56 protein-coding genes (1 of these 56 running past the window's edge) are annotated in these 57671 nt (G+C 34.9%); 39 read left to right on the top strand and 17 right to left on the bottom strand.

The genetic code is table 11. The features are described from left to right. From ES724_RS13655 to ES724_RS13595, 13 genes are all read left to right on the top strand, one after another. Window positions 1–799 carry the end of a glutamine synthetase III family protein gene (locus ES724_RS13655; RefSeq protein WP_146933819.1) on the top strand. The gene continues 1388 nt to the left of window position 1, outside the view, so 799 of the gene's 2187 nt are visible here — the last part of the coding sequence; the start codon falls outside the window, past its left edge; it ends in the stop codon at window positions 797–799. A gap of 718 nt (window positions 800–1517) precedes the next feature. Further along, the gene (locus ES724_RS13650; RefSeq protein ID WP_146933817.1) at window positions 1518–2888 is read left to right on the top strand and encodes a hypothetical protein; all 1371 of its coding nucleotides are present in this window, start codon (window positions 1518–1520) and stop codon (window positions 2886–2888) included. Between the two features lie 80 nt (window positions 2889–2968). After that, on the top strand, window positions 2969–3508 hold the full coding sequence (locus ES724_RS13645) for a hypothetical protein (RefSeq protein ID WP_146933815.1): 540 nt from the start codon (window positions 2969–2971) through the stop codon (window positions 3506–3508). Between the two features lie 53 nt (window positions 3509–3561). After that, on the top strand, window positions 3562–4308 hold the full coding sequence (locus ES724_RS13640) for a CsgE family curli-type amyloid fiber assembly protein (RefSeq protein WP_170249900.1): 747 nt from the start codon (window positions 3562–3564) through the stop codon (window positions 4306–4308). Beyond that, entirely contained in the window at window positions 4308–4718 is a 411-nt protein-coding gene (locus ES724_RS13635; protein ID WP_146933811.1) for a curli assembly protein CsgF, read from the top strand. The genes ES724_RS13640 and ES724_RS13635 overlap by 1 nt, the downstream gene beginning before the upstream one ends. A gap of 13 nt (window positions 4719–4731) precedes the next feature. Further along, window positions 4732–6141 carry a CsgG/HfaB family protein gene (locus ES724_RS13630; protein WP_146933809.1) on the top strand — a complete coding sequence of 470 codons (1410 nt, stop codon included), beginning with the start codon at window positions 4732–4734 and terminating at the stop codon, window positions 6139–6141. 1 nt (window position 6142) lies between these two features. Then, a complete protein-coding gene (locus tag ES724_RS13625) occupies window positions 6143–7642 on the top strand; it encodes a carboxypeptidase-like regulatory domain-containing protein (protein WP_146933807.1) in 1500 nt (499 codons plus the stop codon). Window positions 7643–7752: 110 nt separating this feature from the next. Then, entirely contained in the window at window positions 7753–8931 is a 1179-nt protein-coding gene (locus tag ES724_RS13620; protein ID WP_146933805.1) for an AIR synthase related protein, read from the top strand. 179 nt (window positions 8932–9110) lie between these two features. After that, a complete protein-coding gene (locus ES724_RS13615; RefSeq protein WP_146933803.1) occupies window positions 9111–9758 on the top strand; it encodes a hypothetical protein in 648 nt (215 codons plus the stop codon). A 153-nt stretch (window positions 9759–9911) separates the two neighbouring features. Next, entirely contained in the window at window positions 9912–10616 is a 705-nt protein-coding gene (locus ES724_RS13610; RefSeq protein WP_146933801.1) for a hypothetical protein, read from the top strand. 92 nt (window positions 10617–10708) lie between these two features. Continuing rightward, on the top strand, window positions 10709–11785 hold the full coding sequence (gene prfA, locus ES724_RS13605) for a peptide chain release factor 1 (RefSeq protein WP_146933799.1): 1077 nt from the start codon (window positions 10709–10711) through the stop codon (window positions 11783–11785). A gap of 173 nt (window positions 11786–11958) precedes the next feature. Then, window positions 11959–12804, top strand: coding sequence for an orotidine-5'-phosphate decarboxylase (pyrF, locus tag ES724_RS13600; RefSeq protein WP_146933798.1), 846 nt, complete (start codon window positions 11959–11961; stop codon window positions 12802–12804). Further along, on the top strand, window positions 12794–13591 hold the full coding sequence (locus ES724_RS13595) for a helical backbone metal receptor (protein ID WP_211362770.1): 798 nt from the start codon (window positions 12794–12796) through the stop codon (window positions 13589–13591). The genes pyrF and ES724_RS13595 overlap by 11 nt, the downstream gene beginning before the upstream one ends. On the opposite strand, the gene ES724_RS13590 is transcribed toward ES724_RS13595, so the two are convergent. Both ES724_RS13590 and ES724_RS13585 read right to left on the bottom strand, forming a co-directional pair. Then, a complete protein-coding gene (locus ES724_RS13590) occupies window positions 13570–13749 on the bottom strand; it encodes a Lacal_2735 family protein (protein ID WP_146933796.1) in 180 nt (59 codons plus the stop codon). The genes ES724_RS13595 and ES724_RS13590 overlap by 22 nt on opposite strands. Window positions 13750–13852: 103 nt before the next feature. Next, window positions 13853–14557: a DUF4197 domain-containing protein gene (locus ES724_RS13585; RefSeq protein ID WP_146933794.1), complete on the bottom strand. Its 705-nt coding sequence runs from the start codon at window positions 14555–14557 to the stop codon at window positions 13853–13855. 157 nt (window positions 14558–14714) lie between these two features. On the opposite strand from ES724_RS13585, the gene ES724_RS13580 reads away from it, so the two are divergent. Continuing rightward, on the top strand, window positions 14715–18167 hold the full coding sequence (locus ES724_RS13580; protein WP_146933792.1) for a methylmalonyl-CoA mutase family protein: 3453 nt from the start codon (window positions 14715–14717) through the stop codon (window positions 18165–18167). 384 nt (window positions 18168–18551) lie between these two features. Here ES724_RS13580 and ES724_RS13575 read toward each other — a convergent pair whose 3' ends face one another. Beyond that, complete coding sequence (locus ES724_RS13575; protein ID WP_146933790.1) at window positions 18552–18947, bottom strand: hypothetical protein; 396 nt, start codon at window positions 18945–18947, stop codon at window positions 18552–18554. A gap of 126 nt (window positions 18948–19073) precedes the next feature. On the opposite strand from ES724_RS13575, the gene ES724_RS13570 reads away from it, so the two are divergent. Next, entirely contained in the window at window positions 19074–19517 is a 444-nt protein-coding gene (locus ES724_RS13570) for an Lrp/AsnC family transcriptional regulator (RefSeq protein WP_146933789.1), read from the top strand. A gap of 1 nt (window position 19518) precedes the next feature. On the opposite strand, the gene ES724_RS13565 is transcribed toward ES724_RS13570, so the two are convergent. Next, the gene (locus ES724_RS13565; RefSeq protein WP_146933787.1) at window positions 19519–20427 is read right to left on the bottom strand and encodes a class I SAM-dependent methyltransferase; all 909 of its coding nucleotides are present in this window, start codon (window positions 20425–20427) and stop codon (window positions 19519–19521) included. Then, a complete protein-coding gene (locus tag ES724_RS13560) occupies window positions 20408–21670 on the bottom strand; it encodes a DEAD/DEAH box helicase (RefSeq protein ID WP_146933785.1) in 1263 nt (420 codons plus the stop codon). The genes ES724_RS13565 and ES724_RS13560 overlap by 20 nt, the downstream gene beginning before the upstream one ends. 266 nt (window positions 21671–21936) lie before the next feature. Between ES724_RS13560 and ES724_RS13555 the strand changes: the two genes are divergently transcribed. Both ES724_RS13555 and ES724_RS13550 read left to right on the top strand, forming a co-directional pair. Continuing rightward, complete coding sequence (locus ES724_RS13555) at window positions 21937–22134, top strand: DUF1328 domain-containing protein (RefSeq protein ID WP_246136882.1); 198 nt, start codon at window positions 21937–21939, stop codon at window positions 22132–22134. Window positions 22135–22219: 85 nt separating this feature from the next. After that, window positions 22220–23653: a hypothetical protein gene (locus ES724_RS13550; RefSeq protein ID WP_146933783.1), complete on the top strand. Its 1434-nt coding sequence runs from the start codon at window positions 22220–22222 to the stop codon at window positions 23651–23653. On the opposite strand, the gene ES724_RS13545 is transcribed toward ES724_RS13550, so the two are convergent. Continuing rightward, the gene (locus ES724_RS13545; RefSeq protein ID WP_146933781.1) at window positions 23650–24867 is read right to left on the bottom strand and encodes an MFS transporter; all 1218 of its coding nucleotides are present in this window, start codon (window positions 24865–24867) and stop codon (window positions 23650–23652) included. The two genes, ES724_RS13550 and ES724_RS13545, sit on opposite strands and share 4 nt — an antisense overlap. A 553-nt stretch (window positions 24868–25420) precedes the next feature. Between ES724_RS13545 and ES724_RS13540 the strand changes: the two genes are divergently transcribed. Further along, window positions 25421–26026 (top strand): DUF1684 domain-containing protein, encoded by a 606-nt coding sequence (locus ES724_RS13540; RefSeq protein ID WP_146933779.1) that lies wholly within the window; start codon window positions 25421–25423, stop codon window positions 26024–26026. A 1-nt stretch (window position 26027) separates the two neighbouring features. Here ES724_RS13540 and crcB read toward each other — a convergent pair whose 3' ends face one another. Next, window positions 26028–26399, bottom strand: coding sequence for a fluoride efflux transporter CrcB (gene crcB / locus ES724_RS13535; protein ID WP_146933777.1), 372 nt, complete (start codon window positions 26397–26399; stop codon window positions 26028–26030). A gap of 17 nt (window positions 26400–26416) precedes the next feature. After that, window positions 26417–27472, bottom strand: coding sequence for an SRPBCC family protein (locus ES724_RS13530; protein ID WP_146933775.1), 1056 nt, complete (start codon window positions 27470–27472; stop codon window positions 26417–26419). Between the two features lie 94 nt (window positions 27473–27566). On the opposite strand from ES724_RS13530, the gene ES724_RS13525 reads away from it, so the two are divergent. Further along, window positions 27567–29627, top strand: coding sequence for a dipeptidyl-peptidase 3 family protein (locus ES724_RS13525; RefSeq protein WP_146933773.1), 2061 nt, complete (start codon window positions 27567–27569; stop codon window positions 29625–29627). Window positions 29628–29797: 170 nt separating this feature from the next. On the opposite strand, the gene ES724_RS13520 is transcribed toward ES724_RS13525, so the two are convergent. Beyond that, entirely contained in the window at window positions 29798–29986 is a 189-nt protein-coding gene (locus tag ES724_RS13520) for a hypothetical protein (protein ID WP_026839526.1), read from the bottom strand. A 45-nt stretch (window positions 29987–30031) separates the two neighbouring features. Between ES724_RS13520 and ES724_RS13515 the strand changes: the two genes are divergently transcribed. Further along, the gene (locus tag ES724_RS13515) at window positions 30032–30418 is read left to right on the top strand and encodes a pyrophosphohydrolase domain-containing protein (protein ID WP_146933771.1); all 387 of its coding nucleotides are present in this window, start codon (window positions 30032–30034) and stop codon (window positions 30416–30418) included. 373 nt (window positions 30419–30791) lie between these two features. Here the strand turns inward: ES724_RS13515 and ES724_RS13510 are convergent, their stop codons facing one another. Continuing rightward, window positions 30792–31862, bottom strand: coding sequence for a branched-chain amino acid aminotransferase (locus ES724_RS13510; RefSeq protein ID WP_146933769.1), 1071 nt, complete (start codon window positions 31860–31862; stop codon window positions 30792–30794). A gap of 326 nt (window positions 31863–32188) precedes the next feature. On the opposite strand from ES724_RS13510, the gene mnmD reads away from it, so the two are divergent. Further along, window positions 32189–32872, top strand: coding sequence for a tRNA (5-methylaminomethyl-2-thiouridine)(34)-methyltransferase MnmD (gene mnmD / locus ES724_RS13505; protein ID WP_146933767.1), 684 nt, complete (start codon window positions 32189–32191; stop codon window positions 32870–32872). Window positions 32873–32936: 64 nt separating this feature from the next. Next, a complete protein-coding gene (locus ES724_RS13500) occupies window positions 32937–33839 on the top strand; it encodes a TIGR01777 family oxidoreductase (RefSeq protein WP_146933765.1) in 903 nt (300 codons plus the stop codon). A gap of 49 nt (window positions 33840–33888) precedes the next feature. Here ES724_RS13500 and ES724_RS13495 read toward each other — a convergent pair whose 3' ends face one another. Further along, a complete protein-coding gene (locus tag ES724_RS13495) occupies window positions 33889–34557 on the bottom strand; it encodes a YceI family protein (RefSeq protein WP_146933763.1) in 669 nt (222 codons plus the stop codon). A gap of 152 nt (window positions 34558–34709) precedes the next feature. On the opposite strand from ES724_RS13495, the gene ES724_RS13490 reads away from it, so the two are divergent. The 7 genes from ES724_RS13490 to ES724_RS13460 all read left to right on the top strand — a co-directional run bounded on the left by ES724_RS13490 (window position 34710) and on the right by ES724_RS13460 (window position 42019). Next, entirely contained in the window at window positions 34710–35285 is a 576-nt protein-coding gene (locus ES724_RS13490; protein WP_146933761.1) for a nucleotide exchange factor GrpE, read from the top strand. Window positions 35286–35325: 40 nt separating this feature from the next. Beyond that, on the top strand, window positions 35326–36459 hold the full coding sequence (gene dnaJ, locus ES724_RS13485; protein ID WP_026839519.1) for a molecular chaperone DnaJ: 1134 nt from the start codon (window positions 35326–35328) through the stop codon (window positions 36457–36459). A 348-nt stretch (window positions 36460–36807) separates the two neighbouring features. Beyond that, entirely contained in the window at window positions 36808–37737 is a 930-nt protein-coding gene (locus ES724_RS13480) for an ABC transporter ATP-binding protein (protein ID WP_146933759.1), read from the top strand. Beyond that, window positions 37730–39025: an ABC transporter permease gene (locus ES724_RS13475; protein ID WP_146933757.1), complete on the top strand. Its 1296-nt coding sequence runs from the start codon at window positions 37730–37732 to the stop codon at window positions 39023–39025. The genes ES724_RS13480 and ES724_RS13475 overlap by 8 nt, the downstream gene beginning before the upstream one ends. A 3-nt stretch (window positions 39026–39028) precedes the next feature. Next, entirely contained in the window at window positions 39029–39964 is a 936-nt protein-coding gene (locus ES724_RS13470) for a mechanosensitive ion channel family protein (protein WP_146933755.1), read from the top strand. Beyond that, window positions 39948–40853, top strand: a complete 906-nt coding sequence (locus ES724_RS13465; RefSeq protein WP_146933753.1) for a DUF6268 family outer membrane beta-barrel protein — start codon at window positions 39948–39950, stop codon at window positions 40851–40853. Before ES724_RS13470 ends, ES724_RS13465 begins: the two co-directional genes overlap by 17 nt. Beyond that, the gene (locus ES724_RS13460) at window positions 40853–42019 is read left to right on the top strand and encodes a sigma-54-dependent transcriptional regulator (protein WP_146933751.1); all 1167 of its coding nucleotides are present in this window, start codon (window positions 40853–40855) and stop codon (window positions 42017–42019) included. Before ES724_RS13465 ends, ES724_RS13460 begins: the two co-directional genes overlap by 1 nt. Window positions 42020–42043: 24 nt before the next feature. On the opposite strand, the gene ES724_RS13455 is transcribed toward ES724_RS13460, so the two are convergent. Continuing rightward, complete coding sequence (locus ES724_RS13455) at window positions 42044–42631, bottom strand: hypothetical protein (RefSeq protein WP_146933749.1); 588 nt, start codon at window positions 42629–42631, stop codon at window positions 42044–42046. Between the two features lie 77 nt (window positions 42632–42708). On the opposite strand from ES724_RS13455, the gene ES724_RS13450 reads away from it, so the two are divergent. Together ES724_RS13450 and ES724_RS13445 are read left to right on the top strand one after the other, a co-directional pair. Next, entirely contained in the window at window positions 42709–43593 is an 885-nt protein-coding gene (locus ES724_RS13450) for a PPK2 family polyphosphate kinase (RefSeq protein ID WP_146933747.1), read from the top strand. Window positions 43594–43625: 32 nt separating this feature from the next. Then, a complete protein-coding gene (locus tag ES724_RS13445; RefSeq protein ID WP_146933745.1) occupies window positions 43626–45041 on the top strand; it encodes a M20/M25/M40 family metallo-hydrolase in 1416 nt (471 codons plus the stop codon). Between the two features lie 49 nt (window positions 45042–45090). Here the strand turns inward: ES724_RS13445 and ES724_RS16530 are convergent, their stop codons facing one another. Then, window positions 45091–45255 (bottom strand): hypothetical protein, encoded by a 165-nt coding sequence (locus ES724_RS16530; protein WP_170249899.1) that lies wholly within the window; start codon window positions 45253–45255, stop codon window positions 45091–45093. A 13-nt stretch (window positions 45256–45268) separates the two neighbouring features. Between ES724_RS16530 and ES724_RS13440 the strand changes: the two genes are divergently transcribed. From ES724_RS13440 to ES724_RS13430, 3 genes are all read left to right on the top strand, one after another. Continuing rightward, window positions 45269–46618, top strand: a complete 1350-nt coding sequence (locus tag ES724_RS13440) for an MATE family efflux transporter (RefSeq protein ID WP_146933743.1) — start codon at window positions 45269–45271, stop codon at window positions 46616–46618. A gap of 237 nt (window positions 46619–46855) precedes the next feature. Then, a complete protein-coding gene (locus ES724_RS13435) occupies window positions 46856–47083 on the top strand; it encodes a hypothetical protein (RefSeq protein ID WP_026839510.1) in 228 nt (75 codons plus the stop codon). A gap of 192 nt (window positions 47084–47275) precedes the next feature. Next, on the top strand, window positions 47276–47848 hold the full coding sequence (locus ES724_RS13430) for a phosphatase PAP2 family protein (protein ID WP_146933741.1): 573 nt from the start codon (window positions 47276–47278) through the stop codon (window positions 47846–47848). Here ES724_RS13430 and ES724_RS13425 read toward each other — a convergent pair. Together ES724_RS13425 and meaB are read right to left on the bottom strand one after the other, a co-directional pair. Further along, entirely contained in the window at window positions 47838–49478 is a 1641-nt protein-coding gene (locus ES724_RS13425) for an ArnT family glycosyltransferase (protein ID WP_246136881.1), read from the bottom strand. The genes ES724_RS13430 and ES724_RS13425 overlap by 11 nt on opposite strands. Before the next feature lie 378 nt (window positions 49479–49856). Continuing rightward, complete coding sequence (gene meaB / locus ES724_RS13420; RefSeq protein ID WP_146933739.1) at window positions 49857–50939, bottom strand: methylmalonyl Co-A mutase-associated GTPase MeaB; 1083 nt, start codon at window positions 50937–50939, stop codon at window positions 49857–49859. Between the two features lie 104 nt (window positions 50940–51043). Here meaB and ES724_RS13415 point away from each other — a divergent pair, with 104 nt between their 5' ends. After that, complete coding sequence (locus ES724_RS13415; RefSeq protein WP_146933737.1) at window positions 51044–51469, top strand: organic hydroperoxide resistance protein; 426 nt, start codon at window positions 51044–51046, stop codon at window positions 51467–51469. A gap of 49 nt (window positions 51470–51518) precedes the next feature. Here the strand turns inward: ES724_RS13415 and ES724_RS13410 are convergent, their stop codons facing one another. Beyond that, the gene (locus ES724_RS13410) at window positions 51519–52103 is read right to left on the bottom strand and encodes a DUF2911 domain-containing protein (RefSeq protein WP_146933735.1); all 585 of its coding nucleotides are present in this window, start codon (window positions 52101–52103) and stop codon (window positions 51519–51521) included. 414 nt (window positions 52104–52517) lie between these two features. Between ES724_RS13410 and ES724_RS13405 the strand changes: the two genes are divergently transcribed. From ES724_RS13405 to ES724_RS13390, 4 genes are read left to right on the top strand one after another with little or no spacing between them, the layout of a single operon-like run. Next, the gene (locus tag ES724_RS13405) at window positions 52518–53069 is read left to right on the top strand and encodes an RNA polymerase sigma factor (protein ID WP_146933733.1); all 552 of its coding nucleotides are present in this window, start codon (window positions 52518–52520) and stop codon (window positions 53067–53069) included. Next, complete coding sequence (locus ES724_RS13400; protein WP_146933731.1) at window positions 53053–53655, top strand: hypothetical protein; 603 nt, start codon at window positions 53053–53055, stop codon at window positions 53653–53655. The genes ES724_RS13405 and ES724_RS13400 overlap by 17 nt, the downstream gene beginning before the upstream one ends. Then, entirely contained in the window at window positions 53636–55036 is a 1401-nt protein-coding gene (locus tag ES724_RS13395; RefSeq protein ID WP_146933729.1) for a hypothetical protein, read from the top strand. Before ES724_RS13400 ends, ES724_RS13395 begins: the two co-directional genes overlap by 20 nt. Before the next feature lie 23 nt (window positions 55037–55059). After that, window positions 55060–55752, top strand: coding sequence for a peptidoglycan DD-metalloendopeptidase family protein (locus ES724_RS13390; protein WP_146933727.1), 693 nt, complete (start codon window positions 55060–55062; stop codon window positions 55750–55752). A gap of 282 nt (window positions 55753–56034) precedes the next feature. Here ES724_RS13390 and ES724_RS13385 read toward each other — a convergent pair whose 3' ends face one another. Then, entirely contained in the window at window positions 56035–56517 is a 483-nt protein-coding gene (locus tag ES724_RS13385; RefSeq protein WP_146933725.1) for a DUF4199 domain-containing protein, read from the bottom strand. Between the last annotated feature and the right edge of the window lie 1154 nt (window positions 56518–57671).

Genomic DNA, 57671 nt, shown 5'->3' with positions numbered 1-57671 from the left:
TGCCTTTACAGGTAACAAATTTGAGTTTAGAGCGGTAGGTTCTACAGCAAACTGTGCAAATCCTATGACTGTTTTAAATACCATAGTAGCAAAGCAACTTAAGGAATTTAAGAAAAGTGTAGATGCATTGGTGAAGGACAAGAAGATGAAGAAGGACGATGCAATCTTTAACGTATTAAGAGACTACATTAAAAAATCTAAGAAAATCAGATTTGAAGGGGATGGATATGGAGAAGCATGGCAGCAAGAAGCGAAAAAACGTGGTTTAAGTAACAACAAAACTACTCCTTTAGCTTTAAGAGCGAAAGTTTCTAAGCAGACTATCGATTTGTACAAGGAGATGAAAGTAATGAACAAGCGAGAAGTAGAAGCTCGTTATGAAATTGAATTGGAAGATTACTCCATGAGAATTCAAATTGAAGGGAGAATTTTGGGCGATATTGCTAGGAATCACGTAATTCCAACAGCTATTAGATATCAAAATGTATTAATTGAAAATGTTCGTGGATTAAAAGAGATTTTCGAGAAAGATTTCAAGAAGCATTCTAAAGAACAAATAGGAATTATTGAAGCAATCTCTGGGCATATTGAGCATATTAATGCCGATATAAACAAAATGGTAGATGCTCGTAAAAAAGCAAATATTATTGAAGATGCAGAGAAAAGAGCCGTTGCTTACTGCGATGAAGTAAAACCGTTTTTTGAAGAAATAAGATATCACTGTGATAAGCTAGAGTTGTTGGTAGACGATGAGACTTGGCCTTTAACAAAATACAGAGAGCTTTTATTTACTAGATAGATATAAGTCAATACATTTTTATAAAACCCACATCAAAGGATGTGGGTTTTCTTATTCAAAATTATATGTTATTCAGCTTTAGGAAATTATAAAATATTCAATCCTTTATTTCAAATGTTATAATAAAAAGAACCCTTTATAGTTTACGCATTATAAATTGATCATAATTAAATTTTTAACAAAACATTAACGCTTCGATTATTTGTAGTCTTAATTGTTCATTAACACTTTACGTTAAAAAAATAACACAAAAGGGGAATACCCCTTAAGATAATTCTTACAAATAGCAAAATTTTTTAAATAGACATTTGCTAAAATTTGTTAAATATATATATATAATGCATATTTGTATTGTCGAACATAGATAATGATGCATATTATTAACTATTTCGTGTTTATTTCGAAAAAAACGGATTTATAGTATTTTCAGAATTTGCAAATCTGAATTTTAACGATGTTCTTTCAAATTAACAATTTTCCACAACGGTTGCTCAAAAACTGTTAAGAAATTTAAGTGTTGAAGGAGTTGAGTTGAATTTTTACTAGATAGTATGAGTTGTAGATTTTTATAACTAATTACTATTTCCACTTATTACTTACCCCACCAATAATCCCTACACATTTTCCCCACAAATTATTTTTAATGTTTATGACGTGCTTAAAATTAAAGCACTCATAATTTAAGTTCAATTAATATTAACAATCAAATTTAAGTATTATGAAAAATGTAATTTTAAGTATTGCTGCCATGTTTTGTGGGGCAATGATGTTCGGGCAAACTCCTCTTCCAACTCAGGTAACACCAAACCCTTTGGCGCCAGCAGGGGCTAACGCGGCAGACGCAAATCAGACAGGACACGGTCAATTATTAAAAATTAAACAAATTGGTTATTTCAACTCAGCGAAAACTACTCAGGGTGATGGTACAGGTCATGGTATGAATGAAGCTGAAATTGATCAAAACTCTGGTTCGACTGGAGCAGGAAATGCAGGAGAAGTAAGACAACTTGGTACCGAAAATGAAGGTGCTATACAACAGAAGTCTTTTGATAATAATGCTAGGGTAGATCAAGGTCAGACCGACGATAGTAGCTCTGATAACAAAGCGAGGATTGAACAAGGGGATGTTCATGGGCCAAATGAAACTCTTGGAACAGGAAATATCGGTTATATTGCACAGGATGGGGATGATAACTCGGCAAAAACCATACAAACAAATGATAATAATGATGCCTGGACAGATCAGGATGGGAACCATAATCAGGCCCAGATTAGACAAACTTCAACTGATGCACCAATGAGTAGTGGAGGGGCTGATGAAGGGCAAACGGCTAAGGTAGTGCAACATGGTAATACCAATGCATCTTGGGTAGATCAGGATGGTCGTGGTGCCGGAAATGAGGCATATACTACTCAGGTTGGAGATAATAATATTGCAGTTCAAAAACAATTCTCTACCGTAGACTGGGCAAACCATGGTAATACAGCAATCATAGAACAAGGGCCAACTGGTCATGTGTCAAATAATGCTTATGCATCTCAGGATCAAGAGGGAATTAATCAAGAAGCTACTATTAAGCAATATAATGGAGATAGTGATTCCCAAAACAGAGCTAGACAATTTCAAAGAGGAAATGCCAATGAAGCGGATATTACTCAAACTATGGATAATAGTGGTCATGGTAAAAATTATGCCAACCAAGAACAGAATGGGATTTTAAACGATGCAGATTTAGTTCAGAATGGTAAAAACAATAAAGCCTATCAGCTTCAAGATGGAGATCGCAATACGGTAGATTCAGATCAAGATGGGAATGGAAACAAACTGAACACTTATCAGTTTGGTAACAATAACTATGCTTTGACTCAACAAAACCATGATAATAATGCAGCTTTAGTAGTTCAATATGATGGACAAAGTGCTGTTGTTTCTCAAAGCGGTTTTGAGAATAGCGCCAATATTTTTCAGGCTGGTCCTAATGGGGGGGGGCATGAAGTATTATTCTGTGTGTTCCCAGATTTTGGAGGTCATCCAGATTATCAAGATCCAGTACTTGATGTGCAACCAGTATGTCAAGATTGCGACTAATTTTTTAAAACTAAAATGGAGGGGGTCTCCCCTTCCATTTTTTTTATATCTAAAAAAAATGTTAAATTGGTTAGGTAATTATGAAAAAGACAGTAATAAATATAAATATTTTTTTGTTTTTGCTAATAGCGTTTAGCCAATTGGCAAATTCTCAAACGTATTTGAATGCAGGCACAGGTTCATCAGAAGAGCTTTTATTGAAAAATGATAATTTAACTCTGGCAGCACTTAATGGATTAGGTATTTTTAATAACCAAAATCTTAGAAATATAGAAATTACAGGGAATGAAGTATTCCTGACACAAATTGGAGATTTTAATCAAGCAGATATAAAAACAATTACAGCTTCTAGTGAAATTATAATAAATCAACTTGGCGCGAGTAATTGGGCAACAGTAGATTATGAAGTAAATACTGCAATTGCTAATTTTGTTCAAAACGGTGATTTTAACACTATTCATGATTATGTTATTAGTCCGGAAGCAGATATTTCTTTAGAGCTTACGCAAGAAGGCAATGGTAAATATTTTGAAAGAAACGGTGTTAATGAACTTACAAAATCCTTAAAATTCAATCAAACCGATGCAACACCAATATTGATTATAAATAGTTATAAATGATTATTTTATAAATTATGATAGCCAGAATACTAAATAATAAAAAATTTGTCTTTGTGCTAGTTTTTGTTTTTTATAGCATCACTGGATTTTCTCAATTTTATAATAAGGAAGTTGTTGCCGATATAAAAGTAGAAGATAAAGGAGAGTTTTTAACTTTTAGTGCAACGGCAGAAAACATAACCGCAACCGATTATAATCTTAGATATGAATTCTCTTTAATTAAAAAGGATCCTAGCGATAATTCCTCGAGAACCAATCAAGGGAATCGGTTTTTTTTAGAAGGTTTTAAAAAAGAGATATTATCTAGTACCACAGTTAATAAAAGCGAAGAGGGAACAATCACTGTTCTCTTGTTGATCTATGATCAGGAAGATAAGCCAATAGGAAAGGATAGAATAGAGCTTGTAAACGATTTAGAATCTATTAAAGAGGTAATAGCTGAAGAGAAGGTAAATGCACCAGTATCTAATGAAGAAGCAAAACCTGAAGATGGATTTAAAATTAATGGGTTGGTAATTGAAAACACAATGACCAAAGTTGGTCGAGATTTTTTTAGAAACTTTTATTCAGAATTCTATAATAAGGAAATAGTTTCTCCTAAAAATATAGAAATAGATGAAATTCCTGGAAGAGGACGTGTAACTAGAATATCAGTAAAAATAGGACAGCAAGTCCTAATTAGTTTTTTTGCCAGACCTAATAAAGATTATTTAAAACAAATGGCGGCGGTGTCCATACAAAGAACAATTGCATATATCCAACAATTGGAAAAACAAGGAAATAACTTTAAATATTACTAATGAAGCTACAATTACTACTTTTTTCTTTTGTTCTGTTTTTTGGGGCTCAAGCAAAGGCGCAACAATTTAGTTATGAACCTACAAACCCTGCTTTTGGGGGTAATTATATAAATTATGGATGGCTCTTGAGTTCTGCGTCTGCCCAAAATTCTTTAAAAGCTCGAGTTGATCCAAGAGAAAAAGAATCAGAACTGGATAGATTAGGACAAGATATAAACAGGCAAATTCTTAGTCAGATTACGAGAACATTATTACAACAACAGCTGGAGAGATTTGGTTCTTTCGATCAAGAAGGTACTTTCACATATGGTACATTAACATTAGAGATTTATCGAACTCTTGAGGGTTTGGTGATAAATATACTCGATACGACCACAGGTGAGGAAACCCAAATTATTGTCCCAAATTAAAAAAACTTACTCCATGCATAAACTTTACAAAGTGCTTTCTTTTACAGGAATACTATGCCTTTACTCTTGTGGCACCTATTTCAATCAACCCTTTTCTGCAAGTCCTTCCAGAACGGGAGAATTTAGTGCTTCCTCCAAGAATTTATTGGACTTACCTCTAGCCTTAGACCCTGTTGAAGTTGCCGTATATAATTTTAGCGACCAAACCGGTCAATACAAGGCAATAGAAAATGGTTCTACTTTTAGTACGGCTGTTACCCAAGGAGGTACAACGATGTTAATAAAGGCTTTGGAAGACTCTGGTTGGTTTATCCCGATTGAAAGGGAAAGCCTTAGCAATCTATCTACAGAGAGAAATATAATTAGAAATACAAAACAGGAATATATTAAAAACCTCAATCCAAATGAGCCACCTCTACCTCCTCTTTTATATGCAGGTTTACTTTTAGAAGGTGGAATTATCTCTTACGATACAAATATTGTTACAGGTGGTCTTGGTGCTCGCTATTTTGGAATAGGAGGTTCCGCAAAATATAGACAGGATAGAATAACAGTTTACTTAAGAGCTGTTTCTACAAGTAATGGGGAGATTCTTAAAACAGTATATGTGTCTAAAACTATTCTTTCACAGGCATTAGATGCTAGTTTTTTTAGGTTTGTAAAATTTCAGCGATTGCTAGAGGCAGAAACAGGAATAACACAAAATGAACCTGTACAATTGGCTGTTAAAGACGCTATAGAGAAAGCGGTTCGCGATCTAATTATTGAAGGTGTAAAAGAAAAATATTGGTCGGCACAAGGAGGGGTTGAAGTAAATGAAAAACTAGTAGCAGATTACCAAGAGGAAAAATCGCTAGATGAAGCAACCGGTTTATACGAGCGTATCTTTGTTGATAGACCATATAAAAATAATTTCAGTTTTTCTGGAGGAATTTCCCTGATTGATGGGGATTATTCCGTAAACAACCCCGATTATTTAGCTAGAATAGAATACCAAAGAAGCCTGACATCTCATTTAAATTTAGGCGCCGCCTTAAGTATATTTAAATTGAATAACGAGAATTCATTTTCTGGTAGTTTTGCGAGCTTAGACCTAAACACTCAATTAGAATTGTTGCCCCGAGACGATTTTAGTCCCTATTTATATGGCGGTCCAGGAATAGCCGTAGAGTTAGGTGATCCGGAAATCGCAAGCGGTCAAGAAAACTTAAGTAGTACGTTTTTTAAGATACAATATGGGGTTGGATTACAGTATTTGATCTCTCCAAAATTTGGCTTTAAACTTTTTGCAGAACATAACATTTTATTAAATGATGAAATAGATAATCTGGTAAATGGAAAAAGAGATGATTATTATTTCAATATTGGAATTGGTTTTAATTACTATTTTGGTTTAACAACACCTAAAACTTCAATCGAATAATATGAAAAAGTGTATATACATATTGATAGCTGTAATTCTGGTTATGTTTGTTGGATGCAATGAAGATACCGTTGGGAACGATTTAACCGGCTCCATATCTGGTACGGTAACTAGTGAGAGTTCGGGTGAACCGATAGAGAATGTTGAGATTTCTACGAGTCCTGCATCTACTACGGTTCTAACTGATGAGAACGGTATGTTCATTTTGGAAAATGTGATAATAGACCAATATTCAGTAAAAGCTGAAAGCGAAGATTATGTAACAAAATTTGAATCTGTAACTGTAACTGCAGATATAACCTCAAATGTTATCTTTAAATTAGTTATTTCTTCTGCAAACAATAGACAGCCATCTGCTCCTGTTGCGATTACACCCTTAGATAATGCTGAAGTAACCGACTTAAATGTTGATTTCGCATGGAATTCAACCGATCCTGATGGGGATGAGCTTACTTATGAGCTTAAAATAAGAAATGATCGTAACGAAGAGGTTTTAGAATTCAGTAACATTCAGGATACTACTTATAACGTTTCAGATCTTAAATATGGGTATAAATATTTTTGGCAAGTAGCAGTTTCCGATAGTATAAATGAGCCTGTGCTTAGTCAGGTTTATTCATTTAAAATAACAGAGTTTCCAAATAACAGTTATTATTTTGTTAGAGAAATAGATAATAATAATGTGATTTTCTCCTCAAATGAAAAAGGAGTAGAGGTAAGATTAACAGATTTAAATAAGAATAGCTTTAGACCCAGAAAAAACAATTCTATAAATAGGATTGCATTTTTAAGAATTGTGGGTTCTACAACACAATTATTTACCATGAAACCCGATGGTTCAGACGTTTTTCAAGTTACTTCTAATATCCCAGTTAAGAGCATTAATAACGAACGTGTTGGTTATTCTTGGTCTAACGATGGGTCGTTCCTATTATATCCAAATTTAGATAAGCTATACAAAATTAGTGCTACTGGTGAAGGGAAAGAGATTATATATGATGCACCTATAGGACGCTTTATAATTAATACCACGGTAAGCGCAGATAATTCTGTAATTGTCTTGCATACTACAGATGTGAATGGGTACAACGCCGAAATTTTTACAATAGATTTTAATGGAAACAGAGAAAAGACAATTGTGAGCAATGTAATGGGAAGTCTAGGAGGTTTGGATATCGATGTAACTAATTCATTGGTGTTGTACACCCGGGATGTGTCTGGTTTTGAAAGTGATGAAGACAGGGAACTAAACACAAAAATGTTTATTTATAACCTTCAAAATGATACTGAGGTTAGTTTGAGCGGAGGTAAGGAGAATGGTACAAATGACACTGACCCAAGGTTTTCACCCGATGAAGCTGCGGTTATTTTCGTAAATGCATCCAATGCGCCAATGTCAATAAAAAATATTTATACGCTTCGTTTTGATGAGGATCTTAATCCGTTGGAAATAGATCGAATACTTTTAATTGAAAACGGTAAAATGCCCGATTGGGAATAAATAAGTAAACAAAAGAAGAATAAAAAAAAGCGACACCTTAAAGTGTCGCTTTTTTGGTTTTATTAGCAACGCTTTATATGTATCTTTGAAATCTCATAAAAAATTGCTCCATGAGTCAGGAAATTAGTAAAAGATATGCCGGAAGAGGTGTTTCTGCAGGAAAAGAAGATGTGCATAATGCTATTAAAAATGTAGATAAAGGCTTGTTCCCACAAGCATTCTGCAAAATTGTTCCAGATCATCTAACTGGCGATGATGATTACTGTCTTATTATGCATGCAGATGGCGCAGGAACTAAATCTTCTTTAGCCTATATGTATTGGAAAGAAACCGGAGATCTCTCTGTTTGGAAAGGGATAGCCCAAGATGCACTTATCATGAATATAGATGATCTTCTTTGCGTAGGTGCGGTAGATAACATTATGCTTTCCTCTACGATTGGAAGAAATAAAAACCTTATTCCCGGAGAAGTTATTTCAGCAATAATCAATGGAACCGAAGAATTGCTTAAAGATCTCAAAAGTTTTGGGGTGGAAATTCATTCCACTGGTGGTGAAACTGCAGATGTGGGAGACTTGGTGAGAACAATTATTGTAGATTCTACCGTTACTGCCAGAATGAAGAAAAGTGATGTAATAGATAATGCAAATATAAAACCCGGAGATGTGATCGTTGGATTGGCTTCTTTTGGACAAGCATCTTACGAAAAAGAATATAATGGAGGGATGGGAAGTAACGGACTTACTTCTGCAAGACATGATGTGTTCTCTAAGATTTTAGCTGAAAAATATCCAGAAAGTTTTGATAATAGTATCCCAGAAGAGCTTGTTTATTCAGGAACAAAATCGTTAACAGATGCCATTGAGAATTCTCCGATAGATGCCGGAAAACTAGTCCTTTCTCCAACAAGAACTTACGCGCCAATTATAAAGAAAATTTTATCCCAATACTCTAATAAGGATATCCACGGGATAGTGCATTGTAGTGGGGGAGCACAAACAAAGATCCTCCATTTTATAAATAACCTCAATATTGTAAAAGATAATTTGTTTGAAGCGCCTCCTTTGTTTAAGCTAATTCAAGAAGAAAGCAAAACAGATTGGAAGGAAATGTATCAAGTGTTCAATATGGGGCACCGAATGGAGCTCTACGTAAGTCCTGAAATTGCAGAAGATATTATTGCAATATCAAAGTCTTTTAATGTAGATGCAAAAATAATTGGAAGAGTAGAAGCTTCAGATAAAAAATCCTTGACTATAAAAAGTGAATTTGGGGAATTTAACTACTAATGTTTAATTGCTTCTTGGTTAATAGACTTTTTTTTGACTTACATTTAAAAATTAAAATTTTTAAGCACTCCAAAATTCAGCTTGGATATTTTTTATATATTCCTGATTAATTTATGAAGCCCTTCAAGTATTTTTTACCGATTTTCACTCTCGTTCTAATTATAGGTAATCTATTGGTGATGATATATTTAGACGATATGGTGAGTAGGTGGATGAGGTTGGCATCGATGTTTGCTTTTTTCTTGCTTTTTCTTTCACCATGGTACTATAATAAGCAGGGACTTCTTGTTTTTACCCTTCTCCTGATTTCAGATGTATTACTCATAAATTTTGAAAATCCATTTTTTAATGCGCTCATTTTCATAGTTCGTGCTTCTATCTTCCTAGCATTTATAGGATTAGTTTTAAATAGGTTAAAGCAGCTGCAAACCAACTTATTTCAGAAAATAGTCTTTACAATTGCAATAGGGCTCAATGTATTCTTGTTATACATGTTGGTAACAATGGTGTCTGCTAGCCCATCTTATACTTTTTACGATATTTTATTCTATTTCTATGGAATTTCAGTAATTATGAGTGTTTCGGCAGCAGTTTCTTTTAGTAATAGATATACAAATAGAGCTTCCATCTTTTTTTTAGGTACTGTTTTAAGTCTGGCTTTTTCAGACCTTGCTTATTTTATAGCTTACAATCTAAATTTGTCTGAATTCTTTTTAGCAGATATAACCTTTAATTTATTGGGAATTGCTTTTTTACTGAAATTCATGTTTTTAGAAAGATTAGAAAATAAAGAACCTACTAGTCATCTTGACAATCGAAACGATTAAAAATAATTAGGTTTAATAGAAGTCTATTTGTACTGGTGTTTGTGAGATGGCATATTAATTTATAAAAAACTATATTAAATTTTATATTTATGAATTTATCTATGGGATAATATTAATTTTACATCAAACTAGCCCCTTTTGCATTTCAATTAAATGAAGCACCTTAATATAATACTTATAGTAATTGGAGTGTTTCTTTTGGTAATAAACTTCTACACAATTTCTGAATATGGCTTGATTGAAAGCCGTTGGCTGCGAATTATAGGCGCTTCAATTTTCTTTATTGTCTTTACCATGGGAGCGAAGAAAAAAGAACCATTTCTCATAAATGCTTTTTTATTACTTCTCATCTCCGACTTTTTATTATTAAAATATGAAATTCCATGGATTAAAAAATTAACCTTTGGCTTAGTTGTTTTGGCATATTTATCACTTATAAAGCATATTAGGCCGTATGTGCGTAATCTTGAAACCAATATTTTTCAAAAGGGAGTATTTATAGGAATTTTAGGGATCAATATTATAATGCTATATTTATTAATAGATATGGTTGGTCCCAAATGGGACGATTCCTGGCATACTTATTTATTTTACCTTTATGGGATGTCCATGATAGTTATGGTTGTTCTGGGCTTTTCTTATAGTAACAGATATAGCAATAAATCTTCCTTCTATTTTCTGTGGGCAGTATTAGGCTTTGTAATATCGGATATATCAGGGTTTATGGCCTACTATTTAGGTGTTGAAGGATTTTATTATCCAGATAGATTATTTTATATAATTGGATTATTATGTTTGGTGAAATTCTCCAGAATGGATAAAAATAAAGAAATGCTACAGTCATACGGATTTCTTTAGCTGCGAATAGCTAGGTATTAATAGTTAGAGTTTGCGCCAATATTATTGGTGAAATTAATGTAAATTTGCACCGAAAAATCATTTGAAAATTTATGATTGAGAAGTTGAATATTGTGAAGCAACGCTTTGATGAGGTGAACGATCTTATCATTCAGCCTGATATAATATCAGATCAGAAGCGTTATGTGGAATTGAATAAGGAGTACAAGGATTTGAAGGCACTCATGGATGTGCGCGAAACTTATATTGAATTATCCGAAAATATTAAGGAATCTGAAGAGATTATTGCAGATGGTAGTGATCCTGAAATGTCAGAGATGGCAAAACTCCAAATGGAGGAAGCTAAAACTGAATTACCTAAGTTAGACGAAAAAATTAGGATAATGCTTGTGCCTAAGGATCCTGAAGATTCTAAAAATGTGGTGATGGAAATTCGCGCCGGTGCAGGTGGAGATGAAGCAAGTATCTTTGCAGGAGATCTTTATAAGATGTATAATAAATATGCTGATAGTCGCGGTTGGAAAGCAAATATTGTAGATTATAATGAAGGTACCAATGGAGGTTTTAAAGAGATGATCTTTGAGATTTCTGGAGAAGATGTTTATGGAACCTTAAAATTTGAAGCTGGAGTTCACCGTGTGCAACGTGTTCCTCAAACGGAAACTCAAGGGAGAGTGCATACTTCTGCTGCTACAGTCATGGTTTTGCCGGAAGCTGAAGAGTTTGATGTGGAGATTAACCCTAAAGAGGTAAGAGTAGATTTCTTTTGTTCTTCAGGGCCAGGAGGGCAATCTGTAAACACCACTTATTCTGCAGTTAGATTAACTCACATTCCAACCGGATTGGTTGCTCAATGTCAGGATCAAAAATCACAGCATAAGAATAAAGAAAAGGCATTTAGAGTTTTACGTTCTAGACTATATGAAATGGAACTTGCTAAGAAACTGGCGGCAGATTCGGCAAAACGTAACTCTATGGTTTCTAGTGGAGATAGAAGTGCGAAAATTAGAACTTATAACTATTCTCAGGGAAGGGTTACAGATCACAGGATAAATTTAACTTTATATGATCTTTCTAATATTATAAACGGAGATATTCAAAAAATTATAGACGAATTGCAATTGGTAGAAAATACCGAAAAGCTGAAGGAAAACAGCGATGCTTTTTAAATTTTAAAAATCAAGAACCTCTGAGCAAGCCCACTAGGTATAGATTTGGATAATAATTTTAAAATTTTGAGGCAAGCCTCGGGTAATTAAACCCTCAATGAGGGATTAAAATCCCGCTAATTGCGGGATTTTTTATATACTAGTTTCAGTAGAAAATATAAAACTGATTTTTCATGACCACTCAGGACCTTATAGCACAAATTCATAAAAAAAAGTCGTTCCTATGTATAGGTTTGGATACCGATCTGGATAAGATCCCGACCTATTTACTTACTGAAGAAGATCCAATATTTACATTCAATAAGGCTATAATAGATGCTACTCATCAATTTGCAGTAGCTTATAAAGCAAATACTGCTTTTTATGAAGCTCAGGGTAGAAAAGGCTGGAAATCTTTAGATAAAACCATAGATTATATAAATAAAAATCACCCCGAAATTTTTACGATCGCCGATGCTAAAAGAGGGGACATAGGGAATACGTCCAGTATGTACGCTAAAGCATTTTTTCATGAAATGGCTTTCGATGCAGTTACTGTTACCCCATATATGGGTAGAGATTCTGTAGAGCCGTTTTTAGAGTTTAGGGATAAACATACCATTTTACTAGCTCTCACTTCCAATGAAGGGGCATTCGATTTTCAGACCTTAAAATGTGATGGAACAGATTTGTATAAAAAAGTGTTGGAAACTTCCAAATCCTATAAAAATTCAGAGCAATTAATGTACGTGGTTGGCGCCACTAAAGCTGAATATCTTGCTGAAGTAAGAAAAATTGTTCCAGACAGTTTCCTTTTAGTTCCGGGAGTAGGAGCGCAAGGAGGTAGTTTGGAAGAAGTTTGTAAATATGGAATGAATAAAGATGTAGGTTTATTGATTAACTCTTCCAGAGCAATAATCTATGCTTCCCAAACTTCTAATTTTTCTGAAATTGCTGCTGCAAAAGCTGAAGTAATGCAAAGGGAAATGGCAAACCAAATGCGACTATTCTATCCTAAAAATCAAAGAGATGAAAATTAAGGATCAGTTAGATCGTGAAATTAATATCTCGAAACCGTTTAAACGCATAGTTTCTTTAGTTCCCAGTTTAACAGAATTGATAGTTGTTCTAGGTTTAGAAAATGAATTAGTGGGAGTCACTAAGTTTTGCGTGCATCCCAAAGATCTAAGGTCTAAAAAAGTTGTAGTTGGCGGTACTAAGAAAGTTCATTTAGATAAAATCAAAGATTTAGATCCAGATCTTATTTTATGCAATAAAGAGGAAAATACTCTGGAAATGGTAAAGGAATTGGAGAGTATTACTCAAGTTCATGTTTCTAATGTTATCACTTTCGAAGATTCTAAAGATCTAGTTAAAGATTACGGTGTTTTATTCAACACAACTGAAACTGCAACTAATTTAGTTTCTGAATTAATTAACCGAAAAAACCTTTTCAGAGAAAAATTAAATTCAAAAAAATTAAGAGTTGCTTATTTTATTTGGAGAAAGCCATGGATGGTTGTTGGGGGAAATACTTTTATAAACTCGATGTTGGAAATCAATGGATGGGAAAACATCTATAAAAATGCAGGCAGCAGATACCCAGAAACTAATTTAGAAAATTTAAAGGAACAAAAACCGGAGCTAATCTTATTGTCTTCGGAACCTTTTCCTTTTCAGCAAAAACATTTAGATGAAATTAGTGAGTTCTCGAATTCAAGAATTGAAATTGTAGATGGTGAATTTTTTAGTTGGTATGGATCTCGCCAATTAAAAGCATTTAAATATTTTCAAGAATTACAAAACTATTTGTCTACACCTTTATAATTCATTCTTTTTAACTGTGCCAAAATTTTCTTGGCTCTGGCATTTATCTTATCACTCTTTTCTTTATCTATTAAAGCAACCTTAAATGCTTTCTCCATTAGAGCTGTATATTTGTGGCATAAACGCTCCTCTTCAGTCTTAAATAGTGTAATTTCCATTATCATGTCAGGGTTATTGTACAAATGTACCTGCAATGACTATTAATTTATATTAAGTTGAGGTTAAAGTAATTGTAAAATTTATAATTGCCTGTTATAAAATTTAATCTTGTAAACCAAAAACTTTTCTTAAAAGATCTGTAGTCCTAGCGGCTAGATTATTTCTAATATCTTTTTCTTCTAGAGCAATCATTAAAAACACTCCTTCTAATGCTTCATTGGTCACATAATCTGGAAGATCCGGATTCACTTTATTGGTAAGAGGTAAGGAATTATATTTATCAATTATATTACTCCACACCTGCGTTGCACCAACTTTATTCAGAGAATTTGTAATTACAGGATTAAACTTTGAGTATAATTGTGCTTCTGTTTTTTGATTTAAATAAGTGGTGGCAGCTGTATTATTTCCCAGTAATATATTTCTGGCATCATTAAATGTTATCCCCTTTACAGCATCTACAAATATTGGAGTAGCTTCCTTGACAGCGTCTTCTGCTGCTCTATTCAATACTTTCAGACCTTCATCGGCAAGAGCATCCAAACCGACATCGCGTAATGTTCTATCTACTTTTTGAAGTTCTGCGGGTAATGTAATTCTTACTAATTCATTTCTAAAAAATCCATCTTCCTTAGTAAGTTTGGTTACTTGCTTATCTATTCCGAAGTCCAAGGCTTGGCGTAGTCCTAAAGCAATTTCGTTATCTGTAACACCATATGCCCCGCCAGGCAGCTGTGTAGCTATGCTTTGTAATTCTGCACAACCAATAAATAGAGGGAGTAATAAAAGAATGTATAATTTTTTCATGATTTTTTTTCTAAATGTAAACAATAAATATTCCAAAAAAAGTTACTTCAAATTATTCATCGCATTTTTCATTTTTCCGAATTCCTTAAAATTAGATCAAACAAGGATATTTCCTTACGAATTTCGTAAATTGCATCTCCAAAAATTTAGAATAACAATGCAAGATCAAACACCATATATCCCCAAGAATAAAGTAAGAATAGTAACAGCAGCTTCCCTTTTTGATGGTCACGATGCCGCAATAAATATTATGCGCCGTATCATTCAGTCTACAGGAGTAGAGGTGATTCACTTAGGTCATGACCGTAGTGTAGAAGAAGTGGTGAATTGTGCCATACAGGAAGATGCAAATGCCATTGCAATGACCTCTTATCAAGGTGGTCATAACGAGTATTTTAAATACATGTATGACCTTCTTAAGGAAAAAGGTGCAGAGCATATCAAGATCTTTGGTGGTGGAGGTGGAGTGATCCTACCTTCAGAGATCAAAGAACTTATGGATTATGGAATAACTCGCATCTATGCGCCAGATGATGGAAGAGAAATGGGGTTGCAAGGAATGATCAATGATCTTGTAAAAACTGCAGATACTCCAACTCCTGCTTTAGAAAATGCTGATAAAACACAAAGCCTTCTCGAGGATAAAAACATTAATACAATTGCAAGATTAATTTCTTTAGCTGAAAACAGACATGAAGATTTTGAAAAAGCATTCGATAAAATAGAACTCAACGGAAAAAGAACTCCAGTTCTGGGAATTACCGGAACTGGTGGATCCGGAAAATCCTCTTTAGTAGATGAATTGGTTAGAAGATTCTTAATAGACTTTCCAGAGAAGACCATCGGAATTATTTCTGTAGATCCTTCAAAACGTAAAACAGGTGGCGCTTTGTTAGGAGATAGAATCCGAATGAATGCAATTAACGACTCTCGGGTTTATATGCGTTCCTTAGCAACCAGACAATCTAATTTAGCTTTGTCTAAATATGTTTCTGAAGCAGTTGAAGTTTTAAAAGCAGCAAATTTTGATCTTATCATTTTAGAAACTTCAGGAATTGGACAATCTGATACTGAGATATTAGAACATTCTGATGCTTCATTATATGTAATGACTCCTGAATTTGGAGCAGCTACGCAATTGGAGAAGATAGATATGTTAGATTTTGCAGATCTGGTAGCAATCAACAAATTCGATAAAAGAGGCGCTTTAGATGCACTTCGTGATGTAAAAAAACAATATCAGCGTAATCATGGCTTATGGCATGACGATCCTGAAACCCTTCCTGTATATGGAACTATCGCATCCCAGTTCAACGATCCGGGAATGAATACTCTTTACAGAAAGTTGATGAATAAAGTTGATGAAAAAACGGAGGCGTCTTTATCTTCCACTTTTCATATCAACGAAGATAAAAGTGAAAAGATCTATGTGATCCCTCCAAGTAGGGTGAGATATCTTTCTGAAATTTCCGAAAATAACAGGAAATATGATAAGACAGCAGGCACTCAGCAGGAAGTTGCACAAAAGCTTTATGGGATATATAAAACCATAGCTTCAGTGAGCAATGTCACTTCGAGCGAAGTCGAGAAGTCATATTTAGATAAGCATGGTGTCGATAGTGATAAGATTCTTAAGGAAAATAAGGATGAAAAGAATCAAGACTTTATAAAACTTCTGATTGCTGAATTTGATCGCGTTAAATTAAATTTAGATCCATACAACTGGGAAATCATCACCGGTTGGGATGAAAAAGTAAATAAATACAAAGAGCCGATATATTCCTTTAAAGTAAGAGATAAGGAACTTAGGATAGAAACGCATACCGAATCTTTATCCCACACTCAAATTCCGAAGATCGCTTTACCAAAATATCAGGCTTGGGGAGATATCTTGAAATGGTGTTTGCAAGAGAATGTTCCTGGAGAGTTTCCTTACACTGCGGGATTGTATCCTTTTAAAAGAGCCGGAGAAGATCCTTCCAGAATGTTTGCTGGCGAAGGCGGACCGGAAAGAACAAATAGACGTTTTCATTATGTAAGTGCGGGATTACCGGCAAAGAGACTTTCTACAGCCTTCGATTCTGTGACACTTTACGGGAATGATCCAGATTTGAGACCAGATATCTATGGAAAAATAGGAAACGCAGGAGTATCGATTTGCTGTTTGGACGATGCTAAAAAATTATATTCCGGATTCGATTTGGCTGATGCTATGACTTCTGTGAGTATGACCATTAATGGTCCTGCTCCAATGTTGTTAGGATTTTTCATGAATGCCGCTATAGATCAGCAATGTGAAAAATATATCGTAGAAAATGAGCTTCAGGATGAGGTAGAAGAGAAGATCAAGAAAATATATAAGGATAAAAAAATAGATCGCCCTGCATATCAAGGTCCGCTTCCAGAAGGAAATGAAGGCTTGGGATTGATGTTGTTAGGAGTAACTGGAGACTTGGTGCTTCCGGCAGATGTTTATGCTAAGATCAAAAAAGATACGTTGAATGTTGTTCGTGGAACAGTTCAAGCAGATATTTTAAAAGAAGATCAGGCTCAAAATACGTGTATCTTTTCTACGGAATATGCATTGAGACTGATGGGAGATGTACAAGAATATTTTATTGAAGAGCAGGTAAGAAACTTTTATTCGGTTTCCATTTCTGGATATCATATTGCTGAGGCAGGAGCAAATCCTGTAACTCAATTGGCATTAACCTTGGCTAACGGATTTACTTATGTAGAGTATTACCTGAGTCGTGGGATGGATATCAATAAATTTGGACCAAACCTTTCGTTCTTTTTCTCTAACGGAGTAGATCCAGAATATGCCGTAATCGGAAGAGTTGCCCGAAAGATCTGGGCAAAAGCGATGAAGTATAAGTACGGAGCAAATCCAAGAGCTCAAATGTTGAAATATCACATTCAGACCTCAGGACGTTCTTTACATGCACAGGAAATAGATTTCAATGACATTAGAACCACGCTTCAGGCGCTCTATGCTATATATGACAACTGTAACTCCTTGCATACAAATGCGTACGATGAAGCTATTACAACACCTACAGAGGCTTCAGTAAGAAGAGCGATGGCTATTCAGCTTATTATCAATAAAGAATTAGGTCTTACCAAGAACGAGAATCCGATTCAGGGAGCTTTCATCATAGAAGAGTTAACAGATCTTGTGGAAGAAGCTGTTCTTTTAGAATTCGATAGGATTACCGAAAGAGGTGGCGTATTAGGTGCTATGGAAACTATGTACCAAAGAAGTAAGATCCAAGAAGAAAGCTTGTATTATGAAACTTTAAAACATAATGGTGAATTTCCAATTATTGGAGTGAATACCTTTTTGAGTTCTACAGGTTCTCCAACAGTAACACCGGGAGAGGTTATTAGAGCTACTGAAGAAGAAAAACAATACCAGATAAGTACTTTAAAGAATTTGCATAAAGCATTTGAAGAAGAATCTGCAAAAGCCTTGGAATTGATCCAGGAAGCAGCTATAAAGAATGAGAATTTATTTGAAGTTTTAATGGATGCCACTAAAGTGTGTTCTTTAGGTCAGATCACTGCTGCAATGTTTGAAGTAGGCGGGCAGTATAGAAGAAACATGTAAGCAGAGAGCCGTTTTTCAAAACAAAGTTTTGAAAAACGTGCGAATCGCTTATCCCGATGAGCAGAGCGACATCGGGATTCTTTTACAGCAGAATTATAATTGAATATGTGCGAATCGCTTATCCCGATGAGCAGAGCGACATCGGGATCTTTTACAGCAAAATTTATAATTGAATGTGTGCGAATCGCTTATCCCGATGAGCAGAGCGAAAGCGGGATTCTTTTACAGCAAAATTATAATTGAATATGTGACAATCGCTTATCCCGATAAGCAGAGCGATATCAAGATAATTAAAATCCACAACTAAAAAATCCCAATTCTTATGAATTGGGATTTTTTTAAAAGTCAAATTTATAAAGAAACAAAAAGTAGGGTAATTGAATCTTACAAAGTCAACTTCCAGATACGTTGTAATTTTTTGAACTTCTTTAATTCAAATCTTAAGATCCTCACGAATTCTCTTCCGTTGCTGTTCGAAAGTTCTAAACGTTCGCAGTTCTTGTAAAGCATATTGGTAAGTCGGGTGACAGATGCAGCATATTTGTGCTTTTCTTCAGCAAATGGTTCATTTTCTGCTTTTAGAATATTTGGCACTAAAGAAATGGACTGCTGAACGATATCACCTGAGAAGTAAATATCCTGATCTTCCTTTCCATTTTTTTTTAAAGCCGCTAAATCCTGAACCAGATAATTCGAAATATGCCTAGAAATTTTAAGGATCTCTATCGCTTGTCGATATACAGGAGAGTAACTAAAATCTGATCCGGTAATGGATTTCATAGTGAGATAATATTTCTTAGACACCCATAAAATTACTGAGATATCTGCGAACCATTCTTTTCATTTTAAAGTAAATATGTACTTTCGCTTTAAATTAAATAAATTAAATAGTTAAAAAAATTAAATATGCCTATAGATCCTCTTAATTGGCAAATTCTGGAATCTCTTCAGAAGAATGCTAGACAGTCGTTTGCAGAAATTGGCAGAAAAGTGGGACTTACTTCTCCAGCAGTCGCAGAAAGGGTAAAAAAGATGGAAGATAGCGGAATTATAAAAGGCTACAAAGCCCAGGTTTCTTACCATAAAACAGGTCATCAATTAAAAGCTGTGATCACTTTACGTGCTTTTATGGGAAGATTGAAACCATTTTTGGAGAAGGTGAAAGAATTTAAGGAAGTAATAAACTGTTACCGAATTACCGGGAACGAAAACATTATCATGGAAGTGGTTTTATATGACCAATCTCATTTGGAAGAATTTATAGATAAGTTGATAACCTATGGGGAAACAAAAACTCATATTATCCTTTCTAATGTGGTAGAGCATGGACCAATAAAACGCAGAGGTTAAATTATTTTGTTCCGCTTACCAAATACATCAATGAACCTCCGGCAGCGTGATATTGTTCCCGTTGTAAAGCACCCATTAAGTGATCGTCCCTACGCGTATATTTATCCTGATATTCGAAATAAAAAGGCATGAATTGTTCCCCGGCTGAGCTAAAGAAGTCGATGTCTTTTTTGGTGTTGGATTTCCAGGAACTCCCGGTCATCCATTGTTTTAAAGTAGCAACCTGCTCTTTCGTACTGTATGGAGGATACATTGCAATTGCCTTATCGGATAATCTAACTTCAATATTTTTCAAATCGGCAACCGCAAACATTCCGGGTAAAAGATCTCCCAGGGAATTATCGCCTTGCCCCATATTTTTTTTGCCCTTTTCTATGATCAATCTGTATTTGATATGATCTAAAGTTTCCTCTATAGAATCATTTTTGGAAAGGGAGGTCTTCGTAAGACTCTGAATAATATTATTTGGCTCTACACATAATAAGGTACCACTGGGTTTTAGCACCCGCTTCATTTCTTCTAAAGCCTGTTGAGGTTTAGGAACATGAATTAAAACCGTTTGGCAGGTTACAAGGTCAAATTGATCATCATCAAATGGAAGTTGTTGCGCATTGCCCTTTGTGAGAGTAAAAGGATTATTAGACTTTTTAAAAAGTGCTTCTAACTCTTCATTTTTGGAGTGCCATCTTTCATCACTATCTACAGCGGTAATTTCAGCTCTAGGAGCAAGAAATGGGGCTAATATTTGTGTCCAATGCCCTTGACCACAGCCAACATCGAGCATAGAATTATGCCTGTTTAATTCTAGCCTTTTGGCTGTGAGCTCGATAAACGTAGGATTCCACCAGAAGTCTCTGTAATCCCCAAAATAACTCTCAGAGTGTCCCTTATTACCTTCTTGATCTTCCAACGTTATTCCTTTTAGATGAGTTTCCTCCAGAGGTATTTTTTTTGCTGGAATTCCCATTTCTGGAAGGCCTGCGTTGTTGTGGTTTCTTCTCAGGAATTTCAAAGAATGCCATAGGATAATCGTGTTCTTCTATTACAGGAACCTTTTGGTCTATTAATTTCTGAATATCCTTTAGGTATGCTTTTTCTTCAAAATCACAAAAGGAGATCGCTTTTCCACTAGCGCCTGCTCTACCTGTACGTCCAATTCTATGTACATAGGTTTCGGCAATATTTGGAATTTCGAAATTTATAACCAAAGCCAGGTCATCGATATCGATTCCTCTGGCAGCAATATCTGTAGCTACTAAAACGCGAGTGGTCTTATCTTTAAAATTCTTCAATGCTTTTTGACGTGCATTTTGAGTTTTGTTACCATGTATAGCCTCAGCTTTAATTCCTACTTTAATAAGGTCTTTTACTACCTTATTTGCACCGTGTTTTGTTCGTGTAAAAACAAGAACTCTATCTGCTTCAGAAGATTTTAAAATATCTATTAGTAAGTTCTTCTTATTGGTTTTATCTATGAAGTAAACTTCCTGTCCAATTCTTTCAGCAGTAGAGGAAACTGGAGTTACTGAAACTTTTAGAGGATCATTCAAAATACTATTTGCAAGATCTATAATAGAATTTGGCATAGTAGCAGAAAAGAATAATGTTTGCCTTTTAGCAGGAATTTTCTTTATCACTTTTTTCACATCGTGAACAAATCCCATATCCAGCATTCTATCTGCTTCATCTAAGGTGAAGATCTCGATATTGGAAAGGGAAATAAATCCTTGGTCCATAAGGTCTAATAATCTTCCGGGGGTTGCCACCAAGATATCCACGCCATTTCTAAGCGCTCGTACTTGAGAATTCTGATTAACACCACCAAAGATCACCAGATGTTTAAGGTCGCTAAATTGACCATACTCGGTTATACTTTCTCCAATTTGGATTGCAAGTTCTCGGGTTGGAGTTAAAATAAGACTCTTTATGGTTGTCTTGCGACCTCCATTATTAAGGTTGCTGTTTAATAGTTGAATGGTTGGAATAGAAAAAGCTGCTGTTTTTCCGGTTCCGGTTTGAGCGCAACCTAAAATATCTCTTCCTTTTAAAATGGCTGGGATAGATTGTGCTTGTATTGGGGTTGGTGTAGTATATCCTACTTTTTGAACTGCCTTATATAAGGGCTCAGTTAATTGTAAATCGTTAAATGTCATGTATGAATTATAAATGCCGTCCTGTATTAATAATTGGACAGGCTATGTGTAAAATGTTGCTTACTGGAGAAGGTTGCAACCGGCTGCAAAGGTACTATTTTATTTTAATATGTGATTATCTTTTATTATTTGCAGATCTAAACAGTTGAAAGACAGGTTGTCCTTAGAAAGTTTTAGTCTTTTTTAGTTAAATATATCTCAATTGTAATATAGTTAGTAATTGTACGACTACTAAGCAGTTATCTTTGATAAAAAATTAGAACACCATGAAAAATTATACTTTACATTTCCTGATAATGACCATAGTTACTGGATTACTTGGCTTTGCAGGATTAACATTCTATGGAATTGAAGTGGTCAGAGTATTGTTTTTGATTTTTGCAGATTTATTAATAGTAGCATTAATTTCTAAAACATTTTTTTCAGACACCAAAGAGGTTAAATTACAGAGAGTTAAGAAATAATCTCCAACAAAATATCCCTACAAATTACATTAGACCACAGAAATGTGGTCTTTTTTATTTGCTTAAATTCTGCTACTTTAGAAGTATGAAAATCATCTCTCCCATATATAGTAAACTTTTATTTCTTTTATTTCTCTCACAATCACTTTTCGGTCAAGAGCTATCTCTTGTAAAAGGCGCTGTTGTAGATAGTTTGCCCATAAACGACAGTATTTCAGAAAGTTTTGCGATGTATTTACCTAGAAATTATTCAGCAGATAAAAACTGGCCTATTGTTTTTGTTTTTGATAATGAGGGTCGAGGTATAAATGTTGCCAGATTGTTCAGTATTGCAGCTGAAGATCAGGGATATCTTTTAGTAGCTTCTAATAATATTTCTAAGGAAGATTCCTTGATAACCAATTTAGAAATTGCTTCTAGACTTGTAGAAAAGATTTCGCTAAACTTTCCAATTGATGCAAATAGAGTGTATACCGCAGGCTTAAAGGAAGGTGCCCTTGTGGCAAGTGCTTTACCAGTGGTTTATCCTAAAATTAAAGGAGTCTTGGTTGTGGAGTATGTCTGGTTAAATAAAGATTTTCTGGCTAAGGCTAATAAAAAACGGACTATAGTTGGCTTTGCAGGTTATAAAAGTGATTCTTATAATAATTTCAACGAAAGTTTTAATTTATATAAAATTCTCGATTATGATCCATTAATCTATAATTATGAAGATGAGCACAAGTGGCCTTCAGTAAGATTAATTTCACATGGTTTGGGAAGCTTTACATTACAGGCAATGCTTGATGGTAATCAACCTAAGGATGCCGAAATGATCAATAGCCTATTCGAATCTGAATTAGAAACAGCTCAAAGTTGGAGGCGGCAGTTAAATTTTTACAAGGCTTACGAATTGCTGGAACTTATGCGAGATAAATATAAATATTTCGATAAGAAGAGTGAAATTCGAGACCTCCAAAGGGAAATTAGAAGGGAATCGATTTATAAAGAACAACGCTCTCAATATAATTCAGCAAAAATAAAAGAGCAGAATTTGCGCTATCAATATCCTTTACTTTTGGAAGAAGATCTAGCGGCTAATAATTTTGAAAATATTGGTTGGTGGGTGCAACAAGTAAAAGAAATAGATTCACTCAAAAACTCTAAAATAGTAGCCGAAGCTGAAGTAGGCTATAGGTTAGAAGATCATTTGCAGACCTATACAAAAGAGAGGTTTAAAGAATTAAAAACCACTAAGGCGGGAATAGATAGTTTGATCCTTATATCGATACTGCGAACGGTATTCGACAAAGAAAATCCCGCGGGCTATTTCTCAATAATTTCTTTAAGTGCTCAGGATGGAGATTATTATACAGCAATGTTATATTTAGAAGATCTTCTCAAAACAGGATATGAGAATTTAGAGCAGTTGTATGATATCCCTGGAACTTTGGATCTCAAGTTAAGTCCTGAATTTAATGAGTTGGTGAAAAAATATTTAGGAGAATCTAAGTATTATAATATTCCTATTGAAAATTAGATGTTGGTAGAGGTTTCTTTTTTTAATAAATAGGCCAAATAAACCAATAGTCCGCAAGACACAGCAGCTAATGCTATCATTACATTCCATGTAAATACATACCCAAATTTGCTGATTAATTGCATTCCTGAATTATGACCAAAAATATGGCTAATTGAAAATGCAATACTATACAATGCCATATATGAACCTTGTTTACCTTTATCGGCTCTGGTTAGTGCGAAAGTATTTGAAAATGGAAATGCAATCATTTCTCCAACGGTCATTAAGATCATGCCTATTACTAATACTCCTATCCACCCAGTAAGGTTTATAGCTAAAAAGCTTAATCCAACCAATATCGTCCCTATAATTACATGAAAAATTGCTGTTACTTTTTTATTTTCAAGATATTTTATCAAGGGCATTTCAAAAAGGAAAATTAAAAAACCATTCATTCCTAATAAAATCCCTATTTCTAATTCTGTGAGTCCGTGTTCTTGTGCATAAAATAAAGGCATGGTGGAGAAATATTGCAGAAATATAAAACCAAATAAAACCATAGCGCCTATAAATATGAGATATGGAAAATCTTTTAGCACTCTCTGCGGATCCAAATTTACCTCCCGTATATTTTCGACTGCTTTCTTAGGGTGCAATAGTTTAAGTAATAATATCCCTGCAAGTAAGCAGGTAATTCCATCTACCCAGAACAAGCCGCTATATCCTGCACTGGCAATTATTAATCCGCCAATGGCTGGGCCTGCAGAAAAACCTAAGTTTATTGCTAGTCTAATTAAAGTCACAGATCTCGTTCTATTTTGGGGTTTGCTGTAGGCGCTAATTGCCACAAAAACGGCAGGTCTAAAAATATCTGCAGCTGCCATAACCAAAAAAATCCCAGCGCAAATTCCCCAAAAGGAGCTTGGGAATTGTAAGAGCACAAAAAGCACGGAAGATATTAGTAAGCTTCCCGCCATTGTTTTGTAATGGCCAATACTATCTACTAATTTACCGCCCAGCCAGGATCCAGTAACTGAACCAAGTCCGAAAAAAGTAAGAATCCACCCTACTTCTTCCAGAGAAAAGCCTCGGTTTTTAGTGAGATATAAAGAAAGAAAAGGGATTACCATGGTACCAGCTCTGTTAATAAATGTTATTAAGGCCAATAGCCAAACCTCTCGCCTTAAATCACTAAAGGAGTCTACATAGGAACGAAAGATCTTTTGAAACATTGAGATTGGTTAGGGACCAAAATTAGTTAATTTTTTCAATGATTTTTTTTGAATAAAACAGCAATCAATTAGGAATATTGATCTTCTTAAAACACTTACTTGCATTTCTTCCTTTTGTGATACTAGTAGTTTCGTAAATTTTGGACCCATGATAAAAAAAATTATCTAACAGAGGTTTTTGACATATTACTATCTCTTTATATTAGTTTGTTGTCGAGTCTTTGCATTTCTTCTGAGAGATGCTGAATCAAGTTCAGCATGACGGCAGTTGCATCCAGTATCGTCACCCTGTCCCGATACTTCGGGAGTTTCAGGGTCTCTTATACAGAGCAACCTAGAAAACACGTTAATGGTAATTTATTTCAAAGTTTTCTTCCGATCACTTGGATGCTGAAACAATTCCGATAGTTTTAGGAACAGCATGACGAAAAATCTGAATACTCCGATTTGTAGATGATTACTTAAAAAACAGAATACTCTGGCTTTCAATAAAAAAGTTTAAAAAATGTATTTCAAATTAATATCCTCATTTTTGTGTTCTAAATTTAAATAGATGAAAAAGTTGCTTTTTTTGATACTATTAATTCTGAATGCTTCTCAACTTATTGCGCAGAATTCTTCAAAAATGGATAATATTGTTGCCTTTCAGAAGCATTTAAATTTAGAATTTGCAAATCCTGAAGAATCTCCCTTTACTTCAGAAGATATTAAAAAATTCCAAGCCTTAGATTTTTTTGATATTGATACCACCTTTGTGATTGAAGCTGAATTTGTAAGAACGCCTTATGAATCTCCTTTTTCTATGCCTACTACAACCGATAGAATGCCGATATATGTGAAGTATGGAGAAGCTTATTTTGAATTGAAAGGAAAAGCATTCAAATTAAACATCTATCAAAATAAGGAGTTAATAACCAAGCTTGAGTATGTAGGTTATCTATTTATCCCATTTACAGATGCTACCAATGGTGAGACTAGTTATGGAGGAGGCAGATATCTAGATATGAGGATTCCCACAGGAAATACTATTACTCTTAACTTCAACAAAGCCTATAATCCTTATTGTGCCTACAATGGGAAGTATTCTTGTCCCATTCCACCTTCAGAAAATGATATTTCTATCGAAATTCCGGTTGGGGTAAAAGCATATAAAAAATAGCTTATACCAATTTAGATAGATATAAGCCTATGAATACGGCTGTAAAACCTGCTATTATGCTGCCAAATGTGTATAATGCGAAATTGGTATAATCTCCAGCTCTAAGAAAAGCTTGGTTTTCGAATGCAAAGCTTGAGAAGGTGGTAAAGCCGCCACAGAAGCCAGTTGCAAGAAATAAAATAGTATTATTAGAAAGTGCTCCAGATTTAAGAGAAATCCCAAGAATTAGTCCTAATAAAAGACTCCCAATAATATTTACTGTAAAAGTGCCAAATGGAATTTCTAGTGCAGATTTGTTTAAACCCCTAGAGATCACGAAGCGTAATGCACTTCCTAAACCCCCACCTAGAAAAACCATTAATATCGCTTTCATTTAAAGGATTATAAATATTATAAGATAGGTTGTTCTTCAACTTCTAAAAGTGGAATATAGATCTCTGTTACCCAGGTCGCTGGATTTGGAGATTTATCTGGACCAATTGAATACACTTCGAAAGCTGGACTATCTGGATTTAGGGGTAAACTATTTTCTTGGGCATATATATAAGCATTCTCCCAAGCTTCTTTCAAGTTTTTATAATCTCCTTTTAAAGTAGTCTTTATTACTTTTTGCACAGGCATCATTCCGTTTAGGACCGTGCTTTCTGCTGGAGTTATAATTAAACTTGGTGTGAAAAATCCGGTTGAATAGATTGCAGAATTATTCTGCTCATCAAATTTATTATAAAGCACAATAGGATTTCCCATTTTAGAGATGTTATTTTCCTCCATATATAAAGAAACATCTGCAAACATCGTTTGCATCTTAGTTTGGATCTGGGAAATTTTGGTAGCCGTAGTAGTATACATATAAAACCCTCCCCCATGAGTGGTAACTCCATCTACATTGATAGAATAGGAACTCATTTTCTCAAGTACCACAGTATTTAATTTTTCTAAACCTTCCTTGTATATAGGACGGATCATTTCAGAAAAACTCTCGTTCATAAAAGTGAATGTAAGTTTTTCCATAAAACTATGCTTTCCTTGAATTCCCCAAGTTACCTTGGTGCCTTCTTCTACTTCAATAAAATTCCAATAGACATCGCTTTTAGATTCGCCATAAGGAGATTTAAACATCAAGATCTGTTCTATATTAGAATCTGGAATTACTTTGGTGTTACTGATAGAACCATCTCCTAATTCTTCACTTTTCCATGAATAGCTAGCGCCTTGGCCAATAGTTTTTTCGGGATAATTGATAATCATATCCTCTGAATCGTCCATCCAAGGACCCCATTGCTCCCAATTCTTAAAATTATTTACTTCATTAAACACCACAGGAACCGGTGCATTTATAATTGTAGTCTCCTCTACTTGATAATTTCCATCTTTTGTGGCTACATAAATAGCTCCTGCAATAAATACAATAAGTAGTAAAAAAAATAAATATTTTAAAATTTTCATTTAAAATTAGGTGTTAATGAGGTTCAGAATGCTAATATAGTTAAATATCAAGATGCTAATTACTACATTTGTAGGAAAATTAAACAGAAAAAATATGAAAGTTAAATTCATTTTGTCATTAATATTTATGTCTACCCTAGTGTTCTCCTGTAAGGATGATAACAAGGAAAAAGAAGTTGCTGAAGCAGAGACTTCTGCCGAATCAGATTTCGATTATAATGTTGAAGAATTTGCAGATATAAAGATTTTAAGATACCAAATTCCAGGATTTGAAGACTTGACCTTGAAAGAACAAAAATTGGTTTATTACTTAACTCAAGCGGGATTAAGTGGTCGTGACATTATGTGGGACCAGAATTATAGACATAATCTAGAAATTAGAGATGCTCTAGAGAATATCTACGCTAACTATAGTGGAGATAAGGAAGCTTCAGACTGGAAAGGTTTTGAAACTTATATGAAGAGAGTTTGGTTCTCTAATGGGATCCATCATCACTATTCTAACGATAAAATAAAACCAGAATTCAGCAAAGAATATTTAGATACTCTTTTAGCTGAAACTAAAACAGAACTCACCGGTGAGCCTTATGAGGTGATCTTTAATGATAAAGATGCTAAAAAAGTTAACCTGGATCCTAACAAAGGTTTATTGAAAGGATCTGCGATTAATTTTTATGGTCCAGACGTAACTGCTGCTGAAGTTGAAGCTTTTTACAAAAAGAAATCTTCACCTAATAAAGATAAGCCACTTTCTTACGGATTGAATTCAACCTTAGTTAAAGAAAATGGTAAACTAGTAGAAAAAGTTTGGAAAAGTGGTGGATTGTATGGAGATGCAATAGACCAGATTGTGGTATGGTTAGAAAAAGCGAAAGCTGTTGCTGAAAATGAGGCGCAAGGAAATGCTTTAGGATTGCTTATAAAATATTATCAAACCGGAGATCTTCAAACTTGGGACGATTATAATGTTGCCTGGGTTGAAGCTACAGAAGGAAATATAGACTATATCAATAGTTTTATTGAAGTTTACAACGATCCACTAGGTTATAGAGGGTCTTATGAAAATATTGTACAAATCAAGGATTTTGAAATGTCTAAAAAAATGAAGGTTTTGGAAGACAATGTACAATGGTTTGAAGATAATTCTCCTTTGATGCCGGAGCACAAAAAGAAATCTGTAGTTGGAGTAACTTACAAAACTGTAATGGTTGCTGGAGAGGCTGGAGATGCTTCACCTAGTACGCCAATTGGAGTTAATTTACCAAATGCCAACTGGATTAGAGCTGCTCATGGTAGTAAATCTGTTTCTTTAGGAAATATTATTGAAGCTTATAATAATGCAGGAAGTACTGGTGTCTTACAAGAATTTGCTAATGACGAAGAAGAAATTGCTTTAGAGGAAGAATACGGGCAAAATGCAGATAAATTGCACACCGCACTTCATGAAGTAGTAGGTCACGCTTCTGGACAATTGAATCCTGGGGTTGGAGAAACTAAAGAAACTTTAAAGAACTATGCTTCTACAATGGAAGAAGGTAGAGCAGACCTTGTAGGTCTTTATTATTTAATGGATCCAAAGATCCAGGAACTTGGATTAACAGATGACTGGAAAAAGACAGGGAAGGCTGCTTATGATGGGTATATTAGAAATGGACTAATGACCCAGTTAAGAAGATTGAACATAGGAGATGATGTAGAAGAGTCTCACATGCGTAATAGACAATGGGTAAGCGCATGGGTTTATGAAAAAGGGAAAGAAGAAGGAGTTATCGAGAAAGTAACCAGAGATGGTAAAACGTATTTTGATATCAAAAACTATGAGCGTTTACGTGAGTTATTTGGAGAGCTATTAAAAGAAACCCAAAGAATTAAATCTGAAGGTGATTTTAATGCTGCAAAGAATTTGGTAGAGAACTACGGGGTTAAAGTAGATCAAGCTATTCATAAAGAAGTTCTGGATAGAAATGCACAGTTCAATTCTCCTCCTTACAGCGGATTTGTAAATCCTGTGCTGGTTCCAGAGATGGATGACAACAACGAGATAAAATCTATTAAGGTTACACAACCTAAAGATTTTGCATCACAAATGATGGATTATACAAAGAACTTTCACTTCTTGAAAAAGGAAGAAAAAGTAGCTGAGACTGTAGAATAAACAGCTGGAAACTTAATCCCTCATTGAGGGTTTAATTCCCCGAGGCTTGCCTCGAACTTTTGAAAAGATTTTCCAATTCATACCTCGTGGGCTTGCCCGGAGGTTCTTGATTTCAAAAAGCCTCGATAAATTGTATTTATCGAGGCTTTTTTTTGATTTATTATTAAGGATTAATGTTTGAGATAAGACTTAATTACAAACAGTAATCCAATAAAAATAAGGAAACCAAGGAGCACATATAAACTTCCTTTATGATATTTTTTGTGGATGGCAATATCTTTTCTATAACTGAAGATTATTACTACTACAAACGAAAGAAAAAATATTGCAGCAAAAATCCATTGTCCGGTACTAAACATTTTTGTTATTTTAGGGCAAAGTTAACTTTTAAAACGCAATTTATAATGAAAAGAAGAATTGAAGCCGTACAAGAATTTCATACCGCATTTGGATTGGGAATGAATGACAAGCCTATTGCAGATATTGGTGAGGCAAAAAACATGCTTCGCTTTAATTTGATGAAGGAGGAAAATGAGGAATACCTGGAAGCTGCCAATAATAATGATCTTACAGAAGTGGCTGATGCCTTGGGAGATATGTTATATATTTTATGTGGAACCATTATAGAGCATGGGATGCAACATAAAATAGAAGAGGTTTTTGAAGAGATACAGCGCAGTAATATGAGCAAGCTAGGTGATAATGGAAAGCCTATTTACAGGGAAGATGGAAAGGTGTTGAAAGGGCCAAATTATTTTAAGCCTGAGATTCAGAAAATCTTAGATAAGTAAATAAAGTTAATCTCTATAAGATGTTTCATTCTGCGCAGATAAAAAAGCCTGTCATCCCGACGCTAGGAGGGATCTCGAGTTATATTGATTCTGTTTTATTAGGATTTTTCAGTCCACTACGTTTCCTTCAAAATGACAACTCTGTTTTATTATCATCCCGACACTCGGGGGTCTCTAGTTATATTGATTCTGTTTTATTGGGATTTTTCAGTCCTCTACGTTTCCTTCAGAAAGAACTCTGTTTTATTGTCATCCCGACAGTTACCAGTGCAGGTGAATAAATTATCAAACATTCATTGAGTTCTAGTCATGAACTAAAAAAGCCTCGAAATTAATTTCGAGGCTTTTTTAATATTTATAAGTGGTAGATAGATTATTTCACTAAATATCTCCAACCATGCTTATCTTCAGCTAAATTATATTGAATTTTCATCAATTTATCTTTAAAGAAAGTTGCATAAGAATCTGTTAGTTTAGGTAACTCATGTTTATCGCCCTTATAGCCAAATCCAGAGATCGGGTTAACAGTAGCGGCCGTACCAGTTCCAAAGATCTCTTTTAAAGTTCCTTCCTTCGCAGCATCTAAAATTTCTTGAACAGGAACTTTTCTTATTTCAACATTAATATTATTCTCTTCAGCTAGAGCGATCAAACTTTTTCGAGTAATTCCGTCTAAAATTCGGTCGTTAGTAGGAGTTGTTATCAATGTGTCATTAATTCTGAAGAAAATGTTCATAGTTCCAGCTTCTTCAAGGAAGCTATGTGTATTCGCATCTGTCCAGATAATTTGTTGGTATCCTTCTTCCTTAGCCAAATTGGTTGGATAGAATTGTGCTCCATAATTTCCTGCAGCTTTCGCAAATCCAACACCACCATCTGCAGCACGGCTATAGTCTTCAGAAAATTTCACTCTCACTTCTCCATTATAATATGATTTTGCAGGAGAGCAAATAATCATAAATTTATAATTAGTTCCTGGGGAGGCTGAAACTCCAGGCTCAGTTGCAATTACAAAAGGTCTTATATAAAGAGAATTTCCAAATCCTTTTTTAATCCAGTCTTTATCCATTTTTAAAAGTGCATCTAGTGCGGTAAAAAAGTAGTCTTCCGGAAATTCGGGAATAGCCATTCTTTTAGCCGATATATTGATACGGTTAAAATTATCTTTTGGTCTAAACATCCAGATCTGGTCTTGATCATCTTTAAAGGCTTTCATTCCTTCAAATACTGCTTGCCCATAATGAAAAACCTTTGCAGAAGGTTCCATGGAAATAGGTCCGTATGGCATTATTTTAGGTGCCTGCCAAGATCCATCCTTATAATCACAAGTCATCATATGGTCTGTAAAAATGTGCCCAAATTTTAAATTTTCAAAATCTATTGAATCTATTTTAGAGGTAGGGGCTCTTTTTATATCAATATCGATGGTTGGATCGTTTTTCATTATATCTGTTTTAGATTTGCAAATTTACCGAAATTAAAACAAAATCAAAGTTACATCGATTGAAATTATTAACAACTGCTAGAATATTTTCAAGAATTTTATACAATTATTATTGATTTCTAAAATAATCGTTAATTTTAATGCTGTTTCAATACAAAATAGCCAAAATTCTGAAAATCAGTCACCTCTATATTTATTCTTTATTGATGAAAGAGCTATTTGTTCCCACCTTCTTCTAAGACTTTGGTTTCAAGACGTGAGTTTATCATAGATTTTTGAGACCAAGCATTTTAATTGCTTTAATTTTACCATTCAATATTCGAGATTTGAAAAGAGAGATAATAATTACTGGAGACGGTTCTTCTACCATCCATATTCCAGAGTGGAATGAGCAATATCATTCTAAACACGGAGCTTTACAGGAAGCCAAACATGTTTTTATTAATACAGGATTGATCCCTTACATCAATAACACCAACAAAACCGAGATCAGCATCTTGGAAATTGGTTTTGGTACTGGGTTAAATGCCTTGGTTACATGGGAGGAAGCATCTGCTCAAAATATCGCCATTAAATATACCGGTGTAGAGGCATATCCTGTGGCAAAGGAGGAAGTTGAGAAATTGAATTTTGTTGAAGTACTTAAAGATCCCAATGCTGAATGTTTTTTTAAAGATATTCATTCTTCACAATGGGAAGTAGAAATGGAAATTACATCAGGGTTTAAACTTACAAAACAGAAGAAATTCTTTCAAGACATTGAAGATCATGAAATGTATGATCTAATTTATTTTGATGCATTTGGAGCAAGAGTCCAACCGGAACTTTGGTCTGTGCAGATTTTTAGTAAAATGTATAATGCACTAAAGACAAATGGAGCTTTGGTAACCTATGCGGCAAAAGGTAGTGTTCGTCGTGCAATGTTAGAAGTCGGATTTGTCGTAGAACGCCTACCTGGACCTCCCGGAAAACGAGAAATGTTAAGAGCAACAAAAAAAATAGAGTTGTAGCTGTTAAACCTAGTGAAAATGTTAGCTTTCATTTAAGTTCTCATTTAACTTCAAACAAAAAAATATGCGAGTTTTAATTACAGGTGCTACAGGATTAGTGGGTTCAAACCTCGCTGATAAATGTATTGAAAAAGGAATTGAGGTAAATTACCTTACTACGAGTAAAGATAAGATTGAAAACAAATCAAACTATAAAGGCTTTTATTGGGATCCTACTACAAAGGATATTGATGATAAATGTCTAAATGATGTAGATGTAATTATACATTTAGCTGGAGCCAATATCGCTAAGCGATGGACTTCTAGTTATAAAGAAGAGATAATAGATAGCAGAGTGGAAACTGCCAAACTATTATTTAACTCTTTAAAGTCTTCAAAGAGGACCATATCACAATTTATTTCTGCAAGTGCTATAGGTATTTATCCAAGCTCTTTGCAAAAACTTTACACGGAAGATGAATCTAATACAGATGAATCTTTTTTAGGTGAAGTTGTAGAGAAATGGGAGGCAGCAGCAGATATTTTCAAAGATTTAAATATCAAAGTTACCAAAGTGCGTACTGGTTTAGTACTGGCAAAAAATGGTGGGGCTTTACAGAAAATGAAGGAGCCGGCAGATTTTAATTTAGGTGCTGCATTTGGAAGCGGTAAACAATGGCAATCATGGATTCATATAGAAGATCTATCTAACTTATATATGCACATTTTGGAGAATAATCTTGAAGGTGTATATAATGGGGTAGCTCCTAATCCTGTGACAAATACCGAATTAATGGATGGGATCGCTAAGCAATTAGATAAAAATGTGTGGTTACCAAATGTTCCTGCAATTGCTCTTAAGGTAGCATTGGGAGATATGTCTACCGTAGTTTTATCTAGTCAATTAGTAAGTTCAGATAAAATAGAAAATACAGGCTTTACGTTTAAGTATAAGAACTTAACTAAAGCTTTAGAGGATTTATTGTAAAAAAAAAGAGGCTGCAATTTGCAGCCTCTTTTTATATCTTTTAAGGAAATTAAGCTTTTTTAGCTTTTACTTCAATCATAAGCTCGATCTCGTCATTAATGAATTTATCTCCTAATCCATCAAAAACAGATTTAGAACCATAATTCACATTCCATTTTGTTCTATCAATATTGAATTTTTCACTAGTTAATTCCATAGTGTCCTCATTTATGTTGATAGTCACAGGAAATTCAATATTTTTGGTAACATCTTTTAAAGTAAGATTTCCTTGTAACATTGTTTTTCCATCTTTTTCAGAAACTCCAGTAACTTCAAAAGTGCCAGTAGGATATTTAGTTACATTAAAGAAATCTCCTTCTTTACCTTCTACAGTTCCTTTAAGGTGATTTTCAAGACTCAATTTATCGTCTCCCTCAAGATCTGTATCCTTAATAGAGGTCATATCAATTACGAAAGTTCCACTTTCAATAACGCTATCATTAGCCTTAAAAGTTCCTTCTTGTAACTTGATAGTTCCCGTGTGAGTTCCTGTAGGTTTCTCACCTTGCCAGTTAATCACAGATGCAGTAGTGTCTACTTCAAAAACAGTAGCTTCCATTGTTGCGTTTGCAACTTCTTGAGCTTCTGTAGTTTCAGCTTCTTTATTTTCGTTTTTACATCCCACAACTGCCAATCCTATTGCAGCAATTGTAAACATATTCAATACTGTTTTTTTCATTTTAAACTTAATTTTTAATGAAGTGCAAAATTAATAAGCTAAGTAACACCCCTTTCATAAATATATATTAAAGTTTTTCAGATGACATTTTGACATTTTAATAGGATTGGCAACAAATTTGTCCTTTGCATGAAAACAAATTTTGCGCAACAATGGACAAACATAAGGATACCAATAATAGTGAAGATAATAATAAGGATTCTGTGAAAGATCAAATAGAAGAACTTTTAGACGATGCTATCGAGGAAGTAGAGGCAGGAGCAGATGAAGAGCAGCTATCCGAGAATGATCAATTAAAAGCAGATCTTGAAAAGGAAAAAGACAAATTTTTAAGGCTTTTCGCTGAATTCGAAAATTTTAAGAGACGTACTTCTAAAGAGCGAATTGAGTTATTCAAGACCGCTAATCAAGAAGTTATGTCAGCTATGTTACCCGTTTTAGACGATTTTGACAGAGCGATGAATGAAATTAAAAAAGCTAAAGACAAAAACCTACTTAAAGGAGTAGAGCTTATTTATAATAAATTTAATGAGACTTTGCTTAATAAAGGTTTAGAGCCAATGAACGTGAAGCAAGGTGATGTTTTTGATGCAGATATGCACGAGGCAATCACTCAAATTCCAGCTCCTTCAGATAAACTGAAAGGGAAGATAGTAGATGTGGTAGAGCGCGGATATATGCTTGGAGAAAAGATTATTCGCTATCCAAAAGTGGTGACAGGAAAATAATTCACATCTAAGTCGCTACTAAAAATTACAAAATCACAAAATGAAAGAGGATTATTACGAAATATTAGGATTAAGCAAAAGTGCAACGAAGGCTGAAATAAAAAAGGCTTACAGAAAGAAAGCGATAGAGTTTCACCCCGATAAAAACCCGGGCGATTCCAATGCAGAGGAAACCTTTAAGAAGGCTGCGGAAGCATATGAAATTCTTAGCAATGACGATAAGCGTGCTAAATACGATCGTTTTGGACACCAAGCATTTGACGGTGGTTTTGGCGGCGGCGGTGGCGGAGCCGGTATGAATATGGATGACATATTCAGCCAATTTGGCGACATTTTCGGAAGTGGTTTTGGCGGCGGTGGCGGCGGATTCTCTGGTTTTGGAGGCTTCAGCGGCGGTGGCCAAAGGCGTGTTAAAGGGAGTAACTTACGTATTAGAGTGAGTTTAACCCTGGAAGAGATTGCTAACGGTGCCGAGAAAAAAATAAAAGTAAAGCGTAAAGTTCAAGCAGAAGGAACTACTTATAAAACTTGTTCTACTTGTAGTGGAACAGGGCAAGTAACCCGAATTACAAACACTATTCTTGGTAGAATGCAAACCGCTTCTCCATGTACAGTTTGTGGTGGTGCAGGCCAAACTATAGATAAGAAACCTGCAGATGCAGATGCTCACGGACTTAAGGTAACGGAAGAAACTGTAACCATTAAAATTCCTGCAGGAGTAGAGGATGGAATGCAATTAAAAGTTTCAAACAAAGGGAATGAGGCTCCAGGAAATGGTGTTCCAGGAGATCTTTTGGTTGCTATTGAAGAAAAATCTCACCCAACTTTACAACGTGAAGGAGATAATTTGCATTACGATCTTTATATAAGCTATTCTGAAGCTGTTTTAGGAGCAAGTAAAGAAATAGATACTGTTTCAGGCAAAGTGCGAATTAAAATAGATGAAGGTGTTCAGTCTGGAAAAATATTGAGACTTCGTGGTAAAGGTATCTCGAACATTAATGGTTATGGAAAGGGAGATCTTTTAGTGCATGTTAATGTTTGGACCCCAAGGGTACTCAACAAAGAGCAAAAAGACTTTTTTGAGAAGATGGCAACAGATGAAAATTTTCAACCTAATCCAGAAAAGAGCGATAAATCGTTTTTTGAGAAAGTGAAAGATATGTTTTCTTAATTAAGAAAACTTTAAGATAATTTTTATATATTTGAGTATCACTAATTTAATTAGTGATACTTTTTCTTTTTCATAGCAATTTTTTTCCCATCCTTAATATTTTTAAGGGTGGGTTTTTGTTTTAATCCCTCATTGAGGGTTTAACCCGCCTGACCGGCTGGGCAGGTTCCCCGAGGCCTGCCCGAAAAGAATTTCATTCAGGCGGGCTTGCTTCGAATTTTTAAAAGTATTTTCCAAGTCATACCTCGTGGGCTTGCCCCGAGGTTCTTTATTGAATGAAAATAAAATCTTAGCTATATAAAAGCATTTCTGCGCTATTTCAATATATTTACGAGATAATAGACTTTTATGGATAATCTTCTGGTTGCAGAAAATATTTGCAAACAATTTGGCAATTTTACTGCACTAAATAATGTCTCCATCAATATCCCTAGAGAAAGTATTTTCGGACTGCTAGGGCCAAATGGTGCGGGAAAGACCACTTTTCTAAGAATAATCAATCAAATAACCATGCCCGATAGTGGAGTGGTATATCTAGATGGGAAAGCATTGCATCCAAATGATGTGGGGCATATTGGATATTTGCCAGAGGAACGCGGACTCTACAAATCTATGAGGGTTGGAGAACAAGCGCTTTATCTTGCCAGACTTAAAGGCTTAACCAAGGCCGAAGCTAAAGAGCAATTGGATTATTGGTTTACCAAATTAGACATTAAGCACTGGTGGGATAAAAAGATCCAAGAGCTTTCCAAAGGGATGGCCCAGAAAGTACAATTTGTTATCACCGTACTTCACCGTCCAAAATTATTGATCTTCGATGAACCTTTTAGTGGTTTTGATCCTGTAAATGCAGATCTTATTAAAAATGAGATCTTACAACTCCGGAAGGAAGGTGCTACAATCTTGTTTTCTACTCACAGGATGGAAAGTGTAGAAGAATTATGTGATTATATGGCATTGATCCATGAGTCTAATAAATTATTGGACGGAAAAGTAGACGATATTAAAAGAGCGCATAAAACCAATACTTTCGAAGTGGGAATGAATCCTTTTAACGAAAATGAGTTGTTAGCAGAATTAAAAAGCAATTTTAAGGTTGGGAAAGCACAGTTTAAATCACTTGCAGACGATTTAAAATTGAGTATTCAAATAAAACCAAATGAGTCGCCAAACGATCTTTTACAATATTTAATCACAAAATCCAGAGTTAATCATTTTGTAGAGGTAGTGCCCTCAGTAAATGATATCTTTATTAAAACCGTTACTAGAAATGAATAACCTCAACTTAATTATTCAAAGAGAGTATCTGGCAAGGGTAAGAAATAAGACCTTTATTGTGATGACCTTTTTGAGCCCGCTAATTTTAGTAGGAATGTTCTCCTTGATCGCCTACTTGAGTATGCTTAACAATAGTGAAACCCATACTATTGCAGTTAAAGATGATAGTGACTTATTTAAAGGAGAATTCGAAAATAAGGAGGAGATAGATTTTGTAGATGTATCTTCTATTTCTCTAGAGGAGGCAAAATTATTAGTAAAAGAAAAAGAGTATTATGGTGTGTTATATATTCCAAACATCCAAGATAATGCAGAGCTGGCTAAATCTATCCGATTCTTTGGGAAAGAAGCTCCTTCTATTGGTATTCTAAGGCAGATTGAGCGCACCATTTCAGAAAACCTAACTACGCGAGAGCTTATTTCTCGGGGCTTGGATATTTCACAAATTAAAGCGGCAGAGGCACAAGTAGACATTCGTATAGAGAATTTTGAAGGGATGCGAACTTCAAAAATGTCCAATTATATAAAGATGATATTTGGAGGTGCGGCAGGATATCTGCTAATGATGTTCATTATTATCTACGGAAACATGGTAATGCGAAGCGTGATCGAGGAAAAGACCAATAGAATAATCGAAATTATAATTTCTTCAGTAAAACCTATTCAACTGATGTTAGGGAAAATTATAGGAACTTCTTTAGCAGGAATTACCCAATTCACTATTTGGGTTGTTTTAGGAACTGTTCTTTTATTTATAACCTCGTCTCTTACCGGCATGGATTTGATGGAAGCGCAGCCGCAAATGCAAGAAATGGATCAGGTTTCTAATGGAGAAATACAACAGCTAATAGTAGATATTACCAACTTGCCTATTCTAACTTTGATAATCTTTTTTCTGATATATTTTATAGGAGGTTACTTTCTTTATAGTGCTATTTACGCTGCTATTGGGGCAGCAGTAGATTCTGAAACCGATACGCAACAATTTATGTTCCCTATAATTTTACCATTAATGTTGGGGATCTATGTTGGTTTTTTCTCTGTGATTGAAAATCCTCATGGGACAGTTTCTACTATATTTTCTATGATCCCGTTAACCTCACCCATTGTTATGCTTATGCGAATTCCATTTGGAGTGCCGTGGTATGAGCTAGCGATTTCTGTAATTATCTTATTTGTATCTAATGCTGGTATAGTGTGGTTGGCTGCTAAAATTTACAGAGTAGGAATTTTAATGTATGGTAAGAAACCTACCTATAAAGAATTGTATAAATGGATTAAATATTAATTAATGCAAGGGAAAGTAGAGAAAGTTAAAGAAGTGATAGAACAAGATATCTGGGGCTTGATCCAAGATTTCCTGAATATTACCCTTTATCCTTTTACGGGGGAAGAAACAGACGGAGTGCATATAACCGTAGGGGTAGTTCTTTTAGTGATTTTTACTTTTGTTATTACCACTATAGCACTTAGGTTAACACGCGTTTTCTTGACTAGGAAACTTGAAGAAAATGATAAGTTAAAATTTATAAGTGTATTTAAATTCATAAAATACTTAGTATATCTAATTGTTATTATTGTCACCTTAAGTTCAGCTGGAATCAATATTACAGTACTTCTAACTGCATCTGCAGCATTATTTGTTGGTCTTGGTTTAGCGTTGCAAGAACTCTTTCAGGATGTTATAGGAGGTTTGTTTATTATCGTAGATAAATCTCTTTTGGTAGGAGATATTATAGAGATAGATGGAAGAGTAGGAAGAGTGATAAACATTAAATTAAGAACTACTCGGGTACTTACTCGAGATGATAAGGTGATGATTATTCCTAATCATAAATTTATAAGTGAGATTTTATTCAATTACACTCAAAATCATAGATCTACACGTGAATTTGTTAAGGTTGGTGTGGCCTATGGAAGCGATACAGAAAGGGTTGAAGCAATATTATTGGAATGTGCAAGAGAGCAAACAGGAATTGTTAAAAAGCCTGAACCTTTCGTGCTTTTCGAAGATTTTGGAGATTCGGCATTGGTTTTTTCCCTACATTTTTTCGTTACAGACAGCTTTGTAGATCCTAAAATTAAAAGTCAGTTGAGGTTTAAAATAGATCATAAGTTTAGAATAAATGGTATTACCATTCCTTTCCCTCAGCGAGATGTACATATGTTTTATCCGGCTAAGACAAGTACTCCGACAATTCCGCCCGCAAATGAAGAAAATACTTAACACAATTTTATTCTTGTGTTTTATTGGGATAACTACAAAAACGAATGCTCAGTCGGCCGATTTAGCGAGGATAGAATACACTAATTTCCCTCAGTCCAATTCAGATAATTCATTTAGTCGTTTCAGGTCTTCACTTAAATTTCCTGTTAAACTGAATGATAGCGGTGCTTATTTAATACCCGGAATTCAATATGAAAATATCAATTTCCAGTATAAAGATGCTGCTCCTTTTCCCACAGAAAACTTGGAACATTTACAATCCTACACCTTTAGTTTAGGATACACTTTTAAAATGAGTGAAGAATGGCGGTTTGGGATACAAGGAGAGGTAAATGCTACTTCTAATTTTGAAACAGAAAAACTACAAAGTGAAGATGTTGAGTATACAGGAACAATATTTTTTATAAAATCTAAAAAAGACCAACGATTTATTCAACCTTGGAGATTAATTCTAGGGCTTCGTTATTCTACTTCTACAAGTATAAATTTTCCCTTGCCTATTATTAATTACTATAAAAGGGTACATCCTAAATGGTCTTATACCTTGGGAGTACCAAAAACTAATCTAAGATACTACCTGGGTGAAAAAAGTGCTTTGCAGGCATTTGTAACTGTAGATGGGTTTTATGCAAATATTCAAGAGAAATTTAATCCAAATGCAGTTACCTCATTAGATAAGAAACTAGCTCAAAATATATCTATTACTACAGTTTTATCTGGGATTGGATACGAATTGAAGTTCTCGGAGTATTTTTCTTTTTATATTTACGGTGGTCATAGCCTTATTAATGACATTCGTTTGAGAGATGAAAATCAGGATAGGGTATATACCATAAACGATACAAATTCTTTATATGGCCGTACAGGTCTTAAATTCAGTATATTATAATGGCAAAGATTTTAGTAATAGAAGATGAAGCATCAATACGCAGGGTTTTAGTTAAAATTCTTTCTGAAGAAAACAAAACCTATCAGTTAGAAGAAGCTGAAGATGGATTGATAGGGATAGAGAAAATAAAAGATGAAGAATACGATCTTGTCTTATGCGATATCAAGATGCCAAAAATGGATGGCATCGAAGTGCTTGAAGCCATAAAAAAGATAAAACCAGAAGTTCCAGTAGTTATGATCTCTGGGCACGGAGATCTAGATACAGCCGTAAACACAATGAAAATGGGTGCTTTCGACTATATTTCTAAACCTCCAGATCTCAATAGATTATTGAACACTGTTCGCAATGCTTTGGACAGGAAAGAATTGGTTGTAGAAAACACACTTCTTAAGAAAAAAGTAGGAAAAAAATACCAGATGATAGGGGAATCTCCTGCGATCACTTCCATTAAAGAAATTATAGAAAAAGTTGCACAAACCGATGCCAGAGTCCTAATTACTGGGCCTAACGGTACAGGTAAAGAATTGGTGGCGCATTGGATACATGAAAAAAGTGATCGCTCTAGCGGTCCTATGATAGAGGTGAATTGTGCTGCTATCCCTTCAGAATTAATTGAAAGTGAACTTTTCGGGCATGTAAAAGGAGCATTTACTTCAGCAAATAAGGATAGAGCAGGGAAATTTGAAGCTGCAAATGGCGGCACCATCTTCTTAGATGAAATTGGTGATATGAGCCTTTCTGCTCAAGCTAAAGTTTTACGTGCGTTGCAAGAAAATAAGATCTCTCGGGTTGGGAGCGATAAGGATATTAAAGTAGATGTTAGAATAGTTGCGGCTACAAATAAAGATCTTAAAAAGGAAATAGAAGATAAAAAATTCAGAGAAGATCTATATCATAGATTAGCGGTGATCCTCGTTAAAGTACCACCCTTAAATGAGCGTAGAGATGATATTCCGCTACTGATAAATTTCTTTTCAGAAAAAATTGCAGAAGAGCATGGGAGTAATGTGAAGGTGTTTACTGAAAAAGCAGTGAAGCAACTACAGGATTATGACTGGACAGGAAACATTCGTGAATTACGGAATGTTGTAGAACGTCTTATTATTCTTGGAGGTTCTGAGGTTACTGAAGAAGATGTAAAACTCTTTGCAAGTAAATCTTAAAGAGCTAAACAAACTTCAATTAAATTATTTCTTAGAAGAGTTTGGTAAGTATCTTAAAAAATACATTGTGTCTCCACTTGGATGTTCCCAGGTATTAAAAAGTTCGAACCCAAAACGTTGATATACCAACGAATTTTGGCGCATTCTGGTTTCAGCATATAACGGAATATTATAAAGATTTGCCTGACGGTAAAATTCGTCTTTCATTTCTTTTCCCACTTGTTTGTCTGCCCCGCGAGAACCTTCTAAAATCCCCCAAAACCAACAGTATAAATATTCACCCTCCTGTGGGCGTTGGCTCTTAATATATTTTTGTGTCTTTAAGATTTTTAAAGCCTTCGTTATCCCTGTAACATTCCAAACAAGACCTAATTGCTCAGGCAATTCTTGCCAAAAGTTATCATCATTTTTGCTTGTTTTAAAAAGTATGGCAAAACCTTTTTGATTTTCAGATATAATAAGGGCATCCTTCTTAAGGGCCTTATCAACCATATGTGTTGCCAAATAAAGGAATCGTTGATCCCTTTTAGAATCATCCTTTACCAACTCCATAGAACTAGGGATTTCCTTGAGTAATGCGGCAAAATTCTGTATAAGTTCTTCTCTCTCCAAGCTAATCAATTTAATGGCGAATATAAAAAAAATATGTTTCTTAAAGATTGTATATTTAGCATTCAACGATTTAGAATATGGATAAATTAGATCTTAAACATTTTCGAATAGATTCTGAAATTGAATTAAAGAATAAAGCGACTTCCTATCCTATGGAAATCAGCGACAAAAAAGTTAAAAATCTACTCAAAGATACTAGAGTGAAACTAGGTAAATGGCAGGATAAGTTATACGCACATGGTAAGTATGCTGTGCTAATTTGTATTCAAGGAATGGATACTGCGGGTAAGGATAGTATGATAAGGGAAGTCTTTAAAAATTTTAATTCCAGAGGAGTCGTAGTGCACAGTTTTAAAGTGCCAACACCTTTGGAACTCAAGCATGATTTTTTATGGAGACATTATATTGCCCTACCTGCTCGGGGTAAGTTTGGAATATTCAATAGGACTCATTACGAAAATGTACTTGTTACCCGAGTGCATCCAGAATATATTCTAGAATCAAATTTACCAGAGGTTAATAGTCTGGAAGATATAAATGAAGAATTTTGGGAAGAGCGTTTTAATTCCATTAGAAATTTTGAAAAACATATTGCCGAAAATGGCACCTTGATCTTTAAATTTTTCCTTCACCTTTCAAAAGAAGAGCAACGTCAACGCTTATTACGCAGATTGAATAAATCTGAAAAGAACTGGAAATTTTCTCCGGCCGATCTTAAAGAGCGCAAATTATGGGACGAATATCAGCATGCCTACGAAATCGCTATTAATTCGACTTCCAAATCTCACGCTCCTTGGTATATTATCCCGGCAGATGATAAGGACACGGCACGTTATTTGGTCGCTAAAATATTGTACGATGTGCTTACAGAATATAAGGATGTTCAGGAGCCGGAGTTATCTCAAGAGATTAAAAATAATCTTGAAGAATACAAGGAGATCTTAAAAAAAGAAACCTTATAATTACCTTTTTAAAATTCAAAAAAACAGTATCAATGAGAAAAATATTTATAGTAGGACTTTCCATTTTATGTAGTCAGCTATCATTTTCACAAATCAATAACAAGCAAGAAGATTCTTTAAATCTTCGAAAATTATATGATATGTCTTTGCTTAATGGCAAATCCTATCAATGGTTAGAACATTTATCCAACGATATTGGAGGAAGGCTTTCTGGATCTTTAGATGCCCAAATGGCGGTAGAATACACAAAAAAGGAATTAGAGACTTTAGGATTAGATAAAGTCTGGTTACAACCCGTTATGGTTCCAAAATGGGTGCGTGGAGCAAAGGAATTTGCTTACATAGAAACGGCTCCTGGTAGCACTAGAAACATTAATATCACTGCATTAGGAGGTTCTGTATCTACACCTGTGGGCGGTGCAAAAGCTCAGGTGATAGAAGTGCAAGGAATAGAAGATCTTGCAAGATATGGCGAGGAGCAAATAAAAGGGAAGATCGTTTTTTATAATAGACCAATGCGGGCAGATCTTATAAATACTTTTGAGGCCTATGGAGGTTGTGTAGATCAGCGATATTCTGGAGCGGCAGAAGCTGCAAAATATGGAGCAATTGGAGTGTTGGTAAGATCTATGAATTTAAGGCTGGACGATTTTCCTCATACTGGAACTATGAGTTATGGCGAATTAAGACCTTCTCAAAGAATTCCTGCAGCAGCTATAAGCACGAATGATGCTGAATATTTAAGCAGTCTTTTGAAAATCGAAAAGAAAGCCGAAGTTTATTTTAAGCTGAATAGTGAACAACTACCAGATGTACAAAGTTATAATGTGATTGGTGAGATCACCGGTAGTGAATTTCCTGATGAGTATATAGTAGTAGGCGGACATTTAGATTCTTGGGATGTAGGAGATGGTTCTCATGATGACGGAGCTGGAGTGGTTCAATCTATGGAAGTATTGCGATTATTAAAAGAATCTGGAATTAAGCCAAAAAGAAGTATTCGTGTAGTCTTATTCATGAATGAAGAGAATGGATTACGTGGTGGTAATAAATATGCTGAGGTAGCTGTAGAAAAGAATGAAAATCATATTTTTGCCTTAGAAAGTGATTCTGGAGGATTCACTCCCAGAGGATTTTCTTTTGAAGCAAAACAAGATCAATTTGATCAAATAGCCGCATGGGAATCCTTGTTTAAACCTTATTTAATTCACTACTTCGAGTTAGGTCATGGTGGAGCAGATATAGGTCCTTTGAAAAATGGTGAAATTGTACTTGCGGGATTAGTGCCAGATTCTCAACGTTATTTCGATCATCATCATTCAGAAAATGACACTTTCGAGCATATTAATAAAAGGGAGTTGGAATTAGGTGCTGCAACGATGGCATCTTTGATTTACTTAGTAGATAAGTACGGAATTTCAACTAATTCAGGAGTCTCAAAACTTTAGGTAATATTATCAATTCTTAAGAATTCCATTTTAATCCCTCATTGCGGGTTTAACCCGCCTGACCGGCTGGGAAGGTTCCCCGAGGCCCGCCCGTACCGTTCGGGCGGGCTTGCCCCGAGGTTTTTGATTTTTCTACAAAAAGATCAGCCATGATTTTTAGAAAATTAAAATAGAATTCAATTTTTGCCCAAACAAATCCTGTTATCTTTGCCACTTAATTTTTGAAATTGCAGTTAACAGCCTACACCAAAGAGTTCAAATACAATTTAACTATAGCCTTTCCCATTATGATGGGCCAATTGGGTCATGTTTTGGTTGGGCTAGCCGATAATTTGATGATCGGCCAGCTAGGTGCCGCAGAATTAGCTGCAGTTTCCTTAGGAAATAGTTTGGTTTTTATCGCCTTGTCTTTAGGGATTGGTTTCTCTTTTGCTATAACCCCATTAATTGCTGAGGCAGATGGGGCGGGGAATATAGAAAAGGGGAGAAGTTATTTCCATCATGGCGTGATGTTGTGCACTGTGAATGGGATAGCACTATTCTTACTTTTATTATTAGCTAAACCTATTTTGTATCATTTAGATCAGCCGCCAGAAGTGGTTGCCTTAGCTATTCCATATCTGGAAATAGTTGCATTCTCAATGATCCCTTTAATGATCTTCCAAGCTTACAAGCAGTTTGCCGATGGATTATCGCAAACAAAATATGCCATGTATGCCACTTTATTGGCAAATGTGGTGAATGTGATATTCAATTTTTTACTGATCTACGGAGTTTGGATCTTCCCAAGACTGGAATTGGAAGGAGCAGCCATAGGAACCCTGATCTCAAGATTCTTTATGTTATGGTTCTTATGGGAAGTATTGAGAAAGAAGAAGAAATTTAAGCAATATTTTGTGTGGTCTAAAAATGAATTTTTTAAGCTTGCAATCTTCAAAAGAATATTTGCTCTAGGATTTCCTACTGCTTTACAAATGTTCTTTGAAGTAGCAATATTTACCGGAACGATCTTCTTAGCCGGAATGTTGGGTACAAATCCACAGGCCGCAAATCAAATAGCACTTAATCTTGCTTCTATGACTTTTATGATTGCCGTTGGCCTGGGAGTAACTGCTACAATACGGGTCGGAAATCAAAAAGGCTTGCGTAATTATAAAGAACTCCGGAGAATTGCATTTTCCACGTTCTTATTGGTATTTTTAATTGAAGCTGTTTTTGCCATTCTCTTCATTTTAATGAAAGATTGGTTGCCAACATTCTACATAGATAATGTAGATGTAATTGTTTTAGCGGCTCAATTATTAGTTGTTGCTGCTTTATTCCAATTAAGTGATGGTTTGCAGGTGGTGATCTTGGGAGCGCTTAGAGGGCTTCAAGATGTAAAGATCCCAACTCTTATTTGTTTTGTTGCCTATTGGATAATCGGATTTCCGGTTTCTATATATTATGGAAAGGCAGAAAATTTAGGTAGTATGGGGATTTGGCTTGGGTTGTTAGCAGGTCTAACAGCATCGGCTATAATGTTGTATTTTAGGTTCAATTATTTAAGTAAAAAATTAATTCTGAAGGCTGATTAATTCTATGCTGAAGAGATTTCAGTAAGAATTAGAAGTTTTGAAAATAAAATAGACTCTGAGATAATTCCGTTAACTATCGGAACAGTTTGTTACATTTCCCGATAGCTAGTTTGACAAATTACATTGCAGATTCTAAATAATCATGATCCTGAAATAATTCGGCTAGTAATCGGAACAGGAGGAAGAAGGGCTCAATTAATAAATTGCTTTTCTGAAAAATTATAAAAAGTAAAAAATATGGAATTCCCAAAATTTCTTTTAGGTGATAATACCGATTTTCCGGATGCAATCTTTGTGATCCACACAGAGTATCCAAGATTTATAATCAATTTGGAAAACGACGATGTAGAGTGGTTGGAAGATTTTGATAAAAGTGATGAAAAGGAACTTGCTACTGAAGCCGAGATCTTGATCACACAAGCAAGTGAATTTTATGACAGGGAAGTTTCTAGGTATGACGATTAATTTTTTTTGATTGTTCGCTAAATATCATAAACTGATAAAAGACGTCATTCTGTACCAAGGCTTCGGGAGTTTCAGAATCTCATTATACTCTAAATGAACACAATAAATTGAGACCCTGAAATCATTCCGATAGCTATCGGAACAGGGTGACGATATACTATTATTAAAAAACGGAAATACAATTAATTTTCAATGATAGACCAACTAATTGCGTACGACAGAGAATTATTTCTTTATTTAAACAATCTTGGCAGCCTGCCTTGGGATCCATTTTGGCTCTTGATCACAGATAAATGGACTGCCATTCCTTTGTATGCGGTATTGTTATTTCTAATCTATAAAAAACTTGGTGTTAAAGGGACTTTAATCACGATGGTATTGGTCGCTTTAATGATCACATGTACCGATCAATTAGCGAACCTTTTTAAACATGGTTTTGAAAGGCCCAGACCTTGCAGACAAGAAGGTGTGATGGAAGCTACGAGGTTTATTGCGGTACGTTGTGGTAGGTTCGGCTATTTTTCTGCACATGCATCTAGCTCTACAGCCTTAGCGATTTTTGTTGGATTAATTCTGAAAAGGTTTTTTCCAAAACTGATTTATTTTCTACTTATTTGGGCGGTAATAGTTACTTACAGTAGAATCTATGTTGGGGTTCATTATCCTCTAGATGTAATAACCGGGATGTTCCTTGGGACTTTACTAGGCTTATTATTTGCCTTTTTGCATAAATTTTCACTCGAAAAATTCAAGATTACTTTTTAGTTAAAACATAGAATTCTCGAATCAACCGACTGTTTTCTCCTTTAGCCATTGTTGGATTTAGATCTAAGGTGTCAATCAGTTGAAAATTATAGCTTCGGAAATTTTCTTTCCACTCAGGATTTCCATTTTGATGCACTAAGATTCCAATTTTTTTAGTCTTGGCTTCAGCAGGAAGATCTCCTTCAGAATTTAGCACTGGCATAGGTTTCCCGTATTCAAATATAAGTTCAGGAATAATTCCTGATACTTCATAGATTTGAATTTTTTTAGCTTCTTCATATTTAATAAGCGATGCAATATTAGGTTCATTTCTATGTGGAGAGATCAATTCTAATAAGGGAAAGCCAAAATTTAAAATTACCAGGATCATTAAGAATTGCAATCCAAATAGAAGTTTGGCTCTCTTTCTAAGCAATCCAAATACAAAGCCTATTCCAACTAAAACCAGAGTGCTACTTACTAAAAGAAAATAGAAAGATTTCTCCCAGATTGCTGTACCGAAGAAATAATAAAGTACAAATGGAGCAGCTATTGCAATAATTGTTAATACTATAAAATTCAAATAAACCGGGAAGCGCTCTATTTTCGATAATCTTCGACCGAAATTCTTAATGATATACTCTACATAAAAGCCAGTTGTCATTGCTAAGGGAATTAATACCGGTAATAGGTATCTGCTTTTCTTTTCAGGAATTATAGACAATAAAACAACTGAAAATATGGTCCATAGAATATAGAATTTATAGGCTTTTAGGTTAGAAACTCTTGGTTTTAAATACCAATAAAATAAGCTTACAAATGCCGGAATAGTCCAAATTCCGCTTTGTGTAAAGAAACTCCAATAATACCAGAAAGGACGAACGTTATAATTAAGCCATCTACTGCTTTCAAGTTCGGCCACGGCAGCGAAAGCTTCAGCATCGTAATGATGCACATAGAGGGTCCAGCTAATTCCTGTGCTTATACCAATAATTAGAAAGAGAAGCATAGGTTTCCAGTTCAATTTTAGATTTCGGAACTTATAAGTGAGCGAGTAACTAATCAAATAAGGTATAAATAGCGCATATAATGAAACCGGGCCTTTGCTCAATAAGGAAGCACCAAAAAATAATCCTGCAATTATAGCGTACCTGTATTTTTTAACATCAGAATTGAGCGTGAGGATGATAAAATAAATAGCACCCATCATAAAAGCATGAGTGAAAATGTCCCATTGGCCGTCTCTTCCTGAAAACACAATATAAAAGGAGGTCATTAAAATGAGACTAGAAATAAAGGCAACATTTTTTTTAACAACCAATAACAGCTGAAGCTTATAAAATATTATAAGAAGTAGAATCGAGGTTAGCGCTGCTGGCAAACGATATGCAAACAAACTTTCCATCCCAAATAGGAAGGCGGAGATTGCAGTTAACCAAGTTGGGAAAGGAGGTTTTTCATAACGTGCCGATTCATTCATCGTAGTAAAGATCCAGTTGTTATGAGTGAGCATTTCCCTGGCGCTAATAAAATTACGAGCTTCCATTATATTCACCATCAGTACATCCAGATTGGTGATAAAAATTAAAACTCCTAATAGAAGGAGTAATAGTACTGGGTAATTATGATATAATTTTTTTAGAATATTCATGGGGCGAATGTAAAAGATATTATTTTATATATGCGTTTTTCGTTTTAATCCCTCATTGAGGGTTTAATTCCCCGAGGCCTGCCCGAAAAGAATTTCATTCAGGCGGGCTTGCCTCGAATTTTTAAAAGTATTTTCCAATTCATATCTCGTGGGCCCGCACGTACCGTTCGGGCGGGCTTGCCCCGAGGTTCTTGATTAGTATATCATCACCCTGATAGTTGTCACGTCACCCTGTTCCGATAGTTATCGGAATCGTTTCAGGGTCTCAATTTATTGTTTTCATTTAGAGTGAAATATGATTCTGAAACTTCCAAAGGATCGGGCCAGAATGACGTCTTTTATCAGTTTATGACACTTAACGGAAAATTAAATTTATTTTTAAAGGCTTTGTAGTTTCAGCAAAAATTTTGCAGCTGCAAAGGGAGTGGTTTCATTATTTTCTATCGCTTTTAGTTGTTTATCTAAAGCTTTTTTGATCTCAGAATCTTGATAGAATCTACTTTTTAAATGCTCATTAATGGTTTGTAACAACCAGAATTTATTTTGGTTATGACGATTGATTTCAAAATAATCGTTTTTATCTACTAAAGATTTATATTCTAAGATCATTTCCCAAACAGCAGTTATACCTGTTTCTTCTAATGCACTGCATAAAGACACTTTTGGCTCCCATTCACTGGCTTTGGGCGGATATAGATGTAAAGCTCTTTTAAACTCTAGTCTGGCAGCTTGTGCAGCTTTCAGGTTGTCTCCATCAGCTTTGTTTATTACTATAGAATCTGCCATTTCTATAATTCCGCGTTTAATTCCTTGTAATTCATCTCCCGCGCCGGCTAATTTCAGTAGTAAGAAAAAATCTGTCATGCTATGTACAGTGGTCTCACTTTGTCCCACGCCAACCGTTTCTATAAGTAATATATCAAAGCCGGCCGCTTCACAAAGAATGATAGATTCTCGTGTTTTTCTTGCAACACCTCCAAGGGAATCCCCAGAAGGAGAAGGCCTAATAAAAGCATTTTCTTCTGTCACCAGATTTTCCATTCGGGTTTTGTCGCCCATTATGCTTCCGTGAGAAACCGAGCTACTTGGATCTACCGCTAACACCGCAACTTTTTTCCCCTGATGGATCAAGTAACTACCAAAGGCTTCAATAAAAGTGCTTTTTCCCACCCCGGGAACGCCTGTGATTCCTATTCTAAGGGATCTGTGTGCATGAGGAAGGCATTCTTCAATAAGTTTTTCAGCAATTGCCTTATGCTCTTTCTGGTTGCTTTCAACTAAAGTGATCCCTCTGCTCAAAGCGGTTTTGTCTCCTGCTAATAGTTTTGCTGCTAAAGCTGAATCTTCCAATAACTTTTTCCTAGAGACCTTGATCTTATCTTTTGATGCCGGATTAATATTTGGGGTTGCAGGTATGCTTGCTGATTGTTGCAAAGCAGATTTTTTAGTAGATTTAGACAATGTGAGAATCGAGATTTATGACAAATTTATGAGCACTTCTTTTGAAGTAAATAGCTAATGTTGGTATCTTCAAATTTAATTAAAAATAATCAAAAATATACAAGATGAAAACATTGTACAAAGCCAAAGTTACAACTTCTGGAGGACGAGAAGGACATGTGAAAAGTGACGATGGTATATTAGATATGAGAGTGAGTATGCCCAAAGGTATGGGTGGGAAAGGAGAAGATTTCACTAACCCGGAACAGTTGTTTGCAGCTGGATATTCTTCCTGTTTTGGAAGTGCTTTACAAGTAATTGCAAAAAAACATAAAGTAGATCTTGGTGATTTTAGTGTTACTGCGACTGTGAAATTGGGAAGTTTAGAAGATGGTAATTTACAATTGGCCGCTATTTTAGACTGCTATATCCCTGGAGTAGAAGTAGAGAAAGGGGAGCAGTTGGTAAATGAAGCCCATGAAATTTGTCCTTATTCTAGAGCTACAAGAGACAATATAGATGTTACTTTAAATTTAATGTTGGATGAATAATTGAGTAATATCTCAATCTATTATCCTAATTAGTTGAAGAAAAAGCTGTTCAGAAATTATTTTTTTGGACAGTTTTTTTATTTTTAATGGGAACACTTATCTTAATATCATCCCAAGCCAAGTAGAAAAGAACCAGATCGTTTGACTTTTCAAAATAAATGCTGAATTGCTCCAAGGTATCCTGAACCTTTGTTATTGGCACTTCTAATACCAAAACGTCAAAATTGGGATCGCGAGATGCTTTTTTTTCCAGATTAATGCCCCAAGGATACATTTTAGAATTAAAGATCACTTTCCAGGAATTCTGCATAGGGATGGTCCATAAAGTATAGGTTCCACTTTTAAGCGGTGAGCCATCAACTAAAACATCTTTATTGGTTGAAAATGTAGTGGCTTCGTTAGCTCCAGTCCTCCAAACTTCTCCATAAGGTACCAATCCCCCGAAAACCTCTCTCCCTTTTTTATAGGGTCTATTATAAACAACTTCCATTTTTAAAGAATCTTCAGAAAACACACTTGAATCTTCAGGGCTATGAGCTTTGGTAGAATAACGCCACAATAAGACCCCTCCAATAACTACTGCTATTACGGCAATAATAATTTTAATAATAGTATAGCGTTGCGAATTTTTCATGCTTGCAAATTCTTTATTTTCATAAATAAATATAAATTAATAAGCTTGTCTCCAGATTACTGATTTAAAAATACTTTTCTAAAACTATACCAATTCTCTTAAATTATAGGAAATTGTCAATCAAAAATACGATATCCAGTTTAAGGCTGGAAATCACTTTTAACCAGCTATATTCAGGTTTTTCGTCATGTTGTTCTGATGGCTATCTCAATTGTTTCAGTATCCTAGTAAGTCTGGAGGTTAGCCTGAAACTCCCGATGTTTGGGAACAGGATATATGTGAGTGAAAAACGGTATCCAATTAAAATTATGCAAAACCTTTCAGAAATACTTTTTTCAGAAAAAAAACTGCTAAATTTTGCAACAGGAGAATTTTTAGATCGTCTTTTAAATACTAACTAAGCATTATTAAATTTTGTTAAAGCATCAACTCATAGAAGATTGTCGTGCCAACAACAGAAAAGCACAATTAAAACTTTATAACAGTTATTGTGATGGAATGTTCATTGTGGCCAGCAGATTTCTTCGGGATACAGCAGAGGCTGAGGATGCCATGCAAGAAGCATTTATTAAAGCCTTTGCTAAACTTCATCAATATTCCGGAGAAGTCACTTTTGGCGCATGGTTAAAACGAATCGTGATCAATAAATGCCTGGATCAGTTAAAAGCAAAAAAGTTGGAATATGTTGCGCTTAACGAACAACTGATAGAGAAAGTAGCAGATGATGAGTCTCAAGATTGGCAGGTGGATGATGGAATTGGAGTAGAAGAAGTGAAAGCTGAAATTCAGGAGCTTCCAGAAAAGTATAAATACCCACTTATGCTCTACTTAATTGAAGGTTATGATCATGAGGAAATTTCAGAAATATTGAAGATCTCTCAGGTAGCTTCCAGAACACTGGTACATAGAGGAAAGAAAAAATTACAGGAAAAATTAAAAGTATTTAGAAATGGCACAGGATATTAGAAAAATGTTCAAGGATGATGAGCCTTGGACTTCAGAAAAACTAAGCAAAGGGCATCAAAAACGCTTTGAAGCGAGGTTAGATAACAAGCTTCCACAAGAAAAAAAGACCAATAAATATTTCTTTCTAAAAATTGCAGCTGTGTTTATTGTTGCTTTAGGGATTGGCACCTTGTTCTTTAACAGAGACGTCATTATAAACAATGAAACTCCGATTGTTGCTACCCCGGAAGCTGAAGACGAAAAAAATGAGATTCCTGTAAAAGAATTTCAGCTAAGTGAGGTTTCTCCAGATTTTAAAAAGATTGAAAACTATTATTTAGCAGGGATCAATATGGAACTGGCTAAGCTGGAAGTAAATCCTTCAAACAAGGCCTTGATAGATTCCTTTATGGGAAAGATGTCAGAATTAAATACAGAATATAAACGCTTGAATGCTGAGTTTAATGAGATGGGCCCTAATGAGCAAACTATTGAAGCTATGGTCGAAAATCTTCAATTTCGTTTGGACTTATTGTACAAACTCAAGAATAAATTAAATGAAATTAAACAAACTAAAAACACCAATAATGAAAACCATAAAGCCTAATTATACCCTACTATTTTGCTTATTATTTTCTGCAGGGATATTTGCTCAAACTAAAAAACTTGAGAAGACTTATAAAACAAAACAGGATGTTTCTGTGGTGATAGATGCAAAATACACCAATATAATCATTGAGAATTGGGATAAGAACGAAGTAGCTATAGAAGCCTATCTAGAACCAGGAAATTTAAAAAGCGAAGATGCTAAAAAAGCTTTGGAAAGCTGGAAACTGGAAACTTCAGGGAGTTCAGAAAAAATTGAGATCAGCTCTGGTGGAGGGACTGCAATGAATTTAAATATAGATATGGATCTTTCTTCTTTAACCGAATCTATGGGAGAACTGCAAGATATCTTGGGGCCAATGATGACCGATATGATAGCGCCTATGTTGGAGAACATCAGTAAAAATCCGTTACCAGCAGAATTTCATGAGAAGATAGGGAATATGGACTTCGATTATGATGCCTACAAAAAAGATGGGGACAAGTATATGGAGAAGTGGGAGAAAAAAATGGAGAAGAATTTCGGAAAGGACTTCGAAAAATCTATGGAAGCCTGGGGGAAACAATTCGAGAAGAACTCTGAGGGATGGGAGAAAAATTTTGAAAAGAAAATGGAAGCTTGGGGAGAAGAATTCGAGAAGAATTTTGGAAAGGATATGGAAAAATGGGGCGAAGATTTTGGAAGAAAAATGGAAAACTGGGGAGAGAATTTTGGTAAAGAAATGGAAGGAAAACAAAATTTTAAAGGAGGTGAAAAGGAAACAACCAAAGCTTCTTCTCAAGGCAAGCGGATCATTAAAATTAAAATCCCCAGAAATGCTAAATTAGATCTTGATGTGAGATATGGCGAATTGAAATTGGGAGAAAAAACTACCAATTTAAAAGCGAATTTATCACACAGTAAACTATCTGCCAATATCATTGAAGGCGAGAAAACAGAAGTTAAAGTATCATATAGTCCAATAAATGTGAATATTTGGAATTATGGAGTGCTTAAAACCAATTATGTGGAAAACTGCGAAATAGGGAAAGTAAAAAGCATTAAACTCATCTCTAATTCCAGCGATGTAAGCATAAAGGAAATAACTGAAACCGGAATACTTTCGGGAACCTTTGGCGAACTTGCTGTAGGGAAATTGGGATCGGGATTTAAAAATCTAGATATCACTTTAGAAAATAGTGACTTAAGACTTTCTTTACCTAGCGCTGCTTTAAATTTCAATTACAATGGTACTCAAAGCAATATTGAATATCCAAAAACACCTTCTATAAAAGCTACCAAATCTTATGATAATGAGATTCTTAATGGATACTATAAAGCTAAGGACGGAAATGGAAGTGTTAACATAAATGCAAGTTTTAGCGACGTGTATATAAAATAAGTTATTTTTGAAAAAAATAGCTCATGTTCAAATCAAATTTCGCTGAATTTCTAAAAGATTGCACGAATGAATTTACTCCTGTCTTAGATAAAACCTTTGCAAAGAAGGATTTTGTTCACATAGATCTTTCTGAAACAAATAAAGATATTAGGGAGATGCCTATTCCATCTGCAATTGCAGTGAAGACTTTTATAGATGGATATGTTGCTTCCAAGAAAGCAAAAGTGGCTTATGGAGGTTATAATGAGAAACGCACGCTATACCAGCGTAGTGTCATCTTTAAAGGCGAAACAAGCCCTTCTTCAAGAAATATACATATAGGTTTGGATTTTTGGTGTGATGCTGGGACTGCAGTTCTAGCAGCTTTAGAAGGCACAGTACATAGCTTTAAGGAGAATGAAGGTTTTGGTAATTATGGCCCAACAATTATTCTAGAACATATTGTGGGAGATAGAACCTTTTATACTCTATATGGACATCTAAGCAAAGACTCCATTAAAAAATTAAGTTTCGGCCAGATCGTGGAAGCCGGAGATAAAATTGGAACTCTTGGTTCCCACAAGGTAAATGGAGATTATGCTCCGCATTTACATTTTCAAGTTATTAAGGATATTCAAGGATATACAGGGGATTATCCGGGAGTTGCATCTGCAGATAAACTAGACTTTTATCTGGACAACTGCCCAGATCCTAATCTGTTGTTGAAGATTGATTAAATCAATTTGATTTTAAGTTTTTCTGTCCAGTTTTCTTGAATTTTTTGTCATCTCGAACGTAGTGAGAGATCTCAATTGAATTATATGTGTAAAGTAAAGAAGAGATTTCTCAGTTGCGAAAGCCTTCTTCGAAATGACACTTTTTGGTAGAAGATAATTTCCCGATTTGTCATTTCGAACGTAGTGAGAGATCTCAATGGAGTTTAAAACTTCAAGTAAAGAAGGGATTTCTCAGTCGCGAAAGGCTCCTTCGAAATGACAGCATTTTTTTTGCTAAATAGCTTACTCTTTCTTTGTTTTTAGAAACCATGCAACTGCGGCAGAGGTTACTACACCCATTACCAAGGCACCAAAAGTAGCTTGAATAATATAGGATTTTAGATTGAAATACGCTTCAGCTTGTTCTTGGGTCATCACTTTTGTTTCTACACTATATGCAATTACATTCTCAAAATAATCGGGAGTAATATAGTTGCTGGTTACGAATTGTGATAAGGGAGCAAGAAATGTAACTACAATGGTTACTATTATTCCGGCCACAAAACCTTGGCGCCAAGTCATTTGTCTATTATAAAAGTTTATTTTTTTATCCCTAATCGCGAGAAAATAAACTAATACTGCAAAGATTCCGAAGAAGTTAGTGTAAATGGCTTGTTTAGCGATAAGTACATCATGCCAACCCATTGTTTTTTCAAAAACCATCCAAAGCAAGGCTAAAACGGTAAAAATAACACCCCACTTAATTTCAATTGTAAATTTATCCATGATATTGCACTTGGTTATTAGGCTAAAGGTAGAAAAAACTTAGATTTATTTTCTTGAGAAAAGAAGCTCTCTCAAATTACGAAGTCCGTAATACTGTCCCGAGGCAGCATGATGTTTCAGGATCTTAATTGTTTTGTAGGTTTTACGTTATTTGTCATTCCGAGCCTTTAGAAGTGTCAAGACAGCTATTTAATCACATTTAGACATCCCGATCTCACTGGAAATGCGATAACTTTAAAAAATGTCATTCCGACGAAGGAGGAATCTCTTTAATTTACAGAGATTCTTCACTTCATTTCATTGCGTTCAGAATGACAATTTTGCAAATGTCTAAAACCTTAGTTTTTCGAAGTATCAATATTACCATTCAATCACATTTCGACATCCCGATTCCTCGGGAAATGTGACAATTCAATATAATCTTCTGTGTAACATAAAATGTCAAACTGAGCCTGTCGAAGTTTTTAACGGCTTGAATTGTGTAATTATATATCGACATCCAGATCCCTCGGGAAATGGGACAACGTTGAAAAAATGTCATTGCGCCGAAAGAGGAATCTCTTTAATTTACAGAGATTCTTCATTTCATTTCATTGCGTTCAGAATGACAATATTGAAAATTTCTAAAACCTTAGTTTTTCGAAGTATCAATATTACCATTCAATCACATTTCGACATCCCGATCTCACTGGAAATGGGACAATCTTATAAAAGTGTCATTCCGACGAAGGAGGAATCTCTTTAATTCACAGAGATTCTTCACTTCATTTCATTGCGTTCAGAATGACAATATTGAAAATTTCTAAAACCTTAGTTTTTCGAAGTATCAATATTACCATTCAATCACATTTCGACAAGCTCAATGTGACAATTCAATATAATCTTCTGTGTAACATAAAATGTCAAACTGAGGTCGAAGTTTTTAACGGCTTGAATTGTGCAATTATATATCGACATCCCGATCCTACTGGAAATGCGATAACTTTAAAAAATGTCATTTCGACGAAGGAAAAATCTCTTTAATTTGCAGAGATTCTTCACTTCATTTCATTGCGTTCAGAATGACAATTTTGCAAATGTCTAAAACCTTAGTTTTTCGAAGTATCAATATTACCATTCAATCACATTTCGACATCCCGATTCCTCGGGAAATG

The sequence above is a fragment of the Gillisia hiemivivida genome (genome assembly GCF_007997295.1).
In the GTDB taxonomy this organism is placed as follows: Bacteria; Bacteroidota; Bacteroidia; order Flavobacteriales; family Flavobacteriaceae; genus Gillisia; species Gillisia hiemivivida.
The sequence above is the reverse complement of the archived record's forward strand: the minus strand, read 5'-3'. Positions and strand labels throughout refer to the sequence as shown.

Coding starts and splice junctions, on each gene's coding strand:
- ES724_RS13650 (WP_146933817.1), top strand. CDS start 1,518: ATGAAAAATGTAATTTTAAGTATTGCTGCCATGTTTTGTGGGGCAATG.
- ES724_RS13645 (WP_146933815.1), top strand. CDS start 2,969: ATGAAAAAGACAGTAATAAATATAAATATTTTTTTGTTTTTGCTAATA.
- ES724_RS13635 (WP_146933811.1), top strand. CDS start 4,308: ATGAAGCTACAATTACTACTTTTTTCTTTTGTTCTGTTTTTTGGGGCT.
- ES724_RS13630 (WP_146933809.1), top strand. CDS start 4,732: ATGCATAAACTTTACAAAGTGCTTTCTTTTACAGGAATACTATGCCTT.
- ES724_RS13625 (WP_146933807.1), top strand. CDS start 6,143: ATGAAAAAGTGTATATACATATTGATAGCTGTAATTCTGGTTATGTTT.
- ES724_RS13620 (WP_146933805.1), top strand. CDS start 7,753: ATGAGTCAGGAAATTAGTAAAAGATATGCCGGAAGAGGTGTTTCTGCA.
- ES724_RS13615 (WP_146933803.1), top strand. CDS start 9,111: ATGATATATTTAGACGATATGGTGAGTAGGTGGATGAGGTTGGCATCG.
- ES724_RS13610 (WP_146933801.1), top strand. CDS start 9,912: ATGAAGCACCTTAATATAATACTTATAGTAATTGGAGTGTTTCTTTTG.
- prfA (WP_146933799.1), top strand. CDS start 10,709: ATGATTGAGAAGTTGAATATTGTGAAGCAACGCTTTGATGAGGTGAAC.
- pyrF (WP_146933798.1), top strand. CDS start 11,959: ATGACCACTCAGGACCTTATAGCACAAATTCATAAAAAAAAGTCGTTC.
- ES724_RS13595 (WP_211362770.1), top strand. CDS start 12,794: ATGAAAATTAAGGATCAGTTAGATCGTGAAATTAATATCTCGAAACCG.
- ES724_RS13590 (WP_146933796.1), bottom strand. CDS start 13,749: ATGGAAATTACACTATTTAAGACTGAAGAGGAGCGTTTATGCCACAAA.
- ES724_RS13585 (WP_146933794.1), bottom strand. CDS start 14,557: ATGAAAAAATTATACATTCTTTTATTACTCCCTCTATTTATTGGTTGT.
- ES724_RS13580 (WP_146933792.1), top strand. CDS start 14,715: ATGCAAGATCAAACACCATATATCCCCAAGAATAAAGTAAGAATAGTA.
- ES724_RS13575 (WP_146933790.1), bottom strand. CDS start 18,947: ATGAAATCCATTACCGGATCAGATTTTAGTTACTCTCCTGTATATCGA.
- ES724_RS13570 (WP_146933789.1), top strand. CDS start 19,074: ATGCCTATAGATCCTCTTAATTGGCAAATTCTGGAATCTCTTCAGAAG.
- ES724_RS13560 (WP_146933785.1), bottom strand. CDS start 21,670: ATGACATTTAACGATTTACAATTAACTGAGCCCTTATATAAGGCAGTT.
- ES724_RS13555 (WP_246136882.1), top strand. CDS start 21,937: ATGAAAAATTATACTTTACATTTCCTGATAATGACCATAGTTACTGGA.
- ES724_RS13550 (WP_146933783.1), top strand. CDS start 22,220: ATGAAAATCATCTCTCCCATATATAGTAAACTTTTATTTCTTTTATTT.
- ES724_RS13545 (WP_146933781.1), bottom strand. CDS start 24,867: ATGTTTCAAAAGATCTTTCGTTCCTATGTAGACTCCTTTAGTGATTTA.
- ES724_RS13540 (WP_146933779.1), top strand. CDS start 25,421: ATGAAAAAGTTGCTTTTTTTGATACTATTAATTCTGAATGCTTCTCAA.
- crcB (WP_146933777.1), bottom strand. CDS start 26,399: ATGAAAGCGATATTAATGGTTTTTCTAGGTGGGGGTTTAGGAAGTGCA.
- ES724_RS13530 (WP_146933775.1), bottom strand. CDS start 27,472: ATGAAAATTTTAAAATATTTATTTTTTTTACTACTTATTGTATTTATT.
- ES724_RS13525 (WP_146933773.1), top strand. CDS start 27,567: ATGAAAGTTAAATTCATTTTGTCATTAATATTTATGTCTACCCTAGTG.
- ES724_RS13520 (WP_026839526.1), bottom strand. CDS start 29,986: ATGTTTAGTACCGGACAATGGATTTTTGCTGCAATATTTTTTCTTTCG.
- ES724_RS13515 (WP_146933771.1), top strand. CDS start 30,032: ATGAAAAGAAGAATTGAAGCCGTACAAGAATTTCATACCGCATTTGGA.
- ES724_RS13510 (WP_146933769.1), bottom strand. CDS start 31,862: ATGAAAAACGATCCAACCATCGATATTGATATAAAAAGAGCCCCTACC.
- ES724_RS13500 (WP_146933765.1), top strand. CDS start 32,937: ATGCGAGTTTTAATTACAGGTGCTACAGGATTAGTGGGTTCAAACCTC.
- ES724_RS13495 (WP_146933763.1), bottom strand. CDS start 34,557: ATGAAAAAAACAGTATTGAATATGTTTACAATTGCTGCAATAGGATTG.
- ES724_RS13490 (WP_146933761.1), top strand. CDS start 34,710: ATGGACAAACATAAGGATACCAATAATAGTGAAGATAATAATAAGGAT.
- dnaJ (WP_026839519.1), top strand. CDS start 35,326: ATGAAAGAGGATTATTACGAAATATTAGGATTAAGCAAAAGTGCAACG.
- ES724_RS13480 (WP_146933759.1), top strand. CDS start 36,808: ATGGATAATCTTCTGGTTGCAGAAAATATTTGCAAACAATTTGGCAAT.
- ES724_RS13475 (WP_146933757.1), top strand. CDS start 37,730: ATGAATAACCTCAACTTAATTATTCAAAGAGAGTATCTGGCAAGGGTA.
- ES724_RS13470 (WP_146933755.1), top strand. CDS start 39,029: ATGCAAGGGAAAGTAGAGAAAGTTAAAGAAGTGATAGAACAAGATATC.
- ES724_RS13465 (WP_146933753.1), top strand. CDS start 39,948: ATGAAGAAAATACTTAACACAATTTTATTCTTGTGTTTTATTGGGATA.
- ES724_RS13460 (WP_146933751.1), top strand. CDS start 40,853: ATGGCAAAGATTTTAGTAATAGAAGATGAAGCATCAATACGCAGGGTT.
- ES724_RS13450 (WP_146933747.1), top strand. CDS start 42,709: ATGGATAAATTAGATCTTAAACATTTTCGAATAGATTCTGAAATTGAA.
- ES724_RS13445 (WP_146933745.1), top strand. CDS start 43,626: ATGAGAAAAATATTTATAGTAGGACTTTCCATTTTATGTAGTCAGCTA.
- ES724_RS13435 (WP_026839510.1), top strand. CDS start 46,856: ATGGAATTCCCAAAATTTCTTTTAGGTGATAATACCGATTTTCCGGAT.
- ES724_RS13430 (WP_146933741.1), top strand. CDS start 47,276: ATGATAGACCAACTAATTGCGTACGACAGAGAATTATTTCTTTATTTA.
- ES724_RS13425 (WP_246136881.1), bottom strand. CDS start 49,478: ATGAATATTCTAAAAAAATTATATCATAATTACCCAGTACTATTACTC.
- ES724_RS13415 (WP_146933737.1), top strand. CDS start 51,044: ATGAAAACATTGTACAAAGCCAAAGTTACAACTTCTGGAGGACGAGAA.
- ES724_RS13410 (WP_146933735.1), bottom strand. CDS start 52,103: ATGAAAAATTCGCAACGCTATACTATTATTAAAATTATTATTGCCGTA.
- ES724_RS13400 (WP_146933731.1), top strand. CDS start 53,053: ATGGCACAGGATATTAGAAAAATGTTCAAGGATGATGAGCCTTGGACT.
- ES724_RS13395 (WP_146933729.1), top strand. CDS start 53,636: ATGAAAACCATAAAGCCTAATTATACCCTACTATTTTGCTTATTATTT.
- ES724_RS13390 (WP_146933727.1), top strand. CDS start 55,060: ATGTTCAAATCAAATTTCGCTGAATTTCTAAAAGATTGCACGAATGAA.
- ES724_RS13385 (WP_146933725.1), bottom strand. CDS start 56,517: ATGGATAAATTTACAATTGAAATTAAGTGGGGTGTTATTTTTACCGTT.